This is a genomic window from Bacillus tequilensis KCTC 13622 (assembly GCF_000507145.1).
In the GTDB taxonomy this organism is placed as follows: domain Bacteria; phylum Bacillota; class Bacilli; order Bacillales; family Bacillaceae; genus Bacillus; species Bacillus tequilensis.
This window is the reverse complement of record NZ_AYTO01000007.1, coordinates 172720-229641: the sequence shown is the minus strand read 5'-3', so window position 1 is coordinate 229641 and position 56922 is coordinate 172720. Positions and strand designations below refer to the sequence as shown.

General features: G+C 44.3%; 58 protein-coding genes and 5 pseudogenes (2 of these 63 cut by a window edge). 35 read left to right on the top strand and 28 right to left on the bottom strand.

The window, feature by feature from the left end:
* On the bottom strand, positions 1-1889 hold the 5' portion of the coding sequence (gene fbp, locus V756_RS0102725) for a fructose-1,6-bisphosphatase (RefSeq protein ID WP_024713313.1). 37 nt of this gene lie to the left of the window's left edge; the window shows 1889 of its 1926 coding nt (coding positions 1-1889); it begins with the start codon at positions 1887-1889; its stop codon lies off the left edge, out of view.
* A 510-nt stretch (positions 1890-2399) separates the two neighbouring features.
* On the opposite strand from fbp, the gene V756_RS0102715 reads away from it, so the two are divergent.
* The 5 genes from V756_RS0102715 (at position 2400) to yydJ (ending at position 5835) form a co-directional block, all read left to right on the top strand.
* Positions 2400-2549, top strand: a complete 150-nt coding sequence (locus V756_RS0102715) for an epipeptide YydF family RiPP (protein WP_014115819.1) — start codon at positions 2400-2402, stop codon at positions 2547-2549.
* 57 nt (positions 2550-2606) lie between these two features.
* Positions 2607-3566, top strand: a complete 960-nt coding sequence (locus V756_RS0102710) for a YydG family radical SAM peptide epimerase (protein WP_024713312.1) — start codon at positions 2607-2609, stop codon at positions 3564-3566.
* Complete coding sequence (gene liaK / locus V756_RS0102705; RefSeq protein WP_024713311.1) at positions 3547-4305, top strand: zinc metalloprotease LiaK; 759 nt, start codon at positions 3547-3549, stop codon at positions 4303-4305. The genes V756_RS0102710 and liaK overlap by 20 nt, the downstream gene beginning before the upstream one ends.
* A 157-nt stretch (positions 4306-4462) precedes the next feature.
* Positions 4463-5092: a YydI family epipeptide exporter ATP-binding subunit gene (gene yydI / locus V756_RS0102700; RefSeq protein ID WP_024713310.1), complete on the top strand. Its 630-nt coding sequence runs from the start codon at positions 4463-4465 to the stop codon at positions 5090-5092.
* A gap of 20 nt (positions 5093-5112) precedes the next feature.
* A complete protein-coding gene (yydJ, locus tag V756_RS0102695) occupies positions 5113-5835 on the top strand; it encodes a YydJ family epipeptide exporter permease subunit (RefSeq protein WP_024713309.1) in 723 nt (240 codons plus the stop codon).
* Between the two features lie 128 nt (positions 5836-5963).
* Here the strand turns inward: yydJ and V756_RS0102690 are convergent, their stop codons facing one another.
* Both V756_RS0102690 and V756_RS1000000124270 read right to left on the bottom strand, forming a co-directional pair.
* Entirely contained in the window at positions 5964-6125 is a 162-nt protein-coding gene (locus V756_RS0102690; RefSeq protein WP_024713308.1) for a hypothetical protein, read from the bottom strand.
* A 40-nt stretch (positions 6126-6165) separates the two neighbouring features.
* A pseudogene (locus tag V756_RS1000000124270) lies at positions 6166-6560 on the bottom strand (Pathogenicity island protein).
* 162 nt (positions 6561-6722) lie between these two features.
* Here V756_RS1000000124270 and V756_RS1000000124265 point away from each other — a divergent pair.
* Together V756_RS1000000124265 and V756_RS0102685 are read left to right on the top strand one after the other, a co-directional pair.
* Positions 6723-6910 (top strand): annotated as a pseudogene (locus tag V756_RS1000000124265) (6-phospho-beta-glucosidase); the annotation flags it as partial.
* Between the two features lie 268 nt (positions 6911-7178).
* A complete protein-coding gene (locus V756_RS0102685) occupies positions 7179-8531 on the top strand; it encodes a polysaccharide pyruvyl transferase family protein (protein WP_024713307.1) in 1353 nt (450 codons plus the stop codon).
* Positions 8532-8642: 111 nt separating this feature from the next.
* Here the strand turns inward: V756_RS0102685 and ahpF are convergent, their stop codons facing one another.
* From ahpF to V756_RS0102655, 6 genes are all read right to left on the bottom strand, one after another.
* Positions 8643-10172: an alkyl hydroperoxide reductase subunit F gene (ahpF, locus tag V756_RS0102680; protein WP_024713306.1), complete on the bottom strand. Its 1530-nt coding sequence runs from the start codon at positions 10170-10172 to the stop codon at positions 8643-8645.
* Positions 10173-10185: 13 nt separating this feature from the next.
* Positions 10186-10749: an alkyl hydroperoxide reductase subunit C gene (gene ahpC, locus V756_RS0102675; protein ID WP_024713305.1), complete on the bottom strand. Its 564-nt coding sequence runs from the start codon at positions 10747-10749 to the stop codon at positions 10186-10188.
* A gap of 445 nt (positions 10750-11194) precedes the next feature.
* A complete protein-coding gene (gnd, locus tag V756_RS0102670; RefSeq protein ID WP_024713304.1) occupies positions 11195-12601 on the bottom strand; it encodes a decarboxylating NADP(+)-dependent phosphogluconate dehydrogenase in 1407 nt (468 codons plus the stop codon).
* 23 nt (positions 12602-12624) lie between these two features.
* Positions 12625-13971 carry a gluconate permease GntP gene (gene gntP, locus V756_RS0102665; RefSeq protein WP_024713303.1) on the bottom strand — a complete coding sequence of 449 codons (1347 nt, stop codon included), beginning with the start codon at positions 13969-13971 and terminating at the stop codon, positions 12625-12627.
* Between the two features lie 28 nt (positions 13972-13999).
* Positions 14000-15541: a gluconokinase gene (gntK, locus tag V756_RS0102660; protein ID WP_024713302.1), complete on the bottom strand. Its 1542-nt coding sequence runs from the start codon at positions 15539-15541 to the stop codon at positions 14000-14002.
* Positions 15534-16265 (bottom strand): GntR family transcriptional regulator, encoded by a 732-nt coding sequence (locus V756_RS0102655; RefSeq protein WP_024713301.1) that lies wholly within the window; start codon positions 16263-16265, stop codon positions 15534-15536. Before V756_RS0102655 ends, gntK begins: the two co-directional genes overlap by 8 nt.
* A gap of 194 nt (positions 16266-16459) precedes the next feature.
* On the opposite strand from V756_RS0102655, the gene V756_RS0102650 reads away from it, so the two are divergent.
* Together V756_RS0102650 and V756_RS0102645 are read left to right on the top strand one after the other, a co-directional pair.
* On the top strand, positions 16460-17608 hold the full coding sequence (locus V756_RS0102650) for a glycerate kinase (protein WP_024713300.1): 1149 nt from the start codon (positions 16460-16462) through the stop codon (positions 17606-17608).
* 93 nt (positions 17609-17701) lie between these two features.
* The gene (locus tag V756_RS0102645; RefSeq protein ID WP_024713299.1) at positions 17702-18733 is read left to right on the top strand and encodes a polysaccharide pyruvyl transferase family protein; all 1032 of its coding nucleotides are present in this window, start codon (positions 17702-17704) and stop codon (positions 18731-18733) included.
* Positions 18734-18777: 44 nt separating this feature from the next.
* On the opposite strand, the gene V756_RS0102640 is transcribed toward V756_RS0102645, so the two are convergent.
* Both V756_RS0102640 and V756_RS0102635 read right to left on the bottom strand, forming a co-directional pair.
* A complete protein-coding gene (locus V756_RS0102640) occupies positions 18778-19188 on the bottom strand; it encodes a hypothetical protein (protein ID WP_024713298.1) in 411 nt (136 codons plus the stop codon).
* A gap of 14 nt (positions 19189-19202) precedes the next feature.
* Entirely contained in the window at positions 19203-20666 is a 1464-nt protein-coding gene (locus V756_RS0102635; RefSeq protein WP_024713297.1) for a DUF2974 domain-containing protein, read from the bottom strand.
* Positions 20667-20727: 61 nt separating this feature from the next.
* Between V756_RS0102635 and V756_RS0102630 the strand changes: the two genes are divergently transcribed.
* Together V756_RS0102630 and V756_RS0102625 are read left to right on the top strand one after the other, a co-directional pair.
* A complete protein-coding gene (locus tag V756_RS0102630; RefSeq protein ID WP_024713296.1) occupies positions 20728-21222 on the top strand; it encodes a DUF1433 domain-containing protein in 495 nt (164 codons plus the stop codon).
* A 4-nt stretch (positions 21223-21226) separates the two neighbouring features.
* On the top strand, positions 21227-21709 hold the full coding sequence (locus tag V756_RS0102625; RefSeq protein WP_370444932.1) for a DUF1433 domain-containing protein: 483 nt from the start codon (positions 21227-21229) through the stop codon (positions 21707-21709).
* A 66-nt stretch (positions 21710-21775) separates the two neighbouring features.
* Here V756_RS0102625 and V756_RS0102620 read toward each other — a convergent pair whose 3' ends face one another.
* Positions 21776-22468: an LrgB family protein gene (locus V756_RS0102620; RefSeq protein ID WP_024713294.1), complete on the bottom strand. Its 693-nt coding sequence runs from the start codon at positions 22466-22468 to the stop codon at positions 21776-21778.
* On the bottom strand, positions 22444-22842 hold the full coding sequence (locus tag V756_RS0102615) for a CidA/LrgA family holin-like protein (protein ID WP_024713293.1): 399 nt from the start codon (positions 22840-22842) through the stop codon (positions 22444-22446). Before V756_RS0102615 ends, V756_RS0102620 begins: the two co-directional genes overlap by 25 nt.
* A 223-nt stretch (positions 22843-23065) precedes the next feature.
* Here V756_RS0102615 and V756_RS0102610 point away from each other — a divergent pair, with 223 nt between their 5' ends.
* Positions 23066-23497 (top strand): MarR family winged helix-turn-helix transcriptional regulator, encoded by a 432-nt coding sequence (locus V756_RS0102610; RefSeq protein WP_024713292.1) that lies wholly within the window; start codon positions 23066-23068, stop codon positions 23495-23497.
* A gap of 54 nt (positions 23498-23551) precedes the next feature.
* On the opposite strand, the gene V756_RS0102605 is transcribed toward V756_RS0102610, so the two are convergent.
* A complete protein-coding gene (locus tag V756_RS0102605) occupies positions 23552-24622 on the bottom strand; it encodes an SDR family oxidoreductase (protein ID WP_024713291.1) in 1071 nt (356 codons plus the stop codon).
* A gap of 130 nt (positions 24623-24752) precedes the next feature.
* On the opposite strand from V756_RS0102605, the pseudogene V756_RS1000000124790 reads away from it, so the two are divergent.
* Together V756_RS1000000124790 and V756_RS01000000121740 are read left to right on the top strand one after the other, a co-directional pair.
* Positions 24753-24836 (top strand): annotated as a pseudogene (locus tag V756_RS1000000124790) (TetR/AcrR family transcriptional regulator); the annotation flags it as partial.
* 131 nt (positions 24837-24967) lie between these two features.
* A pseudogene (locus tag V756_RS01000000121740) lies at positions 24968-26177 on the top strand (DUF418 domain-containing protein).
* Between the two features lie 28 nt (positions 26178-26205).
* Here the strand turns inward: V756_RS01000000121740 and V756_RS0102590 are convergent.
* Positions 26206-26661 (bottom strand): RDD family protein, encoded by a 456-nt coding sequence (locus V756_RS0102590; protein ID WP_024713290.1) that lies wholly within the window; start codon positions 26659-26661, stop codon positions 26206-26208.
* A gap of 254 nt (positions 26662-26915) precedes the next feature.
* Between V756_RS0102590 and V756_RS0102585 the strand changes: the two genes are divergently transcribed.
* Positions 26916-27344, top strand: a complete 429-nt coding sequence (locus V756_RS0102585) for a DUF5391 family protein (protein ID WP_024713289.1) — start codon at positions 26916-26918, stop codon at positions 27342-27344.
* Between the two features lie 99 nt (positions 27345-27443).
* Entirely contained in the window at positions 27444-28676 is a 1233-nt protein-coding gene (locus V756_RS0102580) for an outer membrane protein assembly factor BamB family protein (protein ID WP_024713288.1), read from the top strand.
* A 43-nt stretch (positions 28677-28719) separates the two neighbouring features.
* Here V756_RS0102580 and V756_RS0102575 read toward each other — a convergent pair whose 3' ends face one another.
* Complete coding sequence (locus V756_RS0102575; protein ID WP_024713287.1) at positions 28720-29187, bottom strand: RDD family protein; 468 nt, start codon at positions 29185-29187, stop codon at positions 28720-28722.
* A 206-nt stretch (positions 29188-29393) separates the two neighbouring features.
* Positions 29394-30731 (bottom strand): aldehyde dehydrogenase family protein, encoded by a 1338-nt coding sequence (locus V756_RS0102570; protein ID WP_024713286.1) that lies wholly within the window; start codon positions 30729-30731, stop codon positions 29394-29396.
* A gap of 140 nt (positions 30732-30871) precedes the next feature.
* Here V756_RS0102570 and V756_RS0102565 point away from each other — a divergent pair, with 140 nt between their 5' ends.
* Entirely contained in the window at positions 30872-32014 is a 1143-nt protein-coding gene (locus V756_RS0102565; RefSeq protein WP_024713285.1) for a TetR/AcrR family transcriptional regulator, read from the top strand.
* Positions 32015-32043: 29 nt separating this feature from the next.
* On the opposite strand, the gene V756_RS0102560 is transcribed toward V756_RS0102565, so the two are convergent.
* Complete coding sequence (locus V756_RS0102560) at positions 32044-32865, bottom strand: SDR family oxidoreductase (protein WP_024713284.1); 822 nt, start codon at positions 32863-32865, stop codon at positions 32044-32046.
* A gap of 115 nt (positions 32866-32980) precedes the next feature.
* Here V756_RS0102560 and V756_RS0102555 point away from each other — a divergent pair, with 115 nt between their 5' ends.
* Both V756_RS0102555 and htpG read left to right on the top strand, forming a co-directional pair.
* Positions 32981-33232: a hypothetical protein gene (locus tag V756_RS0102555; RefSeq protein ID WP_024713283.1), complete on the top strand. Its 252-nt coding sequence runs from the start codon at positions 32981-32983 to the stop codon at positions 33230-33232.
* A gap of 168 nt (positions 33233-33400) precedes the next feature.
* Entirely contained in the window at positions 33401-35281 is a 1881-nt protein-coding gene (gene htpG, locus V756_RS0102550; protein WP_024713282.1) for a molecular chaperone HtpG, read from the top strand.
* Positions 35282-35318: 37 nt separating this feature from the next.
* Here htpG and V756_RS0102545 read toward each other — a convergent pair whose 3' ends face one another.
* The 7 genes from V756_RS0102545 to iolR all read right to left on the bottom strand — a co-directional run bounded on the left by V756_RS0102545 (position 35319) and on the right by iolR (position 41183).
* Positions 35319-36704: a sugar porter family MFS transporter gene (locus tag V756_RS0102545; protein ID WP_024713281.1), complete on the bottom strand. Its 1386-nt coding sequence runs from the start codon at positions 36702-36704 to the stop codon at positions 35319-35321.
* A gap of 109 nt (positions 36705-36813) precedes the next feature.
* Positions 36814-37326, bottom strand: a complete 513-nt coding sequence (locus V756_RS0102540) for an HPP family protein (protein ID WP_024713280.1) — start codon at positions 37324-37326, stop codon at positions 36814-36816.
* A 111-nt stretch (positions 37327-37437) separates the two neighbouring features.
* The gene (locus V756_RS0102535) at positions 37438-38004 is read right to left on the bottom strand and encodes a CGNR zinc finger domain-containing protein (RefSeq protein WP_081719749.1); all 567 of its coding nucleotides are present in this window, start codon (positions 38002-38004) and stop codon (positions 37438-37440) included.
* Positions 38005-38173: 169 nt separating this feature from the next.
* The gene (locus V756_RS0102530; protein WP_024713278.1) at positions 38174-38479 is read right to left on the bottom strand and encodes a DUF2653 family protein; all 306 of its coding nucleotides are present in this window, start codon (positions 38477-38479) and stop codon (positions 38174-38176) included.
* 3 nt (positions 38480-38482) lie between these two features.
* Positions 38483-39133, bottom strand: coding sequence for a hypothetical protein (locus V756_RS0102525; RefSeq protein ID WP_024713277.1), 651 nt, complete (start codon positions 39131-39133; stop codon positions 38483-38485).
* Positions 39134-39441: 308 nt separating this feature from the next.
* Positions 39442-40374, bottom strand: a complete 933-nt coding sequence (locus V756_RS0102520) for an aldo/keto reductase (RefSeq protein ID WP_024713276.1) — start codon at positions 40372-40374, stop codon at positions 39442-39444.
* 53 nt (positions 40375-40427) lie between these two features.
* Positions 40428-41183 carry a myo-inositol utilization transcriptional regulator IolR gene (iolR, locus tag V756_RS0102515; protein ID WP_024713275.1) on the bottom strand — a complete coding sequence of 252 codons (756 nt, stop codon included), beginning with the start codon at positions 41181-41183 and terminating at the stop codon, positions 40428-40430.
* 355 nt (positions 41184-41538) lie between these two features.
* Here iolR and iolA point away from each other — a divergent pair, with 355 nt between their 5' ends.
* Entirely contained in the window at positions 41539-43002 is a 1464-nt protein-coding gene (gene iolA, locus V756_RS0102510) for a methylmalonate-semialdehyde dehydrogenase (protein ID WP_024713274.1), read from the top strand.
* 23 nt (positions 43003-43025) lie between these two features.
* Positions 43026-43190, top strand: a pseudogene (locus V756_RS01000000121735) (YxeA family protein); the annotation flags it as partial.
* A 33-nt stretch (positions 43191-43223) separates the two neighbouring features.
* Here the strand turns inward: V756_RS01000000121735 and V756_RS0102500 are convergent.
* A complete protein-coding gene (locus tag V756_RS0102500) occupies positions 43224-44189 on the bottom strand; it encodes an iron-hydroxamate ABC transporter substrate-binding protein (protein ID WP_024713273.1) in 966 nt (321 codons plus the stop codon).
* Positions 44190-44365: 176 nt separating this feature from the next.
* On the opposite strand from V756_RS0102500, the gene V756_RS0102495 reads away from it, so the two are divergent.
* Positions 44366-44764 (top strand): hypothetical protein, encoded by a 399-nt coding sequence (locus tag V756_RS0102495; RefSeq protein WP_024713272.1) that lies wholly within the window; start codon positions 44366-44368, stop codon positions 44762-44764.
* Positions 44765-44806: 42 nt separating this feature from the next.
* Here the strand turns inward: V756_RS0102495 and V756_RS0102490 are convergent, their stop codons facing one another.
* Together V756_RS0102490 and cotNE are read right to left on the bottom strand one after the other, a co-directional pair.
* Positions 44807-45169 (bottom strand): hypothetical protein, encoded by a 363-nt coding sequence (locus tag V756_RS0102490; RefSeq protein ID WP_024713271.1) that lies wholly within the window; start codon positions 45167-45169, stop codon positions 44807-44809.
* A 244-nt stretch (positions 45170-45413) separates the two neighbouring features.
* Positions 45414-45782: an inner spore coat protein CotNE gene (gene cotNE, locus V756_RS0102485; protein WP_024713270.1), complete on the bottom strand. Its 369-nt coding sequence runs from the start codon at positions 45780-45782 to the stop codon at positions 45414-45416.
* Between the two features lie 100 nt (positions 45783-45882).
* On the opposite strand from cotNE, the gene V756_RS0102480 reads away from it, so the two are divergent.
* The 13 genes from V756_RS0102480 to deoC form a co-directional block, all read left to right on the top strand.
* On the top strand, positions 45883-46317 hold the full coding sequence (locus tag V756_RS0102480; RefSeq protein WP_024713269.1) for a DUF3255 family protein: 435 nt from the start codon (positions 45883-45885) through the stop codon (positions 46315-46317).
* Entirely contained in the window at positions 46298-46858 is a 561-nt protein-coding gene (locus V756_RS0102475; protein ID WP_024713268.1) for a hypothetical protein, read from the top strand. Before V756_RS0102480 ends, V756_RS0102475 begins: the two co-directional genes overlap by 20 nt.
* Positions 46859-46897: 39 nt before the next feature.
* Positions 46898-47710, top strand: coding sequence for a sugar-phosphatase (gene yidA, locus V756_RS0102470; protein ID WP_024713267.1), 813 nt, complete (start codon positions 46898-46900; stop codon positions 47708-47710).
* 203 nt (positions 47711-47913) lie between these two features.
* On the top strand, positions 47914-49239 hold the full coding sequence (locus tag V756_RS0102465) for an LLM class flavin-dependent oxidoreductase (RefSeq protein WP_024713266.1): 1326 nt from the start codon (positions 47914-47916) through the stop codon (positions 49237-49239).
* A 13-nt stretch (positions 49240-49252) separates the two neighbouring features.
* Positions 49253-49750 carry a GNAT family N-acetyltransferase gene (locus V756_RS0102460; protein ID WP_024713265.1) on the top strand — a complete coding sequence of 166 codons (498 nt, stop codon included), beginning with the start codon at positions 49253-49255 and terminating at the stop codon, positions 49748-49750.
* A 25-nt stretch (positions 49751-49775) separates the two neighbouring features.
* Entirely contained in the window at positions 49776-50570 is a 795-nt protein-coding gene (locus V756_RS0102455; protein ID WP_024713264.1) for an amino acid ABC transporter substrate-binding protein, read from the top strand.
* Between the two features lie 22 nt (positions 50571-50592).
* Positions 50593-51267 (top strand): amino acid ABC transporter permease, encoded by a 675-nt coding sequence (locus V756_RS0102450; protein WP_024713263.1) that lies wholly within the window; start codon positions 50593-50595, stop codon positions 51265-51267.
* Between the two features lie 12 nt (positions 51268-51279).
* Positions 51280-52029 (top strand): amino acid ABC transporter ATP-binding protein, encoded by a 750-nt coding sequence (locus tag V756_RS0102445; RefSeq protein ID WP_024713262.1) that lies wholly within the window; start codon positions 51280-51282, stop codon positions 52027-52029.
* Between the two features lie 16 nt (positions 52030-52045).
* On the top strand, positions 52046-53188 hold the full coding sequence (gene sndB, locus V756_RS0102440) for an N-acetyl-sulfur-metabolite deacetylase SndB (RefSeq protein WP_024713261.1): 1143 nt from the start codon (positions 52046-52048) through the stop codon (positions 53186-53188).
* Positions 53185-54522 (top strand): MmgE/PrpD family protein, encoded by a 1338-nt coding sequence (locus tag V756_RS0102435; RefSeq protein ID WP_024713260.1) that lies wholly within the window; start codon positions 53185-53187, stop codon positions 54520-54522. The genes sndB and V756_RS0102435 overlap by 4 nt, the downstream gene beginning before the upstream one ends.
* Positions 54523-54728: 206 nt before the next feature.
* Entirely contained in the window at positions 54729-55556 is an 828-nt protein-coding gene (locus tag V756_RS0102425; RefSeq protein ID WP_024713259.1) for a DUF1206 domain-containing protein, read from the top strand.
* A 135-nt stretch (positions 55557-55691) separates the two neighbouring features.
* Complete coding sequence (gene deoR, locus V756_RS0102420; protein ID WP_024713258.1) at positions 55692-56633, top strand: DNA-binding transcriptional repressor DeoR; 942 nt, start codon at positions 55692-55694, stop codon at positions 56631-56633.
* A 105-nt stretch (positions 56634-56738) separates the two neighbouring features.
* Positions 56739-56922, top strand: partial view of a deoxyribose-phosphate aldolase gene (gene deoC / locus V756_RS0102415; protein WP_024713257.1) — the 5' portion only. It continues 488 nt past the right edge of the window; 184 of the gene's 672 nt are visible here — the first part of the coding sequence; it begins with the start codon at positions 56739-56741; its stop codon lies off the right edge, out of view.

Here is a 56922-nt window from a genome sequence, read left to right as displayed (position 1 = left end):
ATCGCAACCTCCTGCAGCAGTTCCTCACCCACATTCGTTTCCTTCACTTTCTTTCGCTCAAGCTCTTTATCCACTAATCGCTTCACGGTTAAGACATCGGTTCCGGTGCTTAGGACTTCTGCCTTGGAGTTGAAGTGTTTATGGGCGACGAGCTGCATGCCGTAGGAGTTGTATAGCAGCGTGTAGCCGGCGATGCCTGTTGTGGATTGGTAGGCTTTGGAGAAGCCGCCGTCGATGACGATCATTTTTCCGTTTGCTTTGATAGGGTCTTCTCCTTCGATTTCTTTTACAGGTGTATGGCCGTTGATGATATGGCCGTGATCTGGATTGAGGCCGAATTCTGCCAGGATGTTTCGGCAGGTTGCCTCGTCTTCGCGTAAATAATAATACGGGTTTTTCTTCTCTTTATGCGTTTCCTTTTCTTTGATGAAATACCGCTCAAATGTCGTCATGGCGCGTTTTCCGAAGAGGGAGGAGTGCTCGCCTGTCCATAAATACCAGGTCATATCTGTCGCCAGATCGTCGGTTTCTTCCGGGTGGGCAAATGCTTCCCGTAAGAACCGTTCAAACACATCGAGCAGTTCACGGCCCGCATACGGTTTATCCTCAATCATCATCGTTTCCATATTGCCGTTTTCATCGACAGGAATACAGCCGTGAATCAACAGGTTGCCGTTGTATTTTAAATAAAGGCTGCCTTTTTTCATCATAAAATTCATATGGCGGCCCAGCTTTTCGGAATGCTGGACAGAGAATAGCAGTTTGTCTATGACTTCTGCTTCTTCTTCTAATAGCTGATCTGGCTGTTCCGGATTCACCGTCGCAAAGCAGGTGTTTTCCAGTTGATATGTTTTTCCGTGCAGCGTAATTTCATTTTTATCATAATCTATTTTCTCGAGTAACAGCCGTTCTTCCATATTAAAGTTCGGCCGTCTCTTGATAATCGGGCTCTCGAGCTTGAATTGGATCATGGCAACCGCTTGATGGATTTTTGTGATTTGCTTAATCTCATCCTCTGGCCTGTTGTCGTCTGCCTTTGGACGGAACGCTGGATTATCGTCATAATATTTTTCGGCCAGGTTCAGCAGCGGTCTCAGGTTGATGCCGTACACGTCCTCAATAATATCCAGGTTGTCATAGCGGGCACAGATACGGATAATATTGGCCAGGCATACTTTGGAACCGGAATAGGCGCCGATCCAAAGGACATCGTGATTTCCCCATTGAATATCGACAGAATGATAGTTGATCAGTTCTTCCATAATCCTATCCGGCTGCGGGCCGCGGTCGTAAATATCGCCGACAACATGCAGATGGTCGACCACCAGCCGCTGAACGCTGTATGCAAGGCCGGTGATCAGCTTATCAGCCTGGCCAAGCTCAATGATCTGATCAATGATTTCGGAGTAATATTGCTCCTTGTTGCCAGCTTGTTCTGTTTTGTATAGCAGCTCCTCCGTAATATAAGCAAACTGGGCAGGCAGTGCTTTGCGCAGTTTGGAGCGGGTATACTTGGAGGAGCAATAAGAAACGAGCTTAATCATTCGGTTAATCGTTTCTTTATACCACTCGTTTAATGCTTCTTTCGCATCAAAGTCATGTTTGATTAACTTCAGCTTGTCTTCCGGGTAATAGACCAATGCCGCTAATTCATCAATTTCTCTATCGTAAATGACGCCGCTGAAAATATCGCGTATCTTCTCTTTGACACGTCCTGAACCATTGCGGAGCACGTGCTGGAAGGCCTGATACTCCCCGTGCAAATCACTGACAAAATGCTCGGTGCCTTTTGGCAGGTTCAGTATCGCTTTCAAATTGATGATTTCCGTTACCACTTTTTCTTCACAATCGTATTTTTGCGCGAGTAGATCTAAGTACTTGCTTTCCAAAATCGTCCATCCCCTTTTTAGAATAACCCCTATTTATGAGCATGTGCATGATAAGGTGAATTTAAAAGTATGGCATTATTTTTAAACATTGGACCTTGATATGATAGTACCTCATAACTGCTTTTTGTGACAATTGAAATGAGGGAAAGAGGTGCAGAGATGAGTGTGGAATTAATAAAAGCGGAAAATAGAGAGAAAGCAAGAGAGCTCAAAAATCCTTTAAGCAACAGTATCCACGGAGTGAGCTATATTTGATTCGGGGTTAGGCTGAAAGGTTTGTATTACTATGGTAACAATCATTTGTTTACCATTTGCAGTCTATTAATGATTCGGAGGCGACCTGTGACTTTTAATCTATATGATATAGGTTTCAGTGGATCTATATCAAAGGAGAATGAGTGATATATCCTATAACCAGAAAAAATATTCTGATTTTTTAGTCTAATGTGTTGACTCACATTGAACTATATGGAATAATTGGTTTATATTAGTAGAGAAGGAGGGGAGATTATGAAAAAGGAAAACACAAACAATGAACCTGTAAAAAATTTAGAGTTTAAGGGACTATTAGACGAATCACAGAAGTTAGCAAAAGTGAATGACCTTTGGTACTTTGTAAAATCAAAAGAAAATCGCTGGATTCTTGGAAGTGGTCATTAATTTGGGGGTATAAAGGAGAGTTTAACTCTCCTTTATCATTTTTCAGGGGGATTAATCATGTATGATAAAACAGTATCAATCAATTTAGATTCTAAGTGTAATGCGTCTTGTGATCATTGTTGTTTTTCTAGTTCACCAACTTCCACAATTAAGATGGAAAAGGATTATATAAGAGACTTAGTTACTGAATTTGCAAAAAATAAAACCATTCAAGTGATTTCTTTTACAGGTGGGGAAATTTTTTTAGACTATATATTTTTGAAAGAACTAATGGAAATCATTAAACCATATGAAAAACAAATAACGTTGATTTCTAATGGATTTTGGGGTGTCAGCAGGAAAAGGGTTCAAGAATACTTTTATGATATGAATTCGTTAAATGTTGTAGCCTTAACTATAAGTTATGATGAGTATCACGCTCCATTTGTCAAATCGTCCAGTATTAAAAACATATTAGAGCATAGCAGGAAATACCCTGATATTGATATTTCTCTTAATATGGCAGTTACTAAAGACAAGATGTCAAACCATATTTTGGAGGATTTGGGTGATTCAATCTTAGGTGTAAAGATTACAAAATTTCCAATGATATCAGTTGGTGCTGCCAGAACTAGGATTAGGCCAGAAAATATACATAAGTTTCACAATCTTGATGATGATGATTCCTTATATTGTCCCGGATATGAGATTGTATATCATCATGACGGAGAGATTTATCCGTGTTGTTCACCTGCTATTTTTGAAACAAAAATAACCTTAAGAGAAGAATATAATCAGAATTTTGAAAGAACAGTAGAAAAGTTAAATTCAAACTTGCTATTATTTATTCTTAGGAAAGAAGGATTCAAATGGTTCTTGGATATTTTAAAAGAAAACAATAAAATAGAAGAATTTGATATCCCTTATGAATTTTCTTCAATTTGTGGTGTTTGTGGTTCTCTATTCAACTCCGCTGAAAAAATAAACTACTTTTATCCTCACATGGAAAAATATTATTATGAAAATTTTGAAGTATGAAGATGAGAAATATGAAGTGATTGTACAAAAAAACGTTTTTATAAAAGACAAAATAAGTGGTGATTATTATAAGAAAAACTTAGATTCTCTTACAGATGAACAATTATCATATTTTGAAACTTATAAAGAGAGAGTGTCAACAAAATTTTTTTACTTGTTCTTATCTTTTACGGCCATAATGTTCATGTTGAATTATATTCATTTGATTAAATTGCAGAAAGAGTTAACTTCTGTAATATTTGGATGGGAAATGTGGATAATTATAGCTTTTTACTTTATAATGAATATAGTGCTTCATGAATTGGGACATATTTATTCTTTAAAGTTTTTCGGGAAAAACTTTGACAAAGTTGGCTTTAAACTCAATTTTTATGTTTTCCCTGCTTTTTATGTCCAATTGAATGAAACCTACATGCTGTCCAGAAATGAAAAGATAATCGTTCATTTATTCGGCTTGTTTATCAATTATTTTATAATTAATATGCTAGAAATAATAAATCAATTTACAATTTCCAGTGAATCTTTAACGGTAGCATTTATGCTATTCTCATCAACTTTACTGTGGAACTTAGTTCCAATATTGAATTCTGATGGTTACAAAATTCTTTTGGCTTTTCTTAGCTTAGACGAATATAGTCGCTTTAAAACAAATCATTGGTTAGTCCTTACTATTCAAGTTATAGGAATTGGACTTGCGGTAAATTCCGTTGTGCATTGGATCTTATATATTGCAAAATAGAGTAAAAGATCTCCAAATTAATCATCGAAAAAACATTTCTTCTTCCAGTGCTGAATCGGAAACGAAAGAGGTACCTCAAAAATAAAAACAGTATTAATTAATTAACAAAGAAAAAGGCGTCTCTTTATTTATGTAAATATTTCCTAGGAGTATGCATATGAATATAGCGAATTATACTTTAAAAGTGAAGGGCAAAACCTTACTTCAGGACACTGACTTACATTTTTCGAGTGGGAAAATCAACCATGTCGTCGGAAAAAATGGAGTCGGCAAATCACAGCTTGCTAAAGACTTTTTGTTGAATAATAGCAAACGAATCGGCAGAGATATTCGACAAAATGTTTCTTTAATATCCAGCTCATCGAATATACCTAATGATGTTTCTAAGGACTTTTTATTACACTTTTTGAGTGAAAAGTTTGGTTCGGAAATGCTAAATAAGATTGCACATTTACTTAATCTTGATAATATAGATGGGAAAATTCTGATCAAAAATTTGAGTGATGGGCAAAAGCAAAAACTAAAATTGCTTAGTTTCTTATTAGAGGATAAAAATATTATTGTTTTAGATGAAATAACGAATTCATTAGACAAAAAAACGGTTATAGAGATCCATGGCTTCTTAAAAAAGTATATCCAGGAGAACCCAGATAAGATTATCATTAATATTACACATGATTTGTCTGATTTAAAGGCGATAGAAGGGGACTATTACATATTTAATCACCAGAAAATTCGGCAATATCATTCAGTGGATAAATTAATTGAAGTGTATATAAATGAGTAAGTAAACAGTGGGGGCTTAAGATGAAATTAGAGTTTAAAAAAAGTATTAGCAACAAAGTTTTCATTATTTTAGGATCTATGTTCGTATTTTTATTTTTACTGGGATATTTTTTACTTGTTGGAATCGACAAAGTCAGCAATGTTACACCCGAGATGTTTTTCTTTAGCTCCTATACCGTTGCGACTCAGTTTGGTTTGATGTTATTTTCATTTGTTATAGCTTTCTTTATTAATAGAGAGTATACAAACAAAAATATTCTCTTTTACAAATTAATTGGAGAGAACATCTATACTTTCTTTTATAAAAAGATAGCTGTTTTATTTTTGGAATGTTTTGTGTTTATTGGGCTAGGGTTGCTAGTCATATCGTTGACGTACCATGATTTTTCGCATTTTACTTTATTGTTATTTTTATTTTCTGCGGTTATACTGCAGTATATTTTAATTATTGGAACCATAAGCATGCTATGTCCTAATATATTAATTAGTATAGGTGTCAGTATCGTTTATTGGATTACTTCTGTTATTTTAGTAGCTATAAGCAATAAAACGTTTGGTTTTATCGCTCCTTTTGAAGCGGGTAACACTATGTATCCGCGAATAGAAAGAGTGCTTCAATCTGATAACATGGCACTTGGGAATAATGATATTTTATTTATTATTTTGTATTTAGTTTCGATCATTATCATAAATGCGATTATACTTCGCTTTTCTAAAACCAGATGGATCAAAATGGGCATATGATAAAGGGAGCTACTTCTCAGTGAAGTAGCTTTTTGTGTGCACCTATATATCGTTAAAACGCGAGATAAATCCATGTGTACTGATGATTTTGTTAGGGAGAAGGTGTCTTCCTGCTTGCATCGCCCAAACTATTGTTGTTTTTCTTTCACCATCTTTATAAAAAGGAAAAAGATATTGAATGCAATAAAGTAGTTCATTGGATTCTTAACGATGCTCATCTCTAGGGAAATCTGTAAGAGTATCCAGAGCGCAAAGATCGCTAGTATGGCAGGAATGATGATTTTGTACATGTCGGCCGCCTTCCATAAATAGTGTTAGAAGAGTTCTATATTAGAAGCAAGATGCAGCAGCGCCTGTCATTGGCAATGCCGGGTATTGTGACTGTTCCTACGGTAGCTCCTGCAAAACCCAGTATACCTACACCAGTCAGAGTTTTGGTTTACTGCTTTGATCAAAGCACCATGATCAATTCTTTTGTATCGTAGTGTAACAGGATCACCACTTTTGTCAATTGAGCTTTTGGAGAGAATTTGCTCTTTGCTGGTTACATGATCTTTTAGAGTTGCATTTCCATCTATCAATATGAACATCTGCATGCTCGAACGTCAACATCAGCTCACTATTGTTGAGGTTTTCAATTTTGTATGCTGCTTGGGATTCTGCAGCATCAGAGGTGAAACTGGGAGGGCTAAGGCACCTGCTAGCTTTGGTTGCCATACTAACAGAAACGTTTCGCCTGTTAAACCCTTACATTAAGAAATAACTAAAATTTCATCATATCGAACTGCCTCTATATACATTTTCAATTGATGAGACTTTTCATTCTAGTACATCACTAATAGCTTTCTGCTTACGAACACTACTTTTTTTACTGAAGGGTTAGTAAAAGAAAAAGGATTGCTCATGACAACATAAAGCTATGTTTAAACCGCTATACGACTTGGGGCATTACTGAAATCGTCTCCTTTATAACAGGCGAAATGAAATCATGATCTATGTTGCTCGAGACAATGAAGGAAACGGATCGATGAAGCGATATATAAACGTCATTCAAACGAGTGGCGAGGAATTGTAAGCTGCGACCCGAATGGTGCACTTTTGCCGGTTCGGGTTTTTTGATGTGATGTGTTCTGATACCCGTTGATGGGAATAGATTACCAATGCTGATCGCTATGTTATGATTTCACCTGTAAGATGCTTTTTTGTATAATTTAATAGAAGAAAGAGAGTTTGTGAGTAAAAAGGGATGAAAGAGGGTGTCCGGCTGAAGAGTTTAAGATTATGATTGAGTTCCCTAAGCACATCTCCTGATTAAAATTTGGCGAGGAAGGGGCAACATCACATTGAAAAATATATTAATAAGAGCTGGTATATCACCATTTGATACATTCAATGCAGCTGAAATGATTGTTCGCAACTCTATTGGCGGCAACGTGGGAAACTTAGTATATGCCTACAGTGTGTTTCGCACGCTGATGAAAGAGGGAACAACGATTACTCCTGATTATTATCGGATTAATCCGGCGGATGCTGAGGAAATGAATAAAACATATGATATGTATATTATCCCGCTGGCAGATGCATTCCGAAAGGATTTCGTGCCTTCTTTAAGGAAATATACCCAATTGATAAAGAAACTAACCATTCCGGTTGTTGTGATTGGTGTTGGGCTGCGGGCGCCATTTGAACCAAAATTAAATGAAGGTTTTCCTTTTGATGAGGATGTAAAGGCGTTTGTGAGTGCCGTGCTGGAGAGATCCAATATGATTGGTGTCCGCGGTGAAATTACAGCGAAATACCTTTCCAGATTAGGATTCCGTGAAGGGATTGACCATACGGTAATTGGCTGTCCTTCGATGTATGCGTTTGGAAGGGAATTGAAGATAAGAGAAACCAATATTACATTTGAATCAATGGTGACGGTTAACTCATCAAAGCTGTCTCCTAAGCATGTGCTGGACTTCATTACGAGAAGCATGAAAGAGTTCCCGAATCATTACTTTATCCCGCAATGGCGAAAAGAGATGATTCTGACATATGCAGGTGCGCCTGCCTTAGCGAAGCCTGCCGATAATTACCCGGTCAGCATGGAAGACCCGGCTTACCAAAATGATAGAGTCCGGTTCTTTTTAAATGTGCCGACTTGGCTGGATTTCCTGAGACAAGCTGATTTAAGCTTCGGTGCAAGGCTGCATGGGAATATCGCAGCAACGATTGCCGGAACACCAAGCCTGCTGCTCCCGAAAGACGCCAGAATGCGGGAATTAGCTGAGTATCATCAGTTAACGCATGTCATGGCCAATGAGATCACAGAGAAGACAAAACTGTCACAACTAATTGAAACCCTTGATTTTCATCAGCCTGAAAAACGGCAAGCACAAAACTTTGACCATTTCATCAGCTTTCTGGATCAAAATGAGCTTGATCATATTTATAAAGAGAAAGCGATACTTGATACTGTTCCTTTTGACGAAAAACTATCTAACACGAAGCTTCTTCCTCCTGTGACTACAGTTAGCGGCTGCAGTTCCACAGAAACAGCGAAACGCTGGGAAGCGCTTATGGTATTAGAAAACGCCCAAAAGGAAAAAACCATTAAAGATCTCAAGAACAAGGTCAAAAAGTATCAGGGCACGTTAAATCGAAAATCAGTGCGTATCGCATTAAAAACAGCAAATATGCTGAGTGTCAAGTGACCATTCTCTAACATTACAACTATATTACAAATGTATAAAACGCGCAATATTTTTGGAATAAAAAAGAAAGCCGCAATGATGCCAATCTGGCAATATTGCGGCTTTCTTTTATTAGTTGCGGATAAGGTAATCAAACGCGCCGAGAGCGGCGGTTGCACCTGATCCCATTGAAATAATGATTTGGTTGTACGCACTGTCTGTGCAGTCGCCGGCAGCGAATAAGCCTGGAACGCTTGTCGCGCCGTGCTTGTCGACGATGATTTCGCCGATGCGGTTGCGTTCAACCGTTTCGTCTAACCATTCTGTGTTTGGCACGAGACCGATTTGGACGAATACACCTTGGAGTTCAACGTGTTTTTCTTCGCCTGTTTCGCGGTCTACGTATGTGATGCCGTTTACGCTCTGGTCGCCTGTGATTTCTTTTGTTTGTGCATTTTTGTGCACAGTGACGTTTGGCAGGCTGTAAAGACGTTTTTGCAGCACTTCGTCTGCTTTCAGCTCCGCCGCGAACTCGAGCACAGTAACGTGATTGACAATACCTGCAAGGTCAATCGCTGCTTCGATTCCAGAGTTTCCGCCGCCGATAACCGCTACGTCTTTGCCTTCAAACAATGGCCCATCACAGTGCGGGCAGTATGCGACACCTTTGTTTTTGAACTCTTGTTCACCAGGTACGTTGACATTGCGCCAGCGGGCACCTGTTGACAGGATCACTGTTTTACTTTTCAGGACAGCGCCGTTTTCAAGTTCAAGTTCGAAAAGGTCTTTCTTCTCAAGGCGTTTTGCGCGCTGGAGGTTCATGATATCAATATCATATTCCTTTACGTGCTCTTCAAGGCTTGCAGCAAGCTTTGGCCCTTCAGTCGCTTTGACGCTGATGAAGTTTTCGATGCTCATGGTGTCGAGAACCTGTCCGCCGAAGCGTTCAGCGACTACACCAGTGCGGATGCCTTTACGCGCAGTGTAGATTGCTGCACTTGCGCCAGCAGGTCCGCCTCCGACAACAAGAACGTCAAACGGCTCTTTGTCAGCAAACTCAGATGCGTCTGCACCGCTGCCCATTTTTGCAAGAATTTCTTCAAGCGTCATCCGGCCGCTGCCGAAGGATTCCCCATTCAGGTAAACTGTCGGCACCGCCATGATGTTTTTGCTTTCAACTTCTGATTTGTATGCCGCACCATCAATCATCGTGTGCGTAATGTTCGGGTTCAGCACGCTCATCATGTTTAAAGCTTGTACAACGTCAGGACAGTTGTGGCATGTCAGGCTGATATAAGATTCAAAGTGGTATTCACCGCTGATCTTCTTCACCTGATCAATGACTTTTTGGTCTACCTTAGGCGGTCTGCCGCTCACTTGGAGCAATGCCAAAACTAATGATGTAAATTCGTGGCCAAGAGGGATACCGGCGAATGTAACGCCAGTGTCTTCTCCGACACGATTGACACTGAAGCTTGGCGTTCTGTTTAATTCAGCTTTTTCAACTGAAATTTTAGAGGACATGGAAGCCAGCTCATCAACGAGAGCCAGCATGTCCTTAGAAGTGTCATCTTCGCCTGCGCTAACTTTGAGAACAATGTCATTCTCAATTAGCTGCATGTATTGATTTAATTGTGCTTTGATATTTGCATCAAGTCCCAATGGAATGCACTCCTTAGATTTTACCTACTAGATCAAGGCTAGGTGTAAGCGTTTCGCCGCCTTCTTCCCATTTCGCCGGGCAAACTTCACCTGGGTTTTGACGGACGTATTGTGCTGCTTTTACTTTGCTGATTAGGTTGCTTGCGTCACGGCCGATACCGCCTGCATTGATTTCAACAGTTTGGATGACGCCGTCTGGATCGATGATGAATGTTCCGCGGTCAGCAAGACCAGATTCTTCGTCAAGAACATCGAAGTTGCGAGAGATCGTTTGAGATGGGTCACCGATCATTGCGTAAGTGATTTTGCCGATTTTTTCAGAGCTGTCATGCCAGCCTTTGTGTACGAAGTGAGTATCTGTAGAAACAGAGTATACTTCAACACCTAATTCTTTAAGTGCAGCGTATTGGTTTTGAAGATCTTCAAGCTCAGTTGGGCATACGAAAGAGAAATCTGCTGGGTAGAAGCAGAATACGCTCCATTGGCCTTTCAAATCTTCGTTTGTTACATCGATGAATTCACCGTTTTTGAATGCTTTTGCTTCGAATGGAAGTACTTCTTTACCGATTAAAGACATAATGTATATTCCTCCTAAAAATGTATTAGAAAGCATATGCGCTTTCAATAATAATTCTAATTATATACCAATTATTAATTAATATATATTTTTTGTCAAGCCAAAACCCCGCTAATACATGACTTTTTTTCATTTTGTATAAGGTGTGACAGGAAGGATTTTGGCATTTCTGTGATGGCAGCTGAGAATGTAAAAAGGGACTGATTCTCAATTAGACAAGGTTTTTCGGGACTTTTGTGCATCAGAGCTGTTAGGCATTTGAACATTTTATGACACAATGAGCAAGCGGTAACTTTTACTTTATTGGGGATTGTTTCTAGCTATTATTGTATCACTGTTTATGATATTTATAACACGACTTATGTTTTCAGAGGAATATTCTCTTTGTTAGATGAGATGAAAAAAACACGGTTCAGTTGAAACTGACCGTGTTTTTTTATGACAGTTATTCAGACCAATTCGTATGGAAAACGCCGTCCATATCTGTTCGTTCGTACGTATGGGCGCCGAAGTAATCGCGCTGCGCCTGCAAGAGGTTCGCATTGGAACGACCTGCGCGGTAGCCGTCGTAATAAGAGAGCGCTGTTGTTAAGCATGGGAATGAGCTTCCGGTGCTGATGCCCTCACAAACGACTTTGCGCATGCCTGTTTGATAAGACTGGAGCTTATCTGAGAAATAAGGCGCAATCATCAGGTTTGACAGGTTTGGCTGCTCGCTGAATGCTTCGCTGATGACATTTAGGAAATCTGCGCGGATGATGCAGCCGCCTCGGAAAATCAAGGCGATGTCTTTGAGCGGCAGATTCCATCCGTAAAGCTCAGATGACATTTTGTATTGGGCAAAGCCTTGTGCGTAGGCACATACTTTCCCCATGTAAAGAGCCTGTCTGACGTATTCAATCCACGTGTCTTTATCAAAATGTTTTTCTTCCGTTTCCGGACCTGCTAACACATCTTGAGCCGCTACGCGTTCTTCTTTTAAGGATGACAGGTAGCGGGCGAACAAGGACTCTGTGATGATCGTGGACGGGATGCCATTATCAATCGCCTGCATGCTCGTCCATTTTCCGGTGCCTTTTTGGCCGGTTTTATCAAGGATGACATCGATCAAAGGCTGTCCTGTTTGGTCATCTTTTTTGCGTAAAATCTCAGCTGTAATCTCTATTAAATAGCTTTTCAGCTCACCTTGGTTCCATGTTTCAAAAATAGAGGCAATCTCATCGAGCGGCAGACGCAGCGTTTCTCTCAGAAACGTATACGCTTCTGCAATCAGCTGCATGTCGGCATACTCAATGCCGTTGTGCACCATTTTTGTAAAATGCCCGGCCCCTTTTGGTCCGATGTAGACACAGCACGGATCTTCTCCGACTTGAGCTGCGATTTTTGTCAGGATGGGAGCGGCTTTGTCATAGACGTCGCGATCTCCGCCCGGCATGATAGAAGGCCCTGTTAATGCGCCGACTTCGCCTCCGGAAATGCCGACACCCAGGTAGCCGATGCCTTTTTCCTTCAGCTCGTCATATCTTCTTTCTGTGTCTTCATAGTGGGAGTTTCCTCCGTCCATGATGACGTCGCCTTCTTCAAGCAAAGGCTTTAATGATTGGATGACGGAATCTACGGGTTTCCCCGCTGTGACCATTAAAAAGATTTTTCTTGGTTTCTCTAACGATTGAACAAAATCCTGAAGCTCGTAGTACGGGCTGAGAGATTGTCCATCCAGCTTTTGGATAAGCTGGTCCGTTAAATCTCTGGTGTAATTATAGACGGCGACGTTTTCACCTTTGTTTGCCATGTTTAAGGCGATGTTGCTTCCCATTACGCCTAGGCCTATGACACCAATCGTATTGAACATGTGTTACAGCTCCTTCATCAATTTCATACAACTAAACTTAACAATAATATGAATCCCAGTCCAGCAACGGAAATAATCGTTTCCAGCAACGTCCATGTGGCAAATGTTTCTTTCATGCTTAAACCGAAGTACTCCTTGAACATCCAGAAGCCGGCGTCATTGACGTGTGAGGCAATGACACTTCCGGCGCCAGTTGCGAGCACGACTAATGCCAGGTTAACATCAGAATGCCCCAATAGCGGAATGACTAGTCCTGTTGTGCTTAGCGCGGCAACAGTGGCTGACCCTAAAGAAATGCGCAGGATCGCAGCGATGAGCCAAGCAAGAATAATTGGCGATAATGCCGTTCCTTTGAACAGGTCTGCTACATAATCGCCGACACCGCCGTTGATCAGCACTTGTTTGAAGGCGCCGCCTCCCCCGATGATCAGAAGCATCATACCGATTTGTGAAATGGCAGTTGAACAAGAGTCCATCACGGTTTTGACTGGAATGTTGCGTTTGATGCCCATTGTATAGACTGCAACCAATAACGAGATAATCATAGCAGTCGATGCGTTTCCAATCAATCGGATAAATGCTAAAACTCCGTTATCCGCAAATCCGATTGTTTCCTGAAGGAGGTTGATAATGGTTGCGACCGACATGATGATAATCGGAAGCATTGCAGTAAAAACGCTGATTCCGAAGCCGGGTGTCTCCTCAAGCTTGAACGTTTTTTGTGTGCCGAGTGATGTAATATTGCCGTTTTTCGCAAATGATGCAGGAACGATTTTTTTCGCAAACTTTGTAAATAAAGGCCCTGCGATGAACACTGTCGGAACAGCAACGATAAAGCCGTACAGCAGGACTTCCCCAATGTTTGCGCCGTACTCGCCGGCAATCGCCGTAGGTCCAGGATGCGGAGGCAGGTAACCGTGCGTGACGGACAGCGCTGCGACCATTGGAATTCCGAGATATAAAATAGAAATCTTCAATTCTCGTGAAATCGCAAATACAATCGGAATTAATAGAACCAAGCCTACTTCAAAAAATAACGCAATACCGATAATGAATGAGGCTATGACAACGGCCCATTGAATGTTTTTCTCGCCGAATTTATTGACGAGCGTCATCGCAATGCGCTGTGCGCCTCCAGAATCCGCGATCAGCTTGCCCAGCATCGCACCGAGTCCGAAGATAAGCGCGATGTGGCCAAGGGTTCCCCCTATTCCTTCTTCAATGGAGCTGACAACTTTATCGAACGGCATCCCGAGTGCCAATGCCACGCCGAACGATACGATCAGCAAGGAAATAAATGTGTTTAATTTTAAGCCCATAATCAAAAGCAGTAAAGCTAAGATCCCAAGTGCAACAATGATTAATGGCATGGTAGTGCCCTCCCCTTCATGTCATGTGCTAGTTGGGTGTGATTAAGCCCCTTTGATAGTCTGCAATTTGTGTATATTGATGTTCTAATAATCTTGATAGGTTAATGAAAATCGGCATTAATTGTCTGTACTCTTTGGCTGAGTCTTCGATCGGCGTGTGTCTGTGCGTGCTGCCGACCATGTCGGACACGGCATCGAATGAATCAATTTTTCCTGTCGCATACAGGCCTAAAATGCAGGCGCCGAGACACGAGCTTTCGTAGCTTTCCGGTACGACAACCTCTGATTCGAAGATATCCGCCATCATTTGGCGCCAAACCTCTGACCTTGCAAATCCCCCTGTTGCCTGAATGCGGGTTACCGGGCCGTCCATGCATTCTGTTAACGCCAGGAACACCGTGTACAGGTTGTAAATGACACCCTCTAATGCCGCGCGTATCATATGTTCTTTCTTATGCGACATGGTCAGGCCGAAAAATGAGCCGCGCACATCGGAATTCCACAACGGAGCGCGTTCTCCGGCGAGGTATGGGTGGAACAGCAGACCGTCAGAACCCGGTCTGACGCGTTGGGCAATTTTCGTCAGCACATCATATGGATCAATGCCCAATCGTGTCGCTGTTTCGATTTCGGAAGAGGCAAACTCGTCTCTGATCCAGCGAAGAACGATGCCGCCATTGTTTACAGGTCCGCCGATTACCCAATGCTTGTCCGTCAAGGCGTAGCAGAAAACTCGTCCCTTTTCATCGGTTTGCGGCTGGTCAATAATTGTGCGGATGGCGCCGCTTGTCCCGATGGTCACGGCAATCTCGCCCTTCTTAATGGCGTTGACGCCAAGATTGGACAGCACGCCGTCGCTGGCGCCGATGACAAACGGTGTTTCCGGATCGATTCCCATTTGGATTGCTAATTCCGGACGGCAGTTCTGAAAGATCTGGGTTGTCGGCACGAGTTTGGACAAGTGATCCGGCGTGATGCCTGCGATGCGCAGTGCCTCTTCATCCCAATCTAAGTTTTTCAGGTTCATCATGCCTGTCGCTGAGGCCAAAGAATAATCGATGACATACTCATTGAATAACTGTTTAAAAATGTACTCTTTGATGCCGATATATTTTTTTGCTTTGGAAGCGATGTCTTTTCGTTCATTCGTGATCCAAGCAATTTTACTTAACGGCGACATCGGATGGATCGGTGTTCCTGTCCGTCTGTACACCTCATGCCCGTTCCATTCATCTTTGATCTTATGTGTCCAGCCTTCGCTCCGATTATCGGCCCATGTAATGCAAGGCGTCAGCGGCTTGTCATTTTCGTCGATTGCAATCACGCTGTGCATGGCGCTGCTGAACGAAATGAATGAGATTTGTTTTTCGGGATGCTGTTTCGTAATTCTCACTGTTGTGTGGATGACTGCTTGAAAAATCTCCTCCGGATTTTGTTCAGCTGTTGAGATATCCGGCGTATAGAGCGGATAGCCGATGCTTTCTTTCTGTACCACGTCTCCGTTTTCACTGAATAACACAGCTTTTGTGCTTGTCGTGCCGATGTCGATTCCTAACATATAACTAGTCATTGTTGCTTTCAGCTCCTTTTGCCAGCATTTGTTGTGAGAGCCACAGGTCTTCTACCTTTTCTTGTACGTCGTCAAAGTTTTGATGAAGAGACTGAATCATCAGCGCCCTGTCCTTTGCTTTAATGGCCTGAATATAAAGCTCATGGTTATCTAAAATCCTTGTGAAGTCTTCATGTTTTTCCTTTAACCGTACCCGCATAGATAACAGAATAAAGCTTTCCATAACAGGTTTTAGATTGTTCCAGATCATCTGAATATATGAATGATCGATGGCCCGGATAATCGTTTCATGGAATAGCACATCTTGAAATGAAAATTCGTCTGCGTCCTCGTATTTGATGGAAACTTTCATCATTTCAAGTATTTTGCTGAGATCCTTAACTAAAGGCTCAATGTCAATTTTGACAAGCTGTTCAAAGACAAACGTTTCTAATAGTAAACGCACATCATAAATTTCCGCGATTTCTTTCTCAGTTAACCCAATGACAACCGCTCCCATTCGTTCTAAGCGGATGATTTTTTCGGATGCGAGTATTTTTAACGCATCGCGAACCGGCGAACGGCTTACTGAAAAATCGGAGGCAATCGTATTTTCTGATAAAATGGTACCGCTTTCAATGACACCTGAAATGATCCGCATTCTCAGCTCGCATGCGATACGAACACCGGTTGACGCTTTTGCGAGCCATTTTGCAGGATACAACAGGTCCTTGGCGTCTAGCATACACTCACCTTCCTCATTAAAGGAGTATACTTGTATACAAGTATGATAACGCGAATGTGTCATTTGTGCAAACACTTTCATTTCTAATTTCTAATAAAATTTTTCCTGAATAAATGGTATGTATTTCCAAAGTGGATATGATACATTGGAGATAAATAGATTACGAGAATCATGTTTTGAAAGAGGCGATTGGGATGAAAATTATCATTGCACCTGATTCTTTTAAGGAAAGCTTGTCGGCTCTGGAGGCTGCCGACGCAATAGAAAGAGGTTTTACATCGGTTTTTCCTGACGCGGATTGCAGAAAACTGCCGATGGCAGACGGCGGCGAGGGCACCGTTCGCTCTCTGGTTGATGCTACTAACGGTTGGATCACAGAGCAGGTTGTTACAGGGCCGCTGGGGGAATCGGTGAAAGCGTTTTTGGGCATGATGGGAGATGGGAAAACGGCTGTAATTGAAATGGCTGCTGCCTCAGGACTGCATCTCGTCCCTGTTGAAAAGCGTGATCCGCTCGCCACTACTACAAGGGGTACGGGAGAATTGATCGCGGCGGCTCTTGATGCGGGTGCGGAGCGGTTGATCATCGGGATTGGCGGAAGCGCAACGAACGACGGAGGAGCCGGAATGATTCAAGCATTGGGCGGAAGGCTTCTTGATGAATCAGGCCGTGAGATCGGCCCCGGGGGCGGCGCGTTGTCTCAGCTCGCATCCATAGATGTAAGCGGGCTTGATCCCAGAATCTATCATGTCAAGCTGGAGGTCGCCTGCGACGTGGACAATCCATTAACAGGTCCAAGAGGTGCTGCATCTGTTTTCGGGCCGCAAAAAGGTGCGACAGCCGACATGGTTAATGCCCTGGATCAGCACTTGGCCCATTTCGCTGATGTGGCAGAAAAAGCGCTCGGAACAACCTTCAGAGAAACAGAGGGCGCCGGCGCAGCAGGCGGCCTTGGGTGGAGTCTGCTGGCTTTTCTTCAGGCTGAGCTGAAAAGAGGCATTGATATTGTCCTTGAAGCGGTTGATTTTGAAAATGAAGTGCAGGATGCCGATCTTGTGATTACAGGTGAGGGACGGATTGACAGCCAAACCATTTATGGAAAAACGCCGATCGGCGTGGCCAAGGCGGCTAAATCCTATGATGTGCCCGTTATTGGCATTGCAGGATCAATATCAAGAGACAGTGGTGCTGTCTATCAACACGGAATCGACGCGCTTTTCAGCATCGTTCCCGGAGCTGTGCCGCTTGAAGACGCGTTTGAACATGCCGCGGAATATATGGAAAGAACAGCTCGGGACATTGCGGCATCCATCAAGTTGGCGAGAACGATGTTTCTGATCTAGCAGGCGCACACGCCGATGCATAGCCATCCTCCTTTTTGGGTAGAGATAGTTAACCGCACAATGAGACATTCATCCCAGAAGGAGGACAAAGACATGACAGTACAGGAAATCAAAGGTAAAAAACTCGTAAAAGGCATAGCACCAAACGTAGAACCAGAAGCCTTGTTAAATGATAAACGAAAAGTATTTTTGTTCGGTTCCCCGAGTTACACAAATATCGGTGACCAGGCGATTGCGTATGCGGAAGAGAAGTTTATCAAAAACCGTTTTCCGTATTATGAATACATTGAAATTATGGATTATGCGACGGATGAGGGCATTGAACTGGTGAAGGAGATTATCCGTGAAGACGATATTGTCTGCTTTACAGGCGGAGGGAATTTAGGAAACCTTTATCTCGATATTGAGGAAGACAGAAGAAAGGTCTTCTCGGCGTTTAAGGACTACAAATCGATTTCTCTCCCGCAGTCCGTTTATTTTGAAGATACGGAGGAAGGCAATCAAGAAAAGAAGAAAACGCAGGACGCGTACCATCAAAATCCAAACTTAACGATTGCCGCGCGCGAGACGCAGACGCTTGATGTTGTAAACCAGACCTTCAACTCCAATGTGATCTTTACGCCGGATATGGTGCTCTCCTTGGATATTGTGCCGAAAGAGCTCGAGCGGGACGGCGTTCTCTTTATTTTAAGAGCCGATAAGGAGAAAGTGACCGACGAAGATTTTATTTCACAGATGAAGAAATGGGCAGAACAAACGACTTACACGGAGCGTACCGATACGGTGCTGGATACGGTCGACACCATCGATTACGCCGACCGTGAAAAGCATTTTATGGAGATGCTGGACCGCATCGGTTCAAGTAAATTGGTCATCACTGACCGCCTACACGCAATGATTTTCTCCATAATCACCAAAACACCTTGCCTCGTCTTTGGCAACAGCTACGGCAAAGCCAAACATTCGTACCGGGATTGGCTCGAAAGCTTAAACTTCATTGAGTATACGGATCAAAACGATGTTGAGGAGCTGGAGCGCATGATCGGCCGCCTGCTGCAAGCCGAGCCGAATGACGTTGATTTGTCTAAGGACTTTCAGCCGTTGGTTGAATTTTTTAAATCATAGAAGAAAAAGCAGACTGATGGCAGTCTGCTTTTTCTAATGAACCATTATAATCCGATCGAATTTATCAAACTCGAGACGTCGGAACGAACTTTATCAAATGAAAGCTGATCTTTCATTTTATCAGTGACACTGTCTATCGCTTTTCCTGACATATAATGGTCCAGGAGTTCCCGTTTCGCCTTAACTGCCTGCTCGGCGTCTGTAAGGTCATCATAGATGGAGGACAAGTTCTTACGGTCTTCCTGAAAAGCATAGCTTAGTTGTTTTTTGATAGAATTCATCAGAGCCAATTTTTGTTCTTGTCTTTTCTTCTCTTTGAACGCCGCCAATTGTTCTGGTGTCATTTCAGATGTAGCCATATGGGCATTTGAAAAAAGCGAAGTGCTTGAATGCTGGTTCGTCACTTTTTGCAGAAAACGGTCTGCATCTGTTGGTTTTTTATTCATAAAATCCATGTCTCTTTCTCTCCTTATGAAATCCCCATCCGGCTTGCTGCTGCCAGATCTGCATCATGGTAAGCATGTCCCATATGGCCAAGGTCATCTGCCACCATCTGAAGCAAGTGCTGTAAATGAAGCGCTGCATCTACTGCCTGATCATATTTTTCTTTTGAGTAAAAAAGGTGATGGGGTTTATTCATTTTGATCTTATTGATCAAATCATCGACATCAGAAATTGATAATTCATCATATGTGCCAAAGCCAACCATTCGTGTATGCATATTTCTGACATCCTCAATTGAATCCTTTATGTTGTCATCAATTCTTTCAATTTGGCGTATAATCTTAGACCATTCTGATTCAGCGATATGTTTTAACTGCGTGCTTGTATTCATCAATACATGTGACTTAATGAGGATTGAAACACCTGTATTGGCTTTCACATTCGTTGATTTCATTTGCTTAAGCATCGCTACCGCAAACTCTGGATTGTTTTTTAACACATCATCTACAGTTTGGGCAGAGCCATCTGAATTGAAGGTATATCGGTCCAGACCGTGACTTCCCATCAAGGCTTCGACAAATAGTGTGACATCAAGAGATTGATTGTTGTAATGTTTAAATGCCAGGCCCAACATCTTCACTACATCAGGGAGGCGATTATTTTGTACACCGTTCGGCAAAGCCTCGTCATACATCACCTTCACTTTACCTACTTCAGCAGCATCCCGATTCAGCAAAGATAATCCATCATTTAAATTGATATATTCTGTTAAACGGCTGCGGAAATCTCCTTTTAACGCCCGAGCCTTGACATCCTCAGGCAGGTTTTCATATATGTTGGGATTTTCGAAAGTAACACCGCGTTTGATAAAGTCATTCATCACGACTGCATAGCTTGCATTAGAACCGCCTAATGAGTGACCGGTGACTTGAATGTCAGCATTTTTAAAGTCTTTATGTATTTTTTTTGCATACTGGTCTGCCTGAATCGCCTGGTTCTCTGTCCCGTCATCAAACGGTTTTTTGCCAACCAAATAACTAGTGTCCATATGGAGCCAATCTTGCAGTATCTCATTTGAGTATTCAGAAAGCCCTTTTGCTGAGTCATAAAAGGAACCATCTTCATCTTCAGGAATGTTGATCCCCTTCTTCTCTACTTCTTTAATTAGCTGTTCCCGCTTATCACGATATTGTTTTATTGTATCTTGGAATTGGCCGAGACTGATAGGTTCTGATCCACGGTATGCGATGATGGCGTTTTGGATTTTTTCTGGGTGTTTGCCTTGATGGGAATTACGAAAATCCTTTCTAGTAACAAGGGTGAGGGCGTTAAGGCCCTTATCTGTTTTTTTATAATCGATAACGTATAGCTTTTGCCCATTGCTAGTATAAATAATTTCACCAATATGATAGTTTTGAATATCGTAGGCAGCACTCGATATACGGTTGTAATCCTCATCCGTAATTTTTATAGACTTATTTTTAGCCAATTATGCCACTCCTAATCTTTATACATATCTTGTATAATAAAATAAAAAGGATGAATTGCCAATGATAACCAAGAAAAAATTGATGTTTACAGGAGCACTTATAATTATCTTAATTGCAGGGAGCTTGTATTTTTATAAAATCAATACAAAAGAAACAACTGGGGGCAATAAAAATATGAACAGTGAAGAAAAAAGCGATCGTGAAAAAGCGGAAGAATATGCAGAAAAAATGAAGCCGAAAGTAGAAGAGAAATTAAGGAAAGAAGACATTCATCATTTTATAAAAACGATAACCTTTGAAAAAGAAATAGAGATAAACCCGATGGGGAGAATCATTATAGATGGCTATGTCAACGATGATCCAGAAAAGTTTCATTTTTCTGCTGATCTAATCTATAATTCCAATAAGGTAGATGGCATGAGTTTTTCTAAAGACTTAGGCGATAGATTTGAAAATTGGGATGATTTTGATAAGGAGGTTAAAGAAGACTTTTTAAATAGTTTATCGAAAGAAGAACGTGATCAATATTTAAAAGACATAGGTGAAAAGAAATAAAAATATGAAAAAACAAATGCGATTCAAATTACTAGCTTATGTGATCGTTTTGTTCATCGTAATGATTGGCTTCACTTATAAAATAGTAAAAACGTCAGACGTTACTAATAAAGAAAAAAGTGAGCAAGAAAAAGCTGAAGAGTACGCTGTAAAGATGAAGCCAAAAATTAAAGAACATCTTAAGGAAGAAGATATTCACAACTTTATTAAAACAATTACCTTCGAGGATAAAATTGAAATAAACCCAATGGGAAGAATAATTGTAAATGGATATATAAATGACAATCCAGATAAGTTTTACTTCTCCGCAGATTTAATTTATGATTCCAATAAAGTGGACGGAATGAGTTACCCTGAGGATGTAGGTAACCGTTTTACAGACTGGAGCGAATACAGCAAGAAAGAAAAAGAAGAATACATCAAAACCGCATACCCTGATAAAAAAGAGCGTGAACAATATTTAAGAGATATCGGAGAACTAAAATAAACAGGCAAAAAGGCCGGTTTGTATCCCCGAAAAAAGACTGCCCTCCTCCGGGGCAGTCTTTCTTAATTATATATGAAACAGCCAGACGACGAGCGGGCCGAAGAATGAGCCAAGCACCGCACAAAGCGTCATGGAGACGGAACTCATGGAGACGGCCAGTTCTCCGTATTCGAATGCTTTTGAGGTGCCCAGTGCGTGGGAGGCGCTTCCTAATGCGATGCCTTGGCCAAGTGAACTGCGTATGCGAAGCCATTTTAGGACAAGCGGCCCGAGGATGACGCCTGAAAAGCCCGCAATCATGACAAAGACGACTGTCATGGAAGGGACACCGCCAAGACCGGCGGCGATTTGGATGGCGACAGGGGTTGTGATCGATTTCGGCAGAATGGATAATAAGAGATCATGATCAATCCCGAGTGCCTCCGCGAAGATCAGCCCGCTGATCATTCCCATGCCTAGTCCGACCAGTACGCCGCCTATGATGGGAACACAATGTTTGACAATGATATGCCATTGTTTATAAAGCGGATAGGCCAGCGCCACAACAGCCGGCCCAAGCAAAGAATTGATCCATTTTCCCCCGATCATATAGTCCTGATACGAAACATGGAATAGAATCAAAACCGTGACAATCAATATTGTCGTTGTCAGAACAGGGATAAGGAATGGAAGTGGGAATCGCTTATAGAGTTTGACCATCGCTACATAAGCGGCAACTGTTAAAAGAATGATAATCATTGCGATACATGCTTGCTGCATTTCTCTTTCTCCTCACGTTTTTTTGCTTTTTTCTCCAATAACTGGCTGGCGAATCCAGCCGCGCTGATCGTGACGATGGTGCTGAGAACGACTGTAATCAGCAGCATCAAACCATTTAATGACAGAAGTGACGGGTATTTCATCACTCCTGTCATAGCCGGGATGAACAATAATGGAAGAAAGGACAATAAAAATCCTGCTCCGTCTTCAATAATGGAAACAGGAACAATACGGAGACCAAGGCAGATCAGCAGCAATACCAATCCGACTATGCTTCCTGACACCGGTAAATGAAGCAGATGCTGAATGGCTTCCCCGATCATAAAAAATACATATAATATCAATACTTGCAAAATAATTCGTATGGTTTTCACATCAAGGCTGCTCTAAAAATCGAACAGCTTCCTCCTTTCTGGTGACTTGCTTCGACGCGGGTTCTGAGGAATCACTTTACTTTCTTTTTATATGATTGTACTATACAAGTATAATAATGAAATGTGTAATATGCATTTAGTTTATTCAGTTGATATACATTTGTATTATACAAGTATATATGATGTTGTCAATATCGGAGATTGGAATGGGGAGCGAGAGCGAGTGGAAAAACAGAATTCAGTTGAACGAATTGAATATGAGCTGACGACTTTTATCAGGAGAGCTGTGTATCTGGATCAATCAGAGAAGAGAACAGGGAAGTTGGAGAGATCTTCGTACTTATTGCTGAGGCAATTGGATGAGTTTGGGCCTGCCCGCGTAAAGGAATTGGCCGATTCGTTTAAACTGGATATCTCTACTCTTTCAAGACAAGCGGCGGCACTAGAGGCGAAGGAGCTTATCTATCGTTTCTCAGACCCTTCCGATGGCAGAGTCAGCCTGTTTACCATTACAAAGCTCGGGAAACAAACATTAAAAGCGGATAAGCAAAAGCGCCTTGAACGTTATGAACAAATGCTGAATGAATGGTCAGCGAAGGAAAAAGAGATGTTCGGCGAGCTTTTGCAGCGTATGAACAAAGCCTTTATTGATTAATGAAAAAACCCATGTGTTGGATGAAACAGCATGGGTTTTTCTTATGGTCAGAGATTATCTGCTTCGTTTGACGGCAGCCCAAGCCAACAGTCCGGCCACTGCAGCCGCAGATAAAATCGGGCGTTTTGTCGCTTTCTTATAATAGCTCCTTGACCGCATCCAGCCTTTATTCGTACCTCTGTCATGCATGCCGTACCCCGCTTCATAAAGCGCGCTTTCTTCCCGCGATTTGGACGGTCTTTCGGCATGCTGGCTGCGGTACATGATTTTTTCCATCAGTCTGTCAGTCAGCCGGGGGAAAAGAGCGCCCAGCATGGCGAATGCTTTTGCCTGTGAGCCGATGTACATGTCGCGCTTCGGATGTTCGGCGGCAAACAGGATGGCTTCAGCGACCGCTTCGGGTGGGTAGATCATGGAGCGGTAATGCGCCGGCTGTTTGTCGAGGCAGCTGTGCGCGTGTTCGTTGTAAGGCGTGTCAATTCTGCCCGGATGGATGAGCGTAACCGAGACGGGCGCCTGTTCCTTTTCGAGCTCCATTCGGATGCTTTCCGTCCAGCCGTGAAGCGCGAATTTGGCTGAGGCGTATGTGGATTGAATGACGGTTCCCCTGTCGCCGAACAGGCTTCCCACATTGATGAGTGCACCCGGCACGCCTCTGCTTGTGTAGTGTTTGACGGCTGCTCTTGTTCCGTAAACAGGTCCCCAGAAATCTGTGTCGAACATGCGCTTCATGTCATCAACGGTGACGTCCATGGCGTGTCCAAAGATCGAGACAGCGGCATTGTTGACCCATGTGTCAAAGCGGCCGAATGTGCTGATTGCGGTTTCTGCGATGCGGTTGACGTCTTCTTCTTTTCCGACATCCGCTTGCACCCATATGGCGTCGTATCCTTGTTCTTTCAGTTCATCAGTGAGCTCCTTCAGCGCGTCTTCATTTCGCGCTGCTGCCACGACCTTTGCGCCTTTTTCAGCTGCCATTCTCGCAGTGACAAGTCCAATTCCGCTTGAAGCGCCGGTAATGACGATCACTTGATCTTTGAGTTTTTTCAGCTTGAGTCTCGTGTTCATGCCAGGGTTCTGCTGTTCAAGCTGTTCTGTATGTGTGACTGCATCATCGTTTGCCATTAAGAATCCCTCCTGAACGCTGTTTTTGTACCTTTACCCCATTCAGAAGGTTCTTAGCCTTTTTGACATTCACAGGGTTCTTTTTTTATTGATATAAGTCGCTCCGCCGTACCTAGGAGGGAATGTTCACGTGCTTCACACAGCGTCACGTCTGTTCCAGCTGCAAGGGTGGTACACTCCGAATGGCAAAGAAGAATTAGCAATTGAAGCGGTTTATAGGTAAATTGATTGCACATTAAGATGACAGGATTGTAAGGTTGCCATGCCGGCCTGACACCTAAATCGATGTTTCTGCGCTTCATTTTTTCATACCCTTAAGGTACAGAAAAAAGGAGCGTGATGGCTATGTCTTCATTACAGCCGACTTTAACAAATGAGCGGATTGGCGTTCTGGAAATGCTGAGGGGAATGGCGATTTTCGGCATCTTATTTGTCAATCTGGCACACTTCAGTTATCCGGATATGTATTTGTCTATGCTTGGAAAAGAGAATTTTTTTTACGGAAAAGTGGTCTGAGGTTGATTTTGCGGCAGCCGACATTTTGACATTTTTCATTCAAACAAAATGTATTTTATTGTTTTCCTTTTTATTTGGATTCGGCATGATTGTCATGATGGAGAGGGCCGCAAGCAAAGGGAAGCGGTTTGTTCCGCTATATGCGAGAAGGTTAGCGGCGCTCCTCTTATTTGGAACGGTTCACGCCTTTTTGATTTGGGACGGGGATATTTTAACGGAATACGCCTTGCTCGGCTTTGTCCTGCTTTTATTTCGAAAAGCAAAGCCGAAAACATTGCTGATATGGGCGGTTTCTTTGTATCTCCTGTTTTCGCTTCCGTTCATGTTGACCAGCTTTGATCAATCAAACGGACAGGAATGGGCACAAGCGATAACCCAGCAGGCAAAACAAGCGCTCCATGTTTACGGAAGCGGCGGCTTGAAGGACATTGCGGAACAGCGGATCCATGATCGTCTTGTTTACATGTCTTCGAATGGCATGCTGACGTATAACCCGCTCAACTTCTTCTTTGCATCCATTCCTTATTTCAGCATGTTTTTGCTGGGAGCCGCTGCGGCGAAGTCACGATATTTGCATGAACCCGGAAAGCATCGTAAAGGCTTAAAAAGAATGTGGCTGGCTGGGCTAGTCATCGGCATCGGCGCTCAAGCGCTGTACAGTATAACGGGTAAGGAAATATTCTTGCTGATTGGCGCGCCTTTCCTCATGTTTTTCTATGCCACAACGGTTGTTTTTCTTTATCATAAAACAAGAGTGGGAACAGTGCTGCAATCATTCTCCGCTGTTGGGCGGATGGCATTTACCAATTATCTGATGCAGTCTATCGTGTGTACGTGGATATTCTATCATTACGGCTTGGGGTTATACGGGAAAGTGTACCCTGCCGCCGGCGTGCTCATTACGATTGCTGTTTGTGCCGTTCAAATGGTCTTCAGCCACCTTTGGCTTCGGATATTTCGGATGGGACCGCTTGAGTGGCTGTGGAGAAGTGTTACATATCTGTCGTGGCAGCCTATTGTAAAGAAAACAAAAGTCTAGATGCCTATTGGCTCTAGACTTTTTTCTATTATTTATACACGACACGAGTTTTGCAAATGATGTCATGCAGGCCTTTTTTCTCGCCAAAGGCGATCATGATAAAACCGATATAAAAGATGATTCCAGATAAGATGTATGCAAAGTAACGGCCGATTGCCTGTCCGACAGAAACCCGTCCGCCTTGTTCATTGACCACTTTCAGGCCAAGAATTTTTTTGCCGAGTGTGCCCTGCATTTTAGAAGCTGTGAGCAGACCATAATATAATACACAGATGACAAGCATGATCAGCATGGTAGGGAAAAATGCAAGCGTCATGTATTTCACAAAATACTCTTCTTCCGTCATGTAAGGGTTTGCTGCCACAGATCCAGCTACAAACACAGTATTGATCATAAATAGAATAATATAACTAGGAACAGATATAATAATGCCATCAATAAAATAAGCTAAAAAACGAATCCAAAATCCTGCTGATTTTTCCATGTATTTTTCTCTCTCCTTTGAATTAATCTGGAATAGTATACTTTGAAAGAAAAGTATGTGCAATATGATATGGTGATAAACTCCTGATATGCCTGAAAAATGAGTCTTTTATCCTTTGTTTTTACTATATGAATATACTAGTAATATCCATTTTATTTACGTCCCTGTTCTGGGATTTTTTAAAATATAATGAATTTCCCAACCGGCTTCATTATAATAAAAAGGTTAATATTTCTATTCGAAGGAGGAGTTTGATGTCCAGAAAAAACAGCGTGGCGATCATGACAGCCATTTCTGCGTTTCTATTTTGCACAGTGATTGTGGCAACTTCACTTTCGCCGCTGGCCGGGACGGGAGGAGCGGCCAATCAGTTTAATTCAGTTGGCATGTGGTCAGCTGTCGGTATGATTCTTGTATTGTATTTCATTCCTTTTCTCATTTACATGCTTGGAGTAGAGGCAATGAGGTTTGTCATGGCGGCGCTTTGCGGCTTTGGGGTGCTGATTCATTTGTCTTCGGCCGGTTTTATCTTAATGTTTAGCCTCTTTAGTGACCACCATCAGTTTTCCGAGGTAATCTTTGTGATTGGGGTTAGTCTCGCTGCTGCGGCTGCCAACGTCATTTGGTTTGTGGCTGCATTTCGTTCAGCTGCCGAAAAAACATCAGCAAACCATCTTACATAGTTTTTTAGTTGTGTTGTTTTTGTGAAAGGAAATGAAAAAATGGATGAATATGTTATGATGGTCACATATTAGAAAATACATAAAATGGGGGTCTCTATGATGGTTAAGTCATTTCGTATGAAAACTTTGATAGCGGGAGCTGCGGTGGCGGCGGCTGTTTCGGCCGGCGCTGTTTCTGATATGCCCGCTGCAAAGGTTCTTCAGCCGACAGCTGCTTATGCGGCGGAAACGGTGTTTTCTCAAAATAATGGGGCATCCGGCTTTTTGGCAGGAAGGTATGATGTACAAGCTATGGCGCCTGCCATGTTTAACTGGTCACGCGAGAGCCGATTCGCTGGCAATACAGACGGGACGCTGAAATGGCAAAACGATATCAGAACGACTCCGCAAAATGGTGCTGGGGCTGTAGTTGATGGAGACGGCACGATATATCTTCATTCCAGAGACGGGGAAATGAAGGCCTTTAATCCGGACGGCTCAGTCAAATGGGTGACGGGCAATTTGGGGAAAACATACACGCAATCTCCAGTACTCGGAACCAATGGCGTTATCTATCTGGCATCCTATGACAAAAAGATTTATTTTATAGATAAGGAAACAGGCGAGATCCTGACAACGGTTCCGTTAAGCGGCGGGCCAAGCTCTGAAACGGTGATCGGTTCAGACGGCACACTGTACTTCTCAACACTTGATAATTATATTCATGCGGTCAAACCAACGTCTAAATCAACTTGGACGGAGCGCTGGAAATTCAAAACGAATGGCGTTGTCAGCTCTGTGCCAGTGCTTGCCTCCAACGGCACCGTTTATGTTGGCACATACAATAACATATTTTATGCGCTCAACTCTGGAACCGGACAAGTGAAATGGTCCAGAACGACATCAAATGCGTTTAAAGGATATCCGGTGATTGATAAGAATGGAAACATTTATGCCGGAAACCAAGACGGACAGCTGTATGCGTATACGTCAACAGGCAGCTTAAAATGGACATTCCCGCTCAACGGATTCTCCAGTTCATCGCCTGCGATCGACCATAACGGCAACATCTATATCGGCTCAGGAAGCGGCGAGCTGTTTTCCATCAGCAAAAACGGGGAAATGAACTGGTCATTCTACACAGAAGGCCCTGTCAGAACGGCGCCGCTGATTGACGCGAAGGGAACCGTTTATTTTGGATCTGATGATATGAAGGTTTATGCGGCGGACGCAAACGGCAATGAGCTATGGAGCTATCAAACCGACAGCAACGTCGTGTCTTCTCCTCAGCTTGCTGAAGACGGAACGCTTTATATTGGAAGCTATACGAAGCTGATGGCTTTTGGGAAATAGCAGAACAGGCTGACGAGGGGATCTCGGCAGCCTGTTTTTTTCATCAATCAAGATTTTTATTTTTATAGACAACCTTTGTCCCGCAAATATAATCGTGTAATGCCAGTTTTGAGGGGAAAGCTGCCATGATGTAACCGATATAAAAAATTCCTGATGGTATGTAAGCGAAGAAACGGCCGAAGCTGTGCCAAAATGAAATTCGCTCGCCATACTGATTGACAACGATGATGCCCATGAGTTTTTTGCCCAGTGTTGCCTGCATTTTTGAAGAAGTCAGCAAGCTATAATAAAGAATGCCGAAGATATATATGATGGCGATAACAGGGATTGTCCCGAATATCAGCAAAAAAAATTTATATTGATCTTCTGTCATATTGGAGCTTCCTGCATCAATGAGAGGCAGGACAATGAAGGTATTAATTTGGATCATAATAAAAGCAAAAAAATAGATAATCAAATCATCAATAATAGAGGCAACTGCCCGAATCCAAAATCCAGCTGGTTTTTCCATGTATAAAATTCTCTCCTTTGAAGTTTCCTGGAATATTATACGGCAGAGGATGGAGTGTTTCAATGAGATATATCAGAGGAATTTGGTCTCGTAGCGAAAACAGTATTTTACTACTATTTATTTCTTTATTTTTCCTTTTTGCATTTAGGTTAATAGGATGATAAAAAAAGAGAACCTGCAAGATCATGCAGATTCCCTTCACATGCTTATTGAACGGCTTGAATGAATACACCCTTCTCATGAGAAAACTCTTTAAATCCGTATACCCCATGATAGGAGCCGATTCCGCTTGTGTTGACGCCGCCGAATGGCAGGTTGACGTCACTGAAATGGACGACGACATCATTAATGGCCGCATTTCCCGAAGTCGTATGCTGAAGGACGTTGTCGATTAGGTCCTGATTGTGGCTGAATACATAAAGCGCAAGCGGTTTGTCGCGATCATTTACGTAATCGATAACTTGGTCGATGTCTTCATAGTTCATCATCGGCAGGATCGGTGCAAAGATTTCCTCCTGCATGATTTTCATGTCGGGCGTGACGTTTTTCAAGACGGTTGGCGAGATCGTGCGATCGCTGGCATCAAATACGCCGCCGAACACGACTTCCGCCCCTTTTTCGATGGCGTCGTCATAAAGGTCTTTGACGCGGTTGAAGTTGCGGTCATTGACGATCTGCGTGAATTTGCTGCGGTCCGGGTTGTGATCATCCTGCATAAATCCAGCGTTGACGATTGTTTGTAGAATGCCCGCGAACTTGTCTTGCACGTCTTTTTTTATGAACAGATAATCAGGTGCGATGCAGGTTTGGCCGGCGTTTACGAATTTGCCGACGGCGATCTTTTTCGCTGCGTCCATGAGATCGTATTCACTGTCAATGATTGTCGGGCTCTTGCCGCCAAGCTCAAGTGTGACAGATGCCAAGTGTTTGGCCGCCGCAGTCATGACGATTTTTCCGACATTTGTGCTTCCGGTGAAGAAAATGTGGTCGAAAGGCTGATCCAGAAGCTCGGTCGCCACCTCAACCTCTCCCTCAAAAATCGCGACTTCTTTTTCATCAAAAGCATCGCGGATTACTTTTGCGGCAATGTTGCTTGTATTCATCGTAAAATCGGACAGCTTCACAATCGCGCTGTTTCCGGCTGCGATAGAAGCGGCAAGCGGCGCCATTGTCAGCATAAACGGATAGTTCCACGGGCCAAGGATGAGTGTGACGCCTTTTGGCTCGTACATGAGAACCCCGTTCGCGTCGGGGCTTAACGATGAACCCACTTCTTTAGGCGCCATCCATTTTTCCAGGTTGTTCATATTATCTCTGATCGCTTTTTTTGTTCCTTCGATTTCCGCTTTTTTGACCTCGTGATATGGCTTGCGGACATCTTTGCGGATCGCTTCGATGATTTCTTCTTCATGGGCGATGACGGAATCTAAAAAGCGCTGAAGCTTTTCTCTGCGCTGTTCCGCTGTTGAAGCGCGCAATGCTTTTTGCTGTTTTTTCTGAAGCTGAAAGACACGCTGGATGTCGTCTTTTATTTGCTGTTCCATTGTAAATCCCCCTCATTTGCTTTCTTCTTTTCTCGGACCTATTATAAAGTGGTACCTTTTCTGTGAGAAAGACAACGGTGAACCATCTATACGTTACCGTACATATATCGAACATTTGTCTAAGATTGGAGGTGTCTTTTATGCCGGAATCGGCTGAAGCTCATGTGAAAGAGGCACTGCTGGCCTTATTGGAAGAAAGAGATATTCAACACATCACAATGAAGGAAATTGCTGAAAAGGCGAAAGTGAGCCGCGGGACGCTCTACCTTTATTATGAAGACAAGTTTTCCATCATTGAGGATGTGATTGAAGACATGAAGGAAGGGCTGGGAAAAGCGCTCTATGACGCCTTCAAGCATATGGATACCCTTCATTTAAATCAAAAACGGCAAACGGTGCATCCGACTCTGTCCTTTGTTCATGAGCATCGATCATTTTTTGGCACGATGATGAACAGAGAAAATGCCCATCGTTTTTTTAAAGATGTGTTTCAGCAGGATGTGTTGCTGGCACCGATGAATGTGAATCTGACGTCGATCGAACAGGAGATTTACGGACATTACCGAGCCTTGTACACGTATGCGATTATCCTGTATTGGCTGAATGAGGATGCGGACGCGTCTCCGGAAGCCATCAGCCAAAAGGTATGGGAGCTTGTTTCTCAAAAACGGTTTTATTGGCTGTTTGGACAGGCTGTGTCAGGAGAGCGGCGGGAGGACAGGCAAATCGACAGACGTGTGATTCGAACGAGGGAGGGGCTGCAGAAGGCCTTTCTGGATGTGTTAGCGGAGAAAAAAGACTACGCGGCCATCACGATTTCTGACATGACCCGGAAAAGCAATATCCGCCGCGCAACCTTTTATGATCACTATGCCAGCAAAGAGGAATTGCTGCAGGCCATGATTCAGCAATCGTGTGCGGAGATCATTGCTCACCTGACGATTGCTTCAAGTCCAAATGAGCTTTCCTTAGAAGAAGCGGAGGAGTCACTCGCCGGCCTGCTTTCTGCTTTAGACCGCATGCCTATTGTCCATTTGCTCAATCGGGATTGGGGTGTCCCGCATGTCGTGCCTGAGATGCTCAAAACGCTGGAATCGTTTTACCTGCACCAGCAGACTGACATGCCTGCGGAGAAAAAGCTTTATGCCTATTATGTATCCGCGATGATAATCGGCCTGATTTCATATCGGCTTGATGAAGGGAAGGGGCATAAACCAGAAGTGCTGGCGAGGGAGTTTTTGCAGTTTTTGGATGTGAAGAAGTATAAGGTGGTATTGCTTTGAAAGACAAAAAGAGAGGGGCACCCCCTCTCTTATTTCGTCTCTTCCTTCCATTTCTCATCAATCAGCATCTTCCCAGGCCAAGTATACGCCATGATGCCGCCGTCTGCGGTGATGTCTTCTCCTGTGACGTATGAGCTGTCGTCTGACGCGAGGAATAGCGCCACAGTCGCCATTTCCTTCGGCTTACCGAGGCGTCCGAGCGGTGTGACCCACTTGTTGGCTTCGCGGAATTTTTCGCCCATTTCCTGTTCTTTGGTGCCTGCCAGTTTATCAATCAGCGGAGTTTCGATCGTACCCGGAGAGATGGAATTAACTCGGATGCCATCTCGTGCATAGTCGATCGCCATCGCTTTTGTCAGGTTGGTGATACCGCCTTTTGCTGCGTTGTAGCCGGAGCGGTCAAGGTCCGCGGCCCGGCCTGACATGGAGGAGGTGTTGATGATGGAGCCTCCTTTTTCGAGCATGAGCGGAATCAGATATTTGCTGCAAAGGAATGTGCCGCGCAAGTCGACGGAGATAATGCGGTCAAACAGATCAACGGGATATTCGTGGACTTTTCCGCCTTCCTGATCAACGCCGGCGTTATTAAACAAAATATCAATTGTTCCGCACGCCTCCTTGATTTGATCAGCAAAAGCTTTCACACTGTTTTCATCTGACACATCGAGGTGAAAGGCGTCCGCCTGTCCTCCGTTTTGTCTGATTGCTTCAACTGTTTCTTTCATTTGGTCTTCATTGATGTCCCCGATCATCACACGCGCGCCTTCATTGGCAAAAATCTCTGCCGTCGCTTGTCCAATGCCTGTCGCGGCGCCTGTGATCACTGCGGTTTTGTTTTCAAGTCTTCCCATGACAAGACCTCCTTTTTCTATTTGTCTTCCCGCTCTGTGCAGTGATAAACATGCAGGAACAGAACTGCCAACATATGTTAAGATTGATTAGAAATTGTTAGGAGGTTTGTATATTTTGAAAGTACAGCATAAGAAGGAACTTAAATTTTATTGCTTTGTCACGATTCCATCGGCGTTTGTTGTGCTGACTGTTATCTCTTTTATCTTGCAGGAGATTACATTCCCGGTTACAGCACGCGCTTTTCTAAATGCTTCATGGCATAATCTATTATTTTTGATACCGTTCAGTTTGTTTTTCTACCCGGTGCATATTTGGATGAAGAAAGAGTTTGGCCGTTGGAATGACGCGGGAAGAAAGAGAGGGTGATCAATCGTCTTTTTTTCAAGAATAATTAGTGAAAGCGCATCTCAATCATGTTAAATTTACATATATATGCATCTATCAATCTGATTGACAATTGTCACCGGATGTGATAAATAGATGCTGAAAAGAGTTTACATAACCTAACAACATACCAAAAAGGGGCGATCTACAGTGGCGAAAAAAGAGTTTAAAGCAGAGTCCAAACGACTGCTGGATATGATGATTAACTCCATTTATACTCAAAAAGAAATTTTCCTGCGTGAGTTAATCTCCAATTCGAGTGATGCGATTGACAAAATCTATTACAAAGCGCTGACGGACGATGCGCTTACGTTTGATAAAGACAGTTACTACATAAAGGTCGCAGCTGATAAAGATGCGAGAACATTAACGATCTCCGATACAGGAATCGGGATGACAAAGGACGAGCTTGAACAGCATCTCGGAACAATTGCGAAAAGCGGTTCCCTCGCGTTTAAAAAGGAAAACGAGCTGAAAGACGGACACGACATCATCGGCCAATTCGGTGTCGGTTTTTACGCGGCGTTTATGGTTGCCGATGTTGTGACGGTCATCAGTAAGGCGCTAGGCAGTGAAGAGGCATATAAATGGGAGTCCGCGGGTGCGGACGGCTATACGATTGAGCCTTGCGAAAAGGATGCTGTCGGTACAGATATTATCCTGAAAATCAAAGAAAACACAGAAGACGACAACTACGACGAATTCTTAGAAGAATATCGCTTAAAATCGATCATCAAGAAGTACTCCGATTTCATTCGCTACCCGATCAAAATGGATACAACCATTAATAAGCCGAAGGAAGGCAGCGAGAATGAATTTGAAGAGGTGCAGGAAGAACAGACGGTCAACAGCATGGTGCCGATCTGGAGAAAAAACAAAAGTGAGCTGACAGATGAGGACTATGAAGCGTTCTACGCTGAAAAGCATTACGGATTTGATAAACCGCTCACACATGTTCATATCAGTGTGGATGGAGCCGTTCGCTACAATGCGATTCTATTCGTCCCTGAAAACATGCCGTTTGACTATTATTCCAAGGAATATGAGAAAGGCTTGGAGCTCTATTCCAATGGCGTGCTGATCATGAACAAATGCGCCGATCTGCTTCCGGACCACTTCAGCTTTGTGAAGGGCATGGTCGATTCCGAGGATCTGTCGCTGAACATCTCCAGAGAAATGCTGCAGCATGACCGCCAGCTGAAGCTGATCGCGAAAAACATCAGCAAAAAAATCAAAAGCGAGCTGCAAAGCCTGCTGAAAAAAGACCGAGAGAAATACGAGACGTTCTACAAGTCGTTCGGCAGACAGCTGAAATTCGGTGTGTACAATGATTTTGGCGCGAATAAGGATCAATTGAAGGACCTCTTGTTATTCTACTCTTCCAAAGAGAAAAAACTGGTCAGCTTAGACGAGTACGTATCCAGAATGCCTGAGGAGCAGAAATACATTTATTACGCGACCGGTGATTCCTACGACCGCATTGAGAAATTGCCGCAAACGGAAATGGTCGCGGACAAAGGCTATGAAATTCTCTACTTCACTGAAGATATCGATGAGTTTGCGATTAAAATGCTGGCATCTTATCAGGAAAAAGAATTCAAATCCGTATCAAGCGGAGACCTTGGCATAGACACGGATGAGGACCAAAAGCAGTCCGAGGAAGAGGAAAGCAAGTACAAGGATCTGTTTGAGGAAATGAAAAACATTCTGTCAGACAAAGTGAAAAACGTCAGAATCTCAAAACGCCTTAAATCACATCCTGTCTGTCTTGCCGCTGACGGCGAAGTGACAATCGAGATGGAAAAAATCTTAAACGCGATGCCTGACAGCCAAAATGTACAGGCGGAAAAAGTGCTGGAAATCAACCCGAATCATGAGGTGTTCCAAACGCTGCAGGACGCGTTTGAACAAGATAAAGAGAAGCTGAGCCTGTACACAAACCTTCTGTACAATCAGGCGCTTCTCATCGAAGGCCTGCCGATTCAGGACCCTGTGGAATTTACGAACAATATTTGCAAGGTTATGGTGTAATAAAAAAAGGAATCGTCCCGGAGACGATTCCTTTTTTTTATAATGTACGCTCATTCAGCACTTTGCTTTGGCTGTTTTTTTTCCTTTTAAAACGATTTTTCAGGCTCGCTTCAATTTCTTCCAAGCTTTTCCCCTTGGTTTCCGGAACCATGTAGAAAGCGAAGAAAAAGGAGAGAAGACAAATAACTGAGAAAATCATAAAGACCCATGCGATGCCCATGGCGCTGAGCATCAGCGGGAAGACGAGCGACACGATCAGGTTGGCTGCCGATAGCACCAAAGTGGTGAATCCTGTCGCGGCTCCGCGCGCTTTGGACGGGAAGAGTTCAGGCATGAGCACCCAAACCACCGGACCCCATGTCGCCTGGTAAAAGACGATATAAACACCGAGAAAGACAACTGTCATCCATGCCGTTGATGAGGAGAGTCCCAGTGTCAGGAGCACGCCTGATAATGCGGCAAGGCTCAGTGTGATGCCGACGCTTCCCCAGATCAGAAGCTTTTTGCGGCCGACACGGTCAATCAAGATCATGGCGGTGATACACATGATGACGTTGAGGACGCCGATCCCCAATGTGCCGAGTGCGGAAGCTGACGTGCCAAGGCCGGCCTTCGTAAAAATGGTCGGCGCGTAGTAGATCACCGTGTTAATGCCGACGGCCTGCTGGAAAATGGCAAGGCCAACGCCAATCAAAAGCATGGGGCGAATCCATTTGGATTTCAGCACGCCGAGTGTCGTTTCTTTTTTCTCCGCTTCCCCTTGCTTCATCTCTGCCAATTCCATTTCAATATCTTCGGGATCGTGCGTGATGTTCATGATTCGTTTTGCTTCTTCTTCACGGCCGCGCTTGACGAGCCATCTTGGCGATTCCGGCATGAACGCGATGCCGATTAATAAAAGCACGGCAGGCACCGCGGCAAGACCGACCATCCAGCGCCACGCCTCAAACGGTGTGAACAGGTAGTTAACGATATAGGCGAGCAAAATTCCTGTGACAATCATTAAGTTGTTCATCGTGCCGAGTGTCCCGCGGATTTTCGTCGGTGCCATTTCTGACAGGTATACGGGTACAAGCGCTGTTGAACCGCCGACGGCCAACCCGAGAATTACCCGAGACGCAATCAGCATGCCGATTGTTTGAGATAACGCGCAGGAGAGCGCGCCGATAATAAATATGATGGAAAGGACAAATACAACTTTTCTCCTGCCCCAGCGATCGGAGCATGTGCCGCTCAGGGCAGAACCGAAAATCGCGCCAAGAAGCAGCATGCTGACAACCAATCCTTCTGTCAATGTCGTTAAAGGAATATCGTTGTTGATAAACAGCAGCGCTCCAGAGATGACGCCGGTATCGTATCCGTAAAGCAGCCCTCCTAAAGCGCCGAAAAAGTAGATCATATATTTCTTTGTGCTTGTCTTCACAAATGTTCCTCCTCAGTTGTTGAGCCAATGAGTATGTATAACAAAGTTAATAGAGTAGTACCCATTTCCTATCTGATTTGAAACATTTGTTTTGAAAAAAGGAAAAACATTAAAGCCAAAATGCGGGGTATTGGCGATTTTTCCGTAAGTTATTGATAACTAGAGCAATGACCACGATGATGACAGATCCAATGAGTACGGGAAATACTAAATAACTCCAAGCATATGCCCCTTGAATGACGACAATCGGGTCAGCGCCGGCAGGAGGATGAGTGGTTTTGGTCAGCATCATCAAACAAATGGCAAGCCCTGTCCCCAATGCAAAGGTCCATGGGTGGGCGCCGAATATGTGAAGGACAACAATCCCGGTAAGCGCGGAAATAAAGTGGCCGCCAATCACATTTCTCGGCTGTGATAAGGGGGCGTTCCAAGCGCTGAATACGAGCACACAGCTTGCTCCAAAAGGCGCCATTAACCATAAGCTTGATGTATAAGCGGTCAGCGACGCGAGTGCCAGTATGGTGATAAATCCTCCTATGAGCCCTGTAACCGCGTCTTTGCCGTTTACCTGTAAAGGCGTTTTTCCTGTTCCTTTCATTTTCAAAAAGAAATTGTTTTCCATATTTATCCCTCCAGTATGTATAGAATAATAGGTAAAAACTAACCTGTCAATTTTATTTTTAAAGGTTAGTTTTTGGTTCGATAAAAAAACCGTTCGCTGGGGAACGGATTCTTACTCAAGATTCATTTTTTTCTGATGGCGTGAGACCTTATGTCTGTTGCCGCAAATCTTCATGGAGCACCATTTTCGCCTTCCTGTTTTATCAAGAAAAAGCAAAATGCACTTTTCATTTGCGCACCGTTTCAGCTGTTTGATTTCTTTCGTATGAATCAGCCATAACGCATCGTAAGCGATAAGCGATAAAACGGAATCATCCGGTTTTCCATTCGGAATGCGGGCAAGTTTATCATCTATGATTTGATAAGAAAAGGGAGCGGCGGCGATTTGATCTTGCAGGAAAGAGATAAAAGCTTGAGAAGGTTCACTGCCTTCGGCGATACGTTCAAAGTGTTTTCTCAGCTCAGCGCGGAATTGATGAATCGACTGCAACTGTTCTTGGACTTGCTGCAGTGTCAAAGAATTGAGAAAAGGGGCAGTTTCTCCCATTATGGCTAACCATGCCATCAGATCTTTTCCTGATTGGATGAGATCGTGCCGTTTATCATAGCTAATGATTTCAGTATTTACGAGATCGAGAGAAAGGTTATGTGTGATAAGAGGGAATTGAGCATTTGTCATTGTGATCATTCCTTTCAAAATTATTGTAAGCGCCAAAACCTTTTTTGCGCAAGGATATGAATCAGCATGTGAGCTCTCAGGCGGTGTGCTCTTCTTATTTTGCCGGAAAAGTGCCGTTGAGGGGAAAATATCAAAAAAACCTTACTCGCGCGGAGTAAGGTTATGATTTTTATTCTTCCTCGTTGACAAAAACCAAGGCGGAAAATCCTTTTTTCTTATCAAATTGCAATTCAACGACGGTCACGTCTGGATTGAAATTGTGGTATTCCTCTAGGAACTGGATAATGCCTTCTGAAATGTCATCTGACATAAGCTTCTTGTAGTGCGGGCCGTATTTGGCTTCTGCGAAGAATCCTGTTCGTTTGTTGTAGGACAGTTCTTTTACTTCAACGTCCTCCGGGTAGATATCTTCTTCATTGGAAATATACACGCAAATGCCGTCCACAATTTCTTGTTCATTTAATACTAATCTCATGACCTAAAATCTCCTTCTGTACGTCTGCGGTGTTTTAAATGCGCGAATCAGCGCGATCACAATGATTAAAATCACGATTAACCCGATGATATCAACGATCCAGGCGATGGGCGAAGCGCCGTAAGAAACATAGCCCGGGCCCCCGACTGGATGATAGGTGTAGCCCCACGGGTGCATCATGCTGGTCATAAACATACCCATTGTGAACCCGCTATAATAGCCAAACCAGCCTGATGGCGCAAATCCTGCGTGGTAGTAATGGTTGACTGAAACATAGCGTCCGCCCACATAGGCTTTAGACGTTTTTCCGCTGTATGTCTTCCCGCTTACTTTTGATGTAGCGCCGGAAAAGGTGCCTGACGACTTTTTAGAGCTTGATGAGCTCGATTTTTCGGAAGGTTTCTTTTTCAGCGAGATCGATGATGATGAGTCATCAGACGTCTTGGATTTTTTGCTAGAAGAGCTTGATCCTGAGCTGTAGCTTGATTTCGGACTGGATTTATAGCTCCCGCTGTAGGACGAGCTTGAGCTTCGGCTGCTGTAACTGGACGATGAGCGGCCGCTAAAACTTTTGGCATGAGAAATGGTAGATGGCAGCAGTACACCTAAAGCAACGGTTGCTGCGACTAAGGCCTTTACATATTTAAGTTTCATTCTGTTTCCTCCATAGACCGCCGAAACGGCCCGTTATTCTGAACAGCAAATCAAAGAAATGGGGTCAGATTTTCATATCAGTCTCTTATTTCTAGACGTTTCATCTCTTATTTTGCTTTTTCAATCATTTTCTTTCTGATATATTACCTTTATTTTATCGGATTTATGGCTCTTTTTGTAAGATTTTGCTTCGAAATCGTTATTCTTCGAATCTATTAAGGGACTTTCTCATCATACAACAAAGAATGACAGATCAATTTTGCACAAAAAAACAGCCTCTCCATCGGGAGAAGGCTGTTTTATTCTTCTTATGAGAACAGCTGATCAATAAATGAAATATCCTCTTGAGAAAGCGTCACGTCGGCTGTTTTGATGTTATCAACCAGCTGATCGGCACGTTTTGCTCCAGGGATTAAAATATCAATTTCCGGTCTTGCCAAATACCAAGCCAATACGATATGAGGGATGTCCACGTTGTGCTTTTCGGCAATCGGCGCAAGCTTGTTGACCTTTCTGATATTTTCCTTGAAACGCTCGCCCTTGAAGTGTTCCTGTTCGTTTCGCAGGTCGCCTTCTGGGAACGTTGTATCTTCTGTATACTTTCCTGCCAATAATCCTGATACAAGCGGGAAGTAAGGGATAAATGAAATATTATGCTCCTTCGTATACGGGAAGAAAGTCTTTTCCGCTTCACGGTTTAACAGGTTGTATTCGCCCTGCAATACATCTACCAACCCGTCTCTGTTTGCTTCTTTCAATTGCTCTAAAGAGAAGTTGGAGACACCGATAGAGCGGATTTTGCCGGCTTTCTTCATTTCATTCAGAGCGTTGACGGCTTCATCCTTCGGTGTATGTTCGTCCGGGAAGTGAATGTAGAATAAATCGATATAATCTGTGTTCAAACGCTTCAGGCTTTCATCAACTGATTTCTTAAGGAATTCCGGTGAGTTATCAAAGACAAAGTCATTTCCTTGTTTTCTGTGTGCGGCTTTCGTCGCGATGACAACATCTTCACGATTGAATTCGCGCAGCACTTCACCAATTAATTCTTCGGAACGGCCGATCCCGTAAATGTAGGCGGTATCTAACATCGTCACGCCATTGCGGATCGCCTCGCGCACCAATTCTTTTCCGGTTTCTTCATTCAGGTTCGGGTAGAGGTTATGTCCTCCTACCGCATTTGTTCCTAAGCCGATAGGGAATACCTGCAAGTCTGATTTTCCGAGCGTAGCTTTTTTCATGATCTGCCTCCTAGAATAAAATGGATGAAAGACTCTCAACACTATTGTAAACGTTAGGCCAGATGAATGCCGATTTGATGCTCATTGCAATACTGCGTGTACTCGTCATCTAAAGGCTGAGAGGTCACGATGCAATGCAGCCTGTCAAACGGCGCATACGTCAAAAGCGTTGATTTTCCGAATTTAGAATGGTCTGCCAATAAATACACTTCTTTTGCTTTTTCCGAAATCCTCTTTTTAATTTCGTACTTTAGCAGATCGGAGTTGGTCAATCCGTGTGTCAGCGTCGTTCCTGCAGCAGACATAAAGGCTTTGTTGATATTGTACTTATCAAGCATAGCCGGGTCCTCCATGCCGACAAAGGAGCGCGTTTTTCTCTTATAGCTGTTTCCGATAATGATTAAGTTAATATTCTGCAAAGGTGCCGCCGCATTGATAATGTCTAAACTGTTGGTTAAAATGGTGACATTTTTGGCCGGATCAAGCGTATCGAGAATAGACTTTGTCGTCGTTCCTGAATCAATGAAGACCAAATCGTGATCTTCAATAAAACGGGAAGCGTAATGGGCGATTTTTGTTTTTTCATCTTGATGCTGAATGGTGCGATTCTCAAAAGGATCCAATGCGTTTTTATCAATCGATGTTACGCCGCCGTATACTTTTTCAATCGCACCTTTTTCTGTTAGCTTATTGATATCGCGTCTGACTGTGTTTTTGGAGACATTGAACACTTGGCACAGCTCATCTAAGGAAACAGTGCCATGCGATAAAATGTACTCCTCCATTTCCTGAATCCGCATCAGTTTCATATAAAAAACTCCTTCTTGCATCTTGTATAATAAAACCGAAAGTTAATCAAAAGTTGATTCAAAATGATAACACCGGTGTATATCTTTTGCAAGATTTGACGGACATCTTGTTATTCACTTTATTGGTTAAAAGATTAATCTAATAAAATAATGAAAATATGCAGTGTTTATGACTAAAACACAACCAATAAATGACCAAAAAGTAACCTAGTTTGCTAGAAAAGGTTGTTTGTATTAAAATGGCAACACCATTTCTTTTTTTTGAAAGCGTTTAATTCTTAGCTTGCTGAAAAGTGGATATTGATACGAATCTATGTACAAGTGTATGTGTTTACTAATGAAGGAGGCAATAAGAATGACGGAAATCAGAAAATTAAGAAACTATATGAATGGTGAATGGGTTGAAAGCAAAACAGAACAATATGAAGACGTTGTCAATCCGGCGACGAAAGAAGTATTGTGCCAAGTGCCGATTTCGACAAAAGAGGATATTGATTACGCAGCGCAAACAGCGGCTGAGGCCTTTCAAACATGGTCAAAGGTGGCGGTTCCGCGGCGTGCCAGAATTCTATTCAACTTCCAGCAGCTGCTGTCTCAGCATAAAGAAGAGCTTGCTCATCTGATTACCATTGAAAATGGAAAAAACACAAAAGAAGCGCTTGGTGAAGTGGGACGCGGAATTGAAAACGTGGAATTCGCGGCCGGGGCACCTTCCCTGATGATGGGTGACTCACTTACTTCCATCGCAACAGATGTTGAAGCGGCAAACTACCGCTACCCAATCGGAGTTGTCGGCGGAATCGCGCCCTTCAACTTTCCGATGATGGTTCCTTGCTGGATGTTTCCGATGGCAATCGCGCTCGGCAACACCTTTATTTTAAAACCATCTGAGCGGACACCGCTGTTAACAGAGAAATTGGTTGAGCTTTTTGAAAAAGCGGGCCTTCCGAAAGGGGTATTCAATGTCGTATACGGCGCGCATGATGTTGTGAACGGCATCCTCGAACACCCAGAAATTAAAGCGATTTCATTCGTAGGCTCCAAGCCGGTCGGCGAATATGTCTACAAAAAAGGAAGCGAAAACTTAAAACGGGTTCAATCTCTGACTGGCGCGAAAAACCATACGATTGTCCTGAACGATGCGCACCTCGAAGACACGATCACAAACATTATCGGAGCAGCCTTTGGTTCTGCTGGTGAGCGCTGCATGGCGTGTGCGGTTGTGACGGTTGAAGAAGGAATCGCTGATGAGTTTATGGCAAAGCTGCAGGAAAAAGCGGCTGACATTAAAATCGGCAACGGCCTGGATGACGGTGTGTTCTTAGGGCCGATGATTCGCGAGGACAACAAGAAGCGCACGCTCAGCTACATCGAAAAAGGGCTTGAAGAAGGTGCGAGGCTCGTATGTGATGGACGTGAAAATATGTCTGACGACGGCTATTTTGTCGGCCCGACGATCTTTGACAATGTCACAACAGAGATGACGATCTGGAAGGATGAAATTTTCGCGCCGGTTTTATCTGTCATCCGTGTGAAAAACCTGAAAGAAGCGATTGAAATTGCCAATAAGTCTGAGTTTGCGAACGGCGCCTGCCTGTTCACATCCAACTCAAACGCAATCCGCTACTTCCGTGAAAACATTGATGCGGGAATGCTTGGCATCAACCTTGGTGTGCCGGCCCCGATGGCGTTCTTCCCATTCTCAGGCTGGAAGTCTTCATTCTTTGGAACGCTGCATGCGAACGGAAAAGACAGCGTCGACTTCTATACGCGTAAAAAAGTGGTGACGGCAAGATATCCGGCACCTGATTTCAGCTAAACGACGTCTGTGTGAGGCCTCACGGATACAACGCATCCGGAAAAAAAGAAGAAGTGACCTTTTTCGCCGGGAAAGACCTTCGGAAGAACGCGTATTTGAAGGTGAAAGCGAAAGGAAAGTATGTCGAGACTTGGGAAGAAGTCAGGTTTAAAGATATGCCGGACTCCGTACAGACAAAATTAAAGTAAAACTGTGGCACAGCCTTAAGCTGTGCCGTTTTCTTATTTTTTATTTTCTTCGGCCCGTTTGATCAGCATGTCGGTGATGATATCGATCTGTTGGCTGACGGCAATCGGGTCATACGGATAGAAGGTGCTGAAGTCGTTGATAAAAATCCGATTGTGCTTTACGGCGTCGAGATTTTTCCAAATGGATGAATCTTTAAGTCGCTTAAATGTTTTGCTTTCGCCTTTCGGATTGTAGTCCGTAATGAACATATAATCTGCGGCATACTCGGGAATCACTTCTTGAGAGAGCTGTTTCATCTCTCCTTTTTTGATAACATCTTGCTCAATTTTTTCAGGCGCTTTTAACCCCAGCGCATTGTATACGGCTTGGCCGCCGCGTCCGCCGTTGTCATTAAACACCCAGAATTCGCCCTTGTCCGTGTTTTCATAAATGCCGAAAGTTGCATCTTTGTCGATGACGCCGGTAATTTTCTTTTTAGCTGCTTCCGCTTTTTTGTTAAAGTCAGCCATAAATGATTTCGCTTCGTCTTTCGCTCCGGCGATATCTCCGAACATGCTGACCGTATCCCGCACGTTTTTCGATGTGTTATAAGGAACGACTACAGTTGGAGCGATTTTCTTTAATTGATCGACATTCTTTTCATTCATGACAACAATTAAGTCAGGCTGAAGCTCCATCACTTTTTCAACGCTGATCGGATCACCGACGTCCTTCACATCTTTCAGCTTTGATTTCAAAAACGGATTATCAAATGACCATGAGCCTGAGCCGACCACATTTGCCCCGACAGACAGCAATTCTCCAGCATAAAAATCAGTGACGATGCGTTTTGGGTGCGCAGGAATGTTGACGTTCCCTTTTGTTGATTTGTATGTTCTCATTTCTGTCTTATCTGAAGCTGAATCACCTGAGCTTCCTTTCGAAGCCGTACCGCTGCAAGCGCTGACAAACATGAGAAGCAGCACGAGCATGCCTATGAGCATTATGTTCTTTTTCATCGAGAAAACCCCCCAATATGTACGTTGAATAATTAGTAATGATTATCATTATCATTTAATAATATAGCAGGAAACCTGTGTCCCGTCTATCACTATTTAAGGAGAGAACGTTTTGTTGTTGACAGGTGACGCGGTTTGCTTAATCGATTATTATAGGTAAATAGGAGGAGGTATATATGGGAATTACGAAAAGAGGTGCCGCGTGGGAATGGCTTCACAGCTGGTGGCTGCTGTTTATTTTCATGCCTTTTGCGATTACCAGTTTTTTTGCCTTTTTATTTATTGGCATCAAGGTGAGAAATAGAAAGTGGATCATGTACGGAATCATTTATTTTTTCATTGCTGCGTTTGGTTTTGTGTTGCCCGTTCCGCCCGGCGTTTTTATTGTGGTCCCGTTATGGGCGGTGACCATTATTCACGGCTTTAAAGTGCGCCCGCTGTTTTTGATTCAGCTGGATGTCTATAAAGATCATGTGGAGGCAAGGGCCTTTGCCGAGGCAAGAAGTGAAGCTGAAAGCAGATTTCATGTGCCAAAACAGTCTATTCAAGATATACATATTCGCAAAGAACGGTAAGAAAAAAGCTCAACACTGGCATTGTGTTGAGCTTTTTCTATGCTATTGCTGGTAGGTATGCTGCTGGAATGGCGTGTTTTGACCGAATGGGAGTGCTGACACATTCGAATTCATGGCGCCGGATTGTCCAGTGAGCTCCTGCTGCATTTGGTTGCACATGTTGACTACCTGCTGGCATTTTTGAATTGCCATGTCATGTCCGTGCAGCGCTTGTTGAATCGTGTGTGCAGCTTGTTGTTCGTGGTTTAGAATCTGCTGCAGCATTTGAATGTTTTGCTGCTCCTGATGAAGCATTTGGCGGTATTGCTGGCTGCTTTGCTGTGTTTGCTGAATGAGCTGCTGAGCAGTCTGTCGGCATTGGTTCAGCTGCTGCAGGCTGTGTTGTGTTGTGTTGTATGCATACATAATTCCTCCATGTGGTCGATTGATTTGAATCGGTATTATCATGCAACCTGAATGAAAAGAAATTCTGCAAATGAGGAACTGCATTTATTTTCCTTACCCCTTCTATCTTTGAACGAAATCAATAAAGATTGTATACTGGTACAAACCCTTTTTATGTAAAACCTCCGTTTTAATACCATAAGAAAGGCGGAAAACGAAACCCAGAATTCGGGAGAATCGCATTCCGCTTTTTTCTTTGCCTGCTTCAGAAACCGCCTTCGCCTGCGGTAAATGGGATGTTCAGTCTGTTTTCTACTGTGCGGAGACGCTGATTGAGCCGGTTTAAGCGGCGTGTATGGCGTTCAACAATCTGGCTTAGCTGATTGACTTGTTCGGCCATCCGCGCAATTTCCCGATTTTGACGGCGGTCTTCATTCGTGAGGCGTGTTAACTCTCGTGTTTGCTGTTCGTTTTGCCGTTCAAGTGCAGCCACTCTTCTTTCTAATGCCGGCGTCTGTCTGTCCGCCTGGTAGGAATCATAATAATCCTGCTGCGGATAGGAGTTGTATTCATATTGGCTATAGTAAGGCTCCTGCTGAGGCAGCTGCGGACTGTAATATTGGTATGGATTCATGTCATCAATCTCCTTAAAAATAATGTGGGTGAATTCCTTATAACTTATGTAGTCATTGGCACAGTGCCACGGCACTTGCCTAATAGGGTGAGAAAGGACGGTGATCTTATTGGGCAGCAAAGGGGTGATCGCTTTGTTGCTGGCCGCTGTATGCATTGTGGTATCGGGCTGCCAACAGCAAAAAGAGGAGACGCCGTTTTATTACGGAACGTGGGACGAGGGGCTTCCTCCCGGACCAACGTACGGCGTGAAATCAGCAACGGTTACTTTTACGAAAGACGAGGTTGTGGAAACGGAAGTGATTGAAGGAAGAGAGGTGCAGCTGCCTTTGATGGCATACAAGGTGATTTCACAAGATGCTGACGGGTCCATCGAGATTCAGTATCTCGGGCCTTATTATTCGGTCAAAAGCAAGCTGAAAAGAGGAGAAAACGGAACGCTGATATGGGAGCAAAATGGCCAGACAAAAACAATGACAAGGATTAAACCATCAACGACCGGCAAGGAGGAGAAAGATGAGAAACAAAAAAGCTGAAAAACTGGTGCTAACAGGACTTATTTTACATATCATTCAGTGGGTATTTTTATTATGGGCCTTTCTCAAGGTCAAACATTTATTTAGTGACTATACGATCTATAACCCAAATGTCATCGGAGGATCGATGCAGTCCTTATCGTTTATACAAATGCTGCGTGCCATGGTGTACTCAGGGGCACTCGTGAATTACGTGTTGTTTTTTGCGCTAGTATTGCTGATTTATTGTGTAGTGCTTCATGCCATCTTGATTGTTCTCGAAATGGCGGCATACGTCATGATCAGACGGAATCCGGCATCTTCATGGAGATACTTTTTGACAGCGGCAGGTGTGAAGCTTGCTATCTTGAATATCATCGGCATTCCTTTTTTAGCCGCCGGCTTCCTTCTAATGAAGCAGGAAAAAGCAGAAAACGGCGGCACAGGGACAGAAAAAAAGCAAACACCTCGCATACGCATCCGAAGACAAGGCCGGCGCCAAAACAGAATCCGGAGAAAATCATCTCTTCCGGTTGAATATCAAAAAGAAAAAACGATATGATGGGACTATAGCCTGAAAACGACACGAAGGAGATGCGGAATGTACAAACTAATTGCAATTGATATGGATGGAACACTTTTAAATGATCGTCATGAAGTCACAGAGGAAGTCCGCAACGCGCTTCACGCGGCAAAAGCCGAAGGCGTCAACATTGTGCTTTGCACCGGCCGGCCTATCGGGGGCGTGCGGAGATATTTAGATGAACTGAATTTAATGGAAGAAGGCGACTATGTCATCGCGTATAACGGAGCGCTTGTTCAAAATACGCATACAAATGAAGTGGTCACGGAGCTGTCTCTCGGTTATGAGGATTTGACTTCATTATATGACCTGAGCTTAGAGCTGAAGACGCCGATGCATTTCTTTGATTCATCTAACCTGTATACGCCTAACCGGGATATCAGCGAATTTACCGTATATGAATCGTATGTGACACAGGTGCCGCTTCATTATCGCAAAATTGATGAAGTTCCAAAAGATATCCTCATTCCGAAAGTCATGTTTATTGATCAACCGGAGAACTTAAGCCGCGTCATAACTTCGATTCCAAACGACGTGAGAGAAAAATACACGATGGTCAGAAGCGCGCCTTTCTTTTATGAAATTCTGCATCCTGAAGCAAGCAAAGGAAACGCCGTACGCCAGCTGTCACAGCTGCTTGGAATTGAACAGGCGGAAGTCATGTGCATAGGCGATAACGGTAACGACCTGACAATGATTGAATGGGCAGGCTGCGGCGTTGCCATGGCAAACGCCATTCCGGAAGTATTGGAAGCCGCAAACTTTCAAACACGCTCCAATAATGAACATGGTGTGGCGCACGCGATTCACGAGCTTGTTTTGACGAAATAATGAAACCCAGCCTTTTAAAAGGCTGGGTTTTTTTGTGATTTCCATGTGGTCTTTTCAGCTGGAAAAAGAAAAACTTGATCTTAACTCATTGACAAACTCTCGAGACAAAGGTACATTTTGATTTATTCATATTAAACGACTAGGAATATAGGAGTTTATTTTTCGGATTTTTCAGCCTAAAACATGATAAAAGGAGCAGCGTCATGACAAGCAAAAAGAAACAAATCAAATTAGGGGTTTTTCTAGCAGGTACAGGACATCATGTGGCGTCTTGGCGGCATCCTGACGCGCCTTCGGATGCAAGCATGAATTTGGATTATTTTAAAGAACTTGCGAAAACAGCGGAGCGAGGCAAGCTGGATATGCTGTTTTTAGCGGATAGCCTTTCAATCGACATTAAGTCTCATCCAAATGTGTTAACAAGGTTTGAGCCATTCACCTTGCTTTCTGCTTTGGCGCAGGTCACATCAAGAATCGGACTGACAGCAACAGCTTCCACTACATACAGCGAGCCGTTTCACATTGCCAGACAATTCGCGTCACTGGATCACTTGTCCAACGGCCGTGCCGGATGGAATGTCGTCACTTCATCTATTGAATCAACAGCGCTGAATTTCAGCGGTGAAAAGCACCTTGAACACCATTTGCGCTACCAGCGGGCAGAGGAATTCGTCGAGGTTGTAAAAGGCCTTTGGGATTCATGGGAAGAGGACGCCTTTATCCGCAATAAAGAAACAGGTGAATTCTTTGAAAAAGAAAAAATGCACGAGCTGAACCACAAAGGAGAATATTTCTCGGTTCGCGGTCCGCTGAACGTTTCCAGAACGCCGCAGGGCCAGCCGGTCATTATCCAGGCGGGATCATCAGGAGACGGAAAAGCACTGGCTGCCAGAACAGCAGAAGTAATCTTCACAGCGCAAAATCACCTGGAATCCGCTCAAGAATTTTATCAATCCATTAAAGAGCAGGCTGCGGAATTCGGGCGTGATCCAGAGAAAATCGCCATCATGCCAGGTATTTTTCCGATCATTGCTGATACTGAAGAGGCAGCGCAAGCTAAATACAAGGAGCTTCAAGATCTGATTATTCCATCCGCCGGCCTGCAAATTCTTCAAAATTATTTAGGCGGAATTGATTTGTCTGCGTATCCGCTTGACGGGCCGCTGCCAAAGCTTGACGCAGATGCTTCCAATGCGGTGAAGAGCCGATTCAAGCTTGTTCAAGAAATGGCTGAACGAGACAATATGACGATACGCGAGCTTTACAAATACGTTGCAGGCTCCAGAGGCCACCATATCTTCGTCGGCACGCCCGAGCAGCTAGCTGACAAGATGCAGGAATGGGTGGATCAGAAAGCGTGTGACGGGTTTAACATCATGCCTCCGCTTCTTCCGGAAGGAATTGACATTTTTGTTGAGAAAGTGGTTCCGATTTTACAGGAGCGCGGCGTGTTCAGAAAAGAATATGAAGGCACAACCTTGAGAGACCACTTCGGTTTGGAAAAGCCGGTAAACCGTTATGCAAAGTAAGGAGGAACGCTGGATGGAGGCACAATATCGTCTTGCAGTTGAACGTGATGCCGAACAGATTCTAGAGCTGACACTGCGGGCTTATGAACCGATTCGAAAGCTAGGCATTCGTTTTGCAGCCGCTCATGCGGATTTGGAGTTAGTGTTGCAAAACATCCGGAAAAACGCCTGCTACATCATGGAAGAAGACGGGCGGATTATCGCGACCATCTCCTTAAGAATGCCATGGGGACGGCAGCCGGGACCGTTTGGCGTACCGCATATCTGGTGGTTCGCCGTAGACCCTGATACCGGTCAAAAAGGAATCGGAACAAAGCTGCTTCAATGGGTGGAGGAAACAATCCTCCGAGATACGTTAAAGGTTCCGTTTGTCTCACTCGGAACAGCGGATAAGCACCCTTGGCTGATTGAGATGTACGAACGAAAAGGTTATGTCCGCGCGGGTGAACAGGACCTTGGCAAAGGGCATGTGACAGTCTATATGAAAAAACAATTGCGAAATGACCTATAAAAAAGAGAAAAGGCGGGAAATCAAAATGAAAATGAAAAAGTGGACTGTGCTGTTCGTCGCTGCATTATTAGTGGTGTTATCAGCTTGCGGCAACGGGAACAGCAGCAGTAAAGAAGATGACAACGTACTTCATGTCGGCGCGACAGGACAGAGTTACCCATTTGCTTATAAAGAAAACGGGAAATTGACAGGTTTTGATGTGGAAGTAATGGAAGCGGTCGCTAAGAAAATTGGCATGAAGCTGGACTGGAAGCTGCTTGAATTCAGCGGGCTGATGGGAGAGCTTCAAACAGGCAAGCTTGACACGATTTCCAACCAGGTAGCGGTGACAGATGAACGTAAGGAAACGTATCACTTTACTGAACCATACGCTTATGCGGGAACACAGATTGTCGTCAAAAAAGACAATAATGACATCAAATCAGTGGACGATTTAAAAGGGAAGACAGTCGCAGCCGTTCTTGGTTCAAATCACGCAAAAAACCTTGAAAGCAAAGATCCTGATAAAAAAATCAATATCAAAACATACGAAACACAAGAAGGCACGCTGAAGGATGTGGCTTACGGCCGTGTAGACGCCTATGTCAACAGCCGCACTGTGCTGATCGCGCAAATCAAGAAGACTGGTTTGCCGTTAAAGCTGGCCGGAGATCCGATTGTTTACGAACAAGTTGCATTCCCATTTGCCAAGGACGACGCGCACGACAAGCTCCGCAAAAAAGTCAATAAAGCGCTTGATGAATTGCGTAAAGACGGAACACTGAAAAAGCTTTCCGAAAAATATTTTAATGAAGATATCACAGTAGAACAGAAGCATTAAGAAACGGCGGTGAATCACCAGAATGAACACGATTGATTGGGAATTCATGATATCAGCGTTCCCGACTTTAATTCAGGCTCTTCCGATTACCTTGTTTATGGCTGTAGCGGCTATGATTTTTGCGATTATCGGAGGACTTATTCTCGCACTCATCACGAAGAACAAAATTCCAGTGCTTCATCAGCTGTCAAAGCTGTATATATCCTTTTTCCGGGGTGTGCCGACACTTGTGCAGCTGTTCTTAATCTACTACGGGCTGCCGCAGCTATTTCCGGAGATGAGCAAAATGACAGCTCTCACAGCTGCCATCATCGGGTTAAGCTTAAAAAACGCCGCTTATTTGGCAGAAATCTTCCGTGCCGCCCTCAATTCTGTTGATGACGGGCAGCTGGAGGCGTGCCTGTCTGTCGGCATGACAAAACTTCAGGCATACAGACGGATTATCCTTCCGCAAGCGATCCGAAATGCGATTCCGGCAACGGGCAATACATTTATCGGACTGCTCAAAGAAACGTCACTGGCCTTTACATTAGGGGTCATGGAGATGTTCGCCCAAGGGAAGATGTACGCCTCAGGAAACCTCAAGTATTTTGAAACGTACTTGGCGGTTGCGATTGTCTATTGGGTTCTTACCATTATCTACAGCATTTTGCAGGACTTGTTTGAACGCGCCATGAGCAAGCCATACCGGACTTAGAGGTGAAATCAGTTGATAACAGTAAAAAATATTCGCAAAGCGTTTAAAGATCTCGTCGTGCTCGACGGAATCGATCTAGAAGTGAAACGCGGAGAAGTAGTGGCGATCATCGGTCCGTCCGGTTCCGGAAAATCAACGCTTCTCCGGTGCTTGAATCTATTAGAACGTCCGGATCAAGGCCTCATTGAAATCGGGGAAGCCAAACTGAATGCAGAAAAGTTTACACGCAAGGATGCACACCGGCTTCGCCAGCAAACGGCAATGGTCTTTCAAAACTACAATCTGTTTAAAAATAAAACCGCTCTGCAAAACATTACAGAAGCTTTAATCGTGGCCCAGCACAAATCACGAGATGAGGCGAAGCGCATTGGAATGGATATTCTGAAACAAGTCGGTTTAGAGCATAAGGCTGACAGCTATCCGGTCACAATGTCCGGCGGCCAGCAGCAGCGGATCGGTATCGCCCGGGCGCTTGCGGTCAATCCGCATGCGATTTTGCTGGATGAACCAACTTCAGCGCTTGACCCTGAGCTCGTCACAGGGGTGCTTCAAGTCATCAAATCCATCGCGGAAAAACAAACAACGATGATCATTGTGACACACGAAATGGCGTTTGCAAAAGAGGTCGCTGATCAAGTGATTTTTATGGCAGACGGCCATATTATCGAGCAGGGAACGCCGGAAGAACTGTTTGACCATCCGAAAAACGAACGGACGAAAAGATTTATCAAGCAGGTGGGAGAGCCTGCAGAGCTTATATAAGAAAGGGAGAAGAACAATGGCCGACAAAACGTTTCATAACCGTTTAATCAGTATGCGGCGTGATCTTCATGAACATCCTGAACTGTCATTTCAAGAGGTTGAAACGACGAAAAAAATCCGCCGCTGGCTTGAGGAAGAGCATATCGAGATTCTTGACGTGCCTCAATTGGAAACAGGCGTGATTGCGGAAATCAAAGGGCAGGAAGACGGACCCGTGATTGCGATACGAGCGGACATTGATGCGCTCCCGATCCAAGAACAGACCAATCTGCCGTTTGCATCTAAGGCTGACGGTACAATGCATGCGTGCGGACACGATTTTCATACAGCATCCATTATTGGCACGGCCATTTTGCTGAACCAAAGACGGGCCGAGCTGAAAGGTACAGTCCGCTTGATCTTTCAGCCGGCGGAAGAAATTGCCGCGGGAGCAAGAAAGGTCATAGAAGCCGGTGTGCTTGATGGCGTTTCCGCCATTTTCGGTATGCACAATAAGCCGGATCTGCCTGTCGGGACCATTGGTGTCAAGGAAGGTCCGCTCATGGCAAGTGTTGACCGGTTTGAGATCGTCGTCAAAGGGAAAGGCGGACATGCCGGCATCCCGAATAACAGTATTGATCCCATCGCTGCCGCAGGTCAAATCGTCAGCGGCCTGCAATCTGTGGTCAGCCGTAATATCAGCTCACTGCAAAACGCGGTTGTCAGTATTACAAGGGTTCAAGCAGGCACTTCATGGAACGTGATTCCAGATCAGGCTGAAATGGAGGGCACCGTTCGAACCTTTCAAAAAGAAGCGAGGCAGGCTGTTCCGGAACATATGAAACGAGTGGCTGAAGGAATTGCCGCGGGCTACGGGGCGCAAGCGGAATTCAAGTGGTTTCCTTATTTGCCTTCCGTTCAGAATGACGGCGCGTTTTTGAACACGGCATCAGAAGCTGCGGCGCGGCTTGGCTATCAAACTGTTCACGCTGAGCAGTCTCCGGGCGGCGAAGACTTCGCTCTGTATCAGGAGAAGATCCCTGGATTTTTTGTCTGGATGGGAACGAACGGCACAGAGGAGTGGCATCATCCGGCTTTTACATTGGATGAAGATGCCCTGACGGTTGCCTCTCAATATTTTGCTGAGCTGGCTGTTCTAGTTTTGGAGACCATCAAATGAGCAGGCAAGGGCTGACAGAAGGTCTTGCAGAGGCAGTGAGAATGTCACAGCCGGAGCATTCAATTGACGCGATGCGTGAAGCGAAAAAAGGATTGCTCGACTTTACTGCCGCTTCATTCGCTGGAAGAGAAGATAAAGGCATTCAAAAGCTCCTCCGCCTGATAAAGGATGAAGGAGGCGCGCCTCTTGTCCCTGTCATCGGGCAAGGAACAAAGGCTGCGCCATTACAATCCGCGATGCTCAACGGATTTATCGCCCATGCATTGGATTTTGATGATGTCCATTCCGATGTGAGAGGGCATCCCAGTGCCGTCCTCGTGCCGGCACTGATGGCTTCAGCCGCTTGCGGACATGGCGAGCGGCTTCTTGGCGCTTATGTTGTCGGTGTTGAAGTGATGGCAAGGCTGGGCGAATCAATTGGCAGCCGCCACTATGAAAAGGGCTGGCATAATACGGGGACGCTTGGTGCGATCGCAGCCGCCTGCGCCGCAGGTTATGCTGAGGGGCTGACTCAGGAAGAGCTGGAGAAAGCGATTGGTTTTGCAGCTACGCAATCTGCCGGAATGAGGGTGCAATTTGGAACAGAAATGAAACCGCTGCACGCCGGTCTGGCAGCTCAGGCTGGTTTGCTGGCCGTTAAGCTGGCCCAATCAGAATTCGGAGGGACCCGCACGGCGCTTGATGGAGAAACTGGTTTCTTCGGCCTGTACGGCGATTTGGAAAAAGCACAACCCACTTTGCTAAACCGTTGGGGTGCCCCTTGGCGAATTGTGAAGCCGGGCCTATGGTTTAAAATCTATCCATTTTGTTCCGCGGCACACCACGCCGCGGACGCGATTCGAAAACTTGTCTCCGAGCAAGCCATTTCTGCCGCCAATACCGAGCGGATTGAAGTGGTTTTTCCGCCAGGCGGAGATGCCGCATTGACGGAAAGATCGCCGAAGACGGGAGAAGAAGGCCGTTTCAGCGTTGAATATGTGATTGCTCTGGCTTTACATGGACACGAGCTGACCGTTGAACATTTCAATAGCCAGCCGATCCCTGGCAACATCCAAACAACAATGGGGCAAATTCAGCGAGTATATGACAATACTATTCAGCCGGCTCCCCATGCCGTTCCAAAAGGTCGTTTCACGATTGTCCGGGCCTATTTATCAGACGGCCGCATGCACGAAGCGCGTGTTGATTGTCCAAAAGGGGCCCCCGGCAATGAGCTGTCAGAAGAGGACATTAAAGAAAAATTGAAGTTAACGGTTCAGCATGAAAAAGCGCGGGACATCATTACTTCCATTGAGCGAGCCGATATGAAAGGATTTTTGGCGCATATTGAATAAAATCCAGCTCAATTAACCGATTCATATTTGAAAAAGGAGAAACGATGCCGGTGAATGACGCGGCAGCTGGCGGAATCACAGCGGCCGCACAATCAGCGGATCAGGCAACACAATGCCTCAGCCGGCCATAGCTGAGGCAGAAGCTGTTTCAACTTCGTCCAATCGGGAATATAGCAGTAAGGATTCTGTGAAAGAGGGTTGGACACATGGCAGTGAAAGACCAGTACTTGTCAAAAATCAAACAGGAAACCAAGCCTTGGGTCAAGCGATTCGGGAGGCTTGGTTATTTTGCATTCGGCGGCGTTTTTATCCTGCTCGGGATTTTAGCCTTTATGACGGCAGCCGGGGCGGGCAGCGCGAAAGACTCGAGCGGAGCGCTCCAAACCTTATCACGCATGCCATATGGGTCATTCTTGCTTTTTTTCATTGGCGTCGGTCTCATTGGTTATGTGATCTGGATGGTGCTGAGCGCCCTCAAGGATACGGAGGGTCACGGAAGAAGCAGGCGCGGCCTGTCGCGGAGAACGGGAAATTTTTTCAGCGCCGCCGTTTACGCATCCATCGCTTGGAAAGCTTTGCAATTTGTGTTTGGCCAAGGAGACGGGAGCACTTCGGAAAAGACGTGGTCAGCTTACGTATTGGCGCAGCCATTCGGCCAATGGCTCACAGGGCTTACGGGTGCGGTTTTTATCCTATTTGCGATTGTTCAATTTGTGAAGGGTGTCCGGGCGGCATTTATGAAAGAATTCGATACGTCAAAAATGAACAAACAGATGATATGCATCGCGAAAAACACCGGGCGCGCAGGCAATATCGCCCGCGCCATTATTTTCTCAGCCATCGGCTATTTTCTCATCAAGACAGCCATGACAGCTGATCCTGACGACACAAGAGGCTTTGACGGCGCGCTCGCCGAGCTCGCGCAGCAGCCGCATGGCAAAATGATTCTATCTTTTTTAGCGTGCGGGCTGATCTTATATGGAATGTACGCTATGATGAAAGGCTTTTATCAGCATATGACATGGGAAAAGTGAGCTCCGGGCGCAGATTCGCGTTCAGGGCGTATTTCAGTTTCTTAGAAATCAGGTGGATGAAAGCCTGCGCCAGCCTGTATAATAAAAGCAAATCAAAGCAGTTTCATCGTGAACTGATCCAAGGGGAGGTGCGGAATGGATCGGGAAAAACAACAACTAAGTATAGAAGCGGCAAGGCTTTACTATCAGTCTGACTACAGTCAGCAGCAAATTGCCGAGCTGCTCAACATTTCAAGGCCGACCGTTTCCCGGCTGCTGCAATACGCAAAGGAAAAAGGGTATGTCCAGATTCGCGTCATGGACCCTTTTGAGGATTTAGATGCGCTCGGTTCCATGCTTGAAGAGAAATATGGGCTCCTCGAGGCACATGTTGTATTTTCCCCGACACCCGATTATGCTGGAATTACACATGACCTAAGCCGCTATGGTGCAGAATATATGCATGAAACGGTCAAAGACGGCGACATTGTCGGTGTCAGCTGGGGAACCACGGTGTATCAAATCGCACAAAACATGCGGCAAAAGCGGGTAAAAGGCGTCGAGGTCGTCCAGCTGAAAGGCGGCGTCAGCCATTCCCGGGTAAACACATATTCCGCTGAAACGATTCAGCTGTTTGCAGAGGCTTTTCAAACGGTGCCGCGTTATCTCCCGCTTCCCGTCGTGTTTGATCATGCGGATGTGAAGCGAATGGTAGAGAAAGATCGTCATATTGAGCGGATCATTGAGATGGGCAAGCAGGCGAATATCGCTCTTTTTACGGTGGGCACTGTCCGTGACGAAGCGCTGTTATTCCGGCTCGGGTATTTTAACGAAGAAGAGAAAGCCCTGCTCAAAAAACAGGCCGTCGGCGATATCTGTTCACGTTTTTTCGATGCGAAAGGGAATATTTGCAGCAGCGCCATCAATGACCGGACCATCGGCATCGAGCTTGAAGACCTCAGGCTGAAGGAACGCTCCATTTTAGTGGCTGGCGGAAGCAGAAAAGTGTCATCCATACACGGCGCATTGACCGGAAAATACGCCAACGTTTTAATCATTGACCAGCATACGGCAAGGGCGCTTATTAATGATTTGTGACACGCTTATACGGTTTGCTGAACAAAATTTCAATTCCTAATTTACATATGTTCAAAAGTCAGTTATGCTAAAAAATATCTTAATAAAAAAGGAAGTGTGCGAAGGATGTCATTAGCTCACATAATTGATCATACAGCATTGAAACCGCATACACAAAAAGCGGACATTCTAACATTAATTGAAGAAGCGAAAACATACAAATTTGCTTCAGTATGTGTCAATCCGACATGGGTGGAGCTTGCTGCAAAAGAGCTCGAGGGAACTGGAGTTGACGTTTGCACAGTCATCG

What these genes read in the sequence shown, in the direction of transcription:
- V756_RS0102715 (WP_014115819.1), top strand. Translation starts at nt 2,400, where the DNA reads ATGAAAAAGGAAAACACAAACAATGAACCTGTAAAAAATTTAGAGTTT.
- V756_RS0102710 (WP_024713312.1), top strand. Translation starts at nt 2,607, where the DNA reads ATGTATGATAAAACAGTATCAATCAATTTAGATTCTAAGTGTAATGCG.
- liaK (WP_024713311.1), top strand. Translation starts at nt 3,547, where the DNA reads ATGAAAATTTTGAAGTATGAAGATGAGAAATATGAAGTGATTGTACAA.
- yydI (WP_024713310.1), top strand. Translation starts at nt 4,463, where the DNA reads ATGAATATAGCGAATTATACTTTAAAAGTGAAGGGCAAAACCTTACTT.
- yydJ (WP_024713309.1), top strand. Translation starts at nt 5,113, where the DNA reads ATGAAATTAGAGTTTAAAAAAAGTATTAGCAACAAAGTTTTCATTATT.
- V756_RS0102690 (WP_024713308.1), bottom strand. Translation starts at nt 6,125, where the DNA reads ATGTACAAAATCATCATTCCTGCCATACTAGCGATCTTTGCGCTCTGG.
- ahpC (WP_024713305.1), bottom strand. Translation starts at nt 10,749, where the DNA reads ATGTCTTTAATCGGTAAAGAAGTACTTCCATTCGAAGCAAAAGCATTC.
- gnd (WP_024713304.1), bottom strand. Translation starts at nt 12,601, where the DNA reads ATGTTCAATACGATTGGTGTCATAGGCCTAGGCGTAATGGGAAGCAAC.
- gntP (WP_024713303.1), bottom strand. Translation starts at nt 13,971, where the DNA reads ATGCCATTAATCATTGTTGCACTTGGGATCTTAGCTTTACTGCTTTTG.
- gntK (WP_024713302.1), bottom strand. Translation starts at nt 15,541, where the DNA reads ATGACTAGTTATATGTTAGGAATCGACATCGGCACGACAAGCACAAAA.
- V756_RS0102655 (WP_024713301.1), bottom strand. Translation starts at nt 16,265, where the DNA reads ATGCTAGACGCCAAGGACCTGTTGTATCCTGCAAAATGGCTCGCAAAA.
- V756_RS0102650 (WP_024713300.1), top strand. Translation starts at nt 16,460, where the DNA reads ATGAAAATTATCATTGCACCTGATTCTTTTAAGGAAAGCTTGTCGGCT.
- V756_RS0102645 (WP_024713299.1), top strand. Translation starts at nt 17,702, where the DNA reads ATGACAGTACAGGAAATCAAAGGTAAAAAACTCGTAAAAGGCATAGCA.
- V756_RS0102640 (WP_024713298.1), bottom strand. Translation starts at nt 19,188, where the DNA reads ATGGATTTTATGAATAAAAAACCAACAGATGCAGACCGTTTTCTGCAA.
- V756_RS0102630 (WP_024713296.1), top strand. Translation starts at nt 20,728, where the DNA reads ATGATAACCAAGAAAAAATTGATGTTTACAGGAGCACTTATAATTATC.
- V756_RS0102625 (WP_370444932.1), top strand. Translation starts at nt 21,227, where the DNA reads ATGAAAAAACAAATGCGATTCAAATTACTAGCTTATGTGATCGTTTTG.
- V756_RS0102620 (WP_024713294.1), bottom strand. Translation starts at nt 22,468, where the DNA reads ATGCAGCAAGCATGTATCGCAATGATTATCATTCTTTTAACAGTTGCC.
- V756_RS0102605 (WP_024713291.1), bottom strand. Translation starts at nt 24,622, where the DNA reads ATGGCAAACGATGATGCAGTCACACATACAGAACAGCTTGAACAGCAG.
- V756_RS0102590 (WP_024713290.1), bottom strand. Translation starts at nt 26,661, where the DNA reads ATGGAAAAATCAGCAGGATTTTGGATTCGTTTTTTAGCTTATTTTATT.
- V756_RS0102585 (WP_024713289.1), top strand. Translation starts at nt 26,916, where the DNA reads ATGTCCAGAAAAAACAGCGTGGCGATCATGACAGCCATTTCTGCGTTT.
- V756_RS0102580 (WP_024713288.1), top strand. Translation starts at nt 27,444, where the DNA reads ATGGTTAAGTCATTTCGTATGAAAACTTTGATAGCGGGAGCTGCGGTG.
- V756_RS0102575 (WP_024713287.1), bottom strand. Translation starts at nt 29,187, where the DNA reads ATGGAAAAACCAGCTGGATTTTGGATTCGGGCAGTTGCCTCTATTATT.
- V756_RS0102570 (WP_024713286.1), bottom strand. Translation starts at nt 30,731, where the DNA reads ATGGAACAGCAAATAAAAGACGACATCCAGCGTGTCTTTCAGCTTCAG.
- V756_RS0102565 (WP_024713285.1), top strand. Translation starts at nt 30,872, where the DNA reads ATGCCGGAATCGGCTGAAGCTCATGTGAAAGAGGCACTGCTGGCCTTA.
- V756_RS0102560 (WP_024713284.1), bottom strand. Translation starts at nt 32,865, where the DNA reads ATGGGAAGACTTGAAAACAAAACCGCAGTGATCACAGGCGCCGCGACA.
- V756_RS0102540 (WP_024713280.1), bottom strand. Translation starts at nt 37,326, where the DNA reads ATGGAAAACAATTTCTTTTTGAAAATGAAAGGAACAGGAAAAACGCCT.
- V756_RS0102535 (WP_081719749.1), bottom strand. Translation starts at nt 38,004, where the DNA reads ATGACAAATGCTCAATTCCCTCTTATCACACATAACCTTTCTCTCGAT.
- V756_RS0102530 (WP_024713278.1), bottom strand. Translation starts at nt 38,479, where the DNA reads ATGAGATTAGTATTAAATGAACAAGAAATTGTGGACGGCATTTGCGTG.
- V756_RS0102525 (WP_024713277.1), bottom strand. Translation starts at nt 39,133, where the DNA reads ATGAAACTTAAATATGTAAAGGCCTTAGTCGCAGCAACCGTTGCTTTA.
- V756_RS0102520 (WP_024713276.1), bottom strand. Translation starts at nt 40,374, where the DNA reads ATGAAAAAAGCTACGCTCGGAAAATCAGACTTGCAGGTATTCCCTATC.
- iolR (WP_024713275.1), bottom strand. Translation starts at nt 41,183, where the DNA reads ATGAAACTGATGCGGATTCAGGAAATGGAGGAGTACATTTTATCGCAT.
- iolA (WP_024713274.1), top strand. Translation starts at nt 41,539, where the DNA reads ATGACGGAAATCAGAAAATTAAGAAACTATATGAATGGTGAATGGGTT.
- V756_RS0102500 (WP_024713273.1), bottom strand. Translation starts at nt 44,189, where the DNA reads ATGAAAAAGAACATAATGCTCATAGGCATGCTCGTGCTGCTTCTCATG.
- V756_RS0102495 (WP_024713272.1), top strand. Translation starts at nt 44,366, where the DNA reads ATGGGAATTACGAAAAGAGGTGCCGCGTGGGAATGGCTTCACAGCTGG.
- V756_RS0102490 (WP_024713271.1), bottom strand. Translation starts at nt 45,169, where the DNA reads ATGTATGCATACAACACAACACAACACAGCCTGCAGCAGCTGAACCAA.
- cotNE (WP_024713270.1), bottom strand. Translation starts at nt 45,782, where the DNA reads ATGAATCCATACCAATATTACAGTCCGCAGCTGCCTCAGCAGGAGCCT.
- V756_RS0102475 (WP_024713268.1), top strand. Translation starts at nt 46,298, where the DNA reads ATGAGAAACAAAAAAGCTGAAAAACTGGTGCTAACAGGACTTATTTTA.
- yidA (WP_024713267.1), top strand. Translation starts at nt 46,898, where the DNA reads ATGTACAAACTAATTGCAATTGATATGGATGGAACACTTTTAAATGAT.
- V756_RS0102465 (WP_024713266.1), top strand. Translation starts at nt 47,914, where the DNA reads ATGACAAGCAAAAAGAAACAAATCAAATTAGGGGTTTTTCTAGCAGGT.
- V756_RS0102460 (WP_024713265.1), top strand. Translation starts at nt 49,253, where the DNA reads ATGGAGGCACAATATCGTCTTGCAGTTGAACGTGATGCCGAACAGATT.
- V756_RS0102455 (WP_024713264.1), top strand. Translation starts at nt 49,776, where the DNA reads ATGAAAATGAAAAAGTGGACTGTGCTGTTCGTCGCTGCATTATTAGTG.
- V756_RS0102450 (WP_024713263.1), top strand. Translation starts at nt 50,593, where the DNA reads ATGAACACGATTGATTGGGAATTCATGATATCAGCGTTCCCGACTTTA.
- sndB (WP_024713261.1), top strand. Translation starts at nt 52,046, where the DNA reads ATGGCCGACAAAACGTTTCATAACCGTTTAATCAGTATGCGGCGTGAT.
- V756_RS0102435 (WP_024713260.1), top strand. Translation starts at nt 53,185, where the DNA reads ATGAGCAGGCAAGGGCTGACAGAAGGTCTTGCAGAGGCAGTGAGAATG.
- V756_RS0102425 (WP_024713259.1), top strand. Translation starts at nt 54,729, where the DNA reads ATGGCAGTGAAAGACCAGTACTTGTCAAAAATCAAACAGGAAACCAAG.
- deoR (WP_024713258.1), top strand. Translation starts at nt 55,692, where the DNA reads ATGGATCGGGAAAAACAACAACTAAGTATAGAAGCGGCAAGGCTTTAC.